At 54.0% G+C, this 57,300-nt stretch carries 44 protein-coding genes, 2 tRNA genes, 3 pseudogenes and 1 riboswitch (1 of these 50 running past the window's edge); of the genes and pseudogenes, 15 read left to right on the forward strand and 34 right to left on the reverse strand.

The genetic code is table 11. From position 1 onward, the window contains the following. The 14 genes from PGY33_RS06835 to PGY33_RS06900 form a co-directional block, all read right to left on the reverse strand. A protein-coding gene (locus PGY33_RS06835; protein WP_118480091.1) for an HlyD family efflux transporter periplasmic adaptor subunit crosses the window boundary here: on the reverse strand, positions 1-534 show its start. Its footprint begins 756 nt before the window's first position; only the first 534 of its 1,290 coding nucleotides appear in the window; it begins with the start codon at positions 532-534; its stop codon lies off the left edge, out of view. Positions 535-553: 19 nt separating this feature from the next. Continuing rightward, positions 554-802 (reverse strand): RNA chaperone Hfq, encoded by a 249-nt coding sequence (gene hfq / locus PGY33_RS06840; RefSeq protein ID WP_199667438.1) that lies wholly within the window; start codon positions 800-802, stop codon positions 554-556. 32 nt (positions 803-834) lie between these two features. After that, positions 835-1,776 carry a tRNA (adenosine(37)-N6)-dimethylallyltransferase MiaA gene (miaA, locus tag PGY33_RS06845; protein WP_118480093.1) on the reverse strand — a complete coding sequence of 314 codons (942 nt, stop codon included), beginning with the start codon at positions 1,774-1,776 and terminating at the stop codon, positions 835-837. A 16-nt stretch (positions 1,777-1,792) separates the two neighbouring features. Next, positions 1,793-3,799, reverse strand: a complete 2,007-nt coding sequence (gene mutL, locus PGY33_RS06850) for a DNA mismatch repair endonuclease MutL (protein WP_118480095.1) — start codon at positions 3,797-3,799, stop codon at positions 1,793-1,795. Between the two features lie 60 nt (positions 3,800-3,859). Further along, complete coding sequence (gene mutS, locus PGY33_RS06855; protein ID WP_118480097.1) at positions 3,860-6,454, reverse strand: DNA mismatch repair protein MutS; 2,595 nt, start codon at positions 6,452-6,454, stop codon at positions 3,860-3,862. Positions 6,455-6,469: 15 nt separating this feature from the next. Next, entirely contained in the window at positions 6,470-7,867 is a 1,398-nt protein-coding gene (gene miaB, locus PGY33_RS06860) for a tRNA (N6-isopentenyl adenosine(37)-C2)-methylthiotransferase MiaB (protein ID WP_118480099.1), read from the reverse strand. Between the two features lie 12 nt (positions 7,868-7,879). Next, entirely contained in the window at positions 7,880-8,548 is a 669-nt protein-coding gene (locus PGY33_RS06865; protein WP_118480101.1) for a TIGR03936 family radical SAM-associated protein, read from the reverse strand. Continuing rightward, complete coding sequence (locus PGY33_RS06870) at positions 8,541-10,391, reverse strand: TIGR03960 family B12-binding radical SAM protein (protein ID WP_118480267.1); 1,851 nt, start codon at positions 10,389-10,391, stop codon at positions 8,541-8,543. Before PGY33_RS06870 ends, PGY33_RS06865 begins: the two co-directional genes overlap by 8 nt. Positions 10,392-10,524: 133 nt before the next feature. After that, positions 10,525-13,221: a heavy metal translocating P-type ATPase gene (locus tag PGY33_RS06875; RefSeq protein ID WP_118480103.1), complete on the reverse strand. Its 2,697-nt coding sequence runs from the start codon at positions 13,219-13,221 to the stop codon at positions 10,525-10,527. Between the two features lie 5 nt (positions 13,222-13,226). Further along, the gene (locus PGY33_RS06880) at positions 13,227-13,601 is read right to left on the reverse strand and encodes an ArsR/SmtB family transcription factor (RefSeq protein WP_442861226.1); all 375 of its coding nucleotides are present in this window, start codon (positions 13,599-13,601) and stop codon (positions 13,227-13,229) included. 152 nt (positions 13,602-13,753) lie between these two features. Further along, the gene (locus tag PGY33_RS06885; protein ID WP_117488011.1) at positions 13,754-14,677 is read right to left on the reverse strand and encodes an SPFH domain-containing protein; all 924 of its coding nucleotides are present in this window, start codon (positions 14,675-14,677) and stop codon (positions 13,754-13,756) included. A gap of 12 nt (positions 14,678-14,689) precedes the next feature. Then, positions 14,690-15,136, reverse strand: a complete 447-nt coding sequence (locus PGY33_RS06890; RefSeq protein WP_270477855.1) for an NfeD family protein — start codon at positions 15,134-15,136, stop codon at positions 14,690-14,692. A 155-nt stretch (positions 15,137-15,291) separates the two neighbouring features. Continuing rightward, positions 15,292-15,657, reverse strand: a complete 366-nt coding sequence (locus PGY33_RS06895; protein ID WP_270477856.1) for a DUF2752 domain-containing protein — start codon at positions 15,655-15,657, stop codon at positions 15,292-15,294. Next, positions 15,657-17,261, reverse strand: coding sequence for an ABC-F family ATP-binding cassette domain-containing protein (locus PGY33_RS06900; protein WP_118359433.1), 1,605 nt, complete (start codon positions 17,259-17,261; stop codon positions 15,657-15,659). Before PGY33_RS06900 ends, PGY33_RS06895 begins: the two co-directional genes overlap by 1 nt. Positions 17,262-17,442: 181 nt before the next feature. On the opposite strand from PGY33_RS06900, the gene PGY33_RS06905 reads away from it, so the two are divergent. Next, positions 17,443-17,964 carry a nitroreductase family protein gene (locus tag PGY33_RS06905; protein WP_117488007.1) on the forward strand — a complete coding sequence of 174 codons (522 nt, stop codon included), beginning with the start codon at positions 17,443-17,445 and terminating at the stop codon, positions 17,962-17,964. Between the two features lie 116 nt (positions 17,965-18,080). After that, positions 18,081-18,797, forward strand: coding sequence for an NAD-dependent protein deacylase (locus tag PGY33_RS06910; protein WP_110436758.1), 717 nt, complete (start codon positions 18,081-18,083; stop codon positions 18,795-18,797). A 188-nt stretch (positions 18,798-18,985) separates the two neighbouring features. Here PGY33_RS06910 and PGY33_RS06915 read toward each other — a convergent pair whose 3' ends face one another. Together PGY33_RS06915 and PGY33_RS06920 are read right to left on the reverse strand one after the other, a co-directional pair. Continuing rightward, positions 18,986-20,278 (reverse strand): O-acetylhomoserine aminocarboxypropyltransferase/cysteine synthase family protein, encoded by a 1,293-nt coding sequence (locus PGY33_RS06915; protein WP_117488003.1) that lies wholly within the window; start codon positions 20,276-20,278, stop codon positions 18,986-18,988. 369 nt (positions 20,279-20,647) lie between these two features. Then, a complete protein-coding gene (locus PGY33_RS06920; protein WP_110436756.1) occupies positions 20,648-22,060 on the reverse strand; it encodes a glycine--tRNA ligase in 1,413 nt (470 codons plus the stop codon). Between the two features lie 276 nt (positions 22,061-22,336). Here PGY33_RS06920 and PGY33_RS06925 point away from each other — a divergent pair. After that, positions 22,337-22,413: transfer RNA gene (locus tag PGY33_RS06925), tRNA-Ala, on the forward strand. A 144-nt stretch (positions 22,414-22,557) separates the two neighbouring features. Further along, entirely contained in the window at positions 22,558-22,821 is a 264-nt protein-coding gene (locus PGY33_RS06930; RefSeq protein WP_118480116.1) for a DUF1653 domain-containing protein, read from the forward strand. A gap of 520 nt (positions 22,822-23,341) precedes the next feature. Here the strand turns inward: PGY33_RS06930 and PGY33_RS06935 are convergent. Beyond that, positions 23,342-23,578: pseudogene (locus PGY33_RS06935) on the reverse strand (ssDNA-binding protein); the annotation flags it as partial. A 471-nt stretch (positions 23,579-24,049) separates the two neighbouring features. Here PGY33_RS06935 and PGY33_RS06940 point away from each other — a divergent pair. Then, positions 24,050-24,418: a S24 family peptidase gene (locus tag PGY33_RS06940; protein ID WP_118480118.1), complete on the forward strand. Its 369-nt coding sequence runs from the start codon at positions 24,050-24,052 to the stop codon at positions 24,416-24,418. A gap of 174 nt (positions 24,419-24,592) precedes the next feature. On the opposite strand, the gene PGY33_RS06945 is transcribed toward PGY33_RS06940, so the two are convergent. Then, a complete protein-coding gene (locus PGY33_RS06945; RefSeq protein WP_270477892.1) occupies positions 24,593-24,835 on the reverse strand; it encodes a hypothetical protein in 243 nt (80 codons plus the stop codon). Here PGY33_RS06945 and PGY33_RS06950 point away from each other — a divergent pair. Beyond that, positions 24,734-24,970: a tyrosine-type recombinase/integrase gene (locus PGY33_RS06950; RefSeq protein WP_118480120.1), complete on the forward strand. Its 237-nt coding sequence runs from the start codon at positions 24,734-24,736 to the stop codon at positions 24,968-24,970. The two genes, PGY33_RS06945 and PGY33_RS06950, sit on opposite strands and share 102 nt — an antisense overlap. Before the next feature lie 137 nt (positions 24,971-25,107). Here the strand turns inward: PGY33_RS06950 and PGY33_RS06955 are convergent. The 3 genes and pseudogenes from PGY33_RS06955 to PGY33_RS06965 form a co-directional block, all read right to left on the reverse strand. Next, positions 25,108-25,183, reverse strand: a tRNA-Val gene (locus PGY33_RS06955). 152 nt (positions 25,184-25,335) lie between these two features. After that, on the reverse strand, positions 25,336-28,554 hold the full coding sequence (locus PGY33_RS06960) for an MBG domain-containing protein (protein WP_158575145.1): 3,219 nt from the start codon (positions 28,552-28,554) through the stop codon (positions 25,336-25,338). An 836-nt stretch (positions 28,555-29,390) separates the two neighbouring features. Next, positions 29,391-30,164: pseudogene (locus PGY33_RS06965) on the reverse strand (transposase). A gap of 263 nt (positions 30,165-30,427) precedes the next feature. Between PGY33_RS06965 and PGY33_RS06970 the strand changes: the two are divergent. After that, a pseudogene (locus tag PGY33_RS06970) lies at positions 30,428-31,620 on the forward strand (IS256 family transposase). A gap of 210 nt (positions 31,621-31,830) precedes the next feature. On the opposite strand, the gene PGY33_RS06975 reads toward PGY33_RS06970, so the two are convergent. The 8 genes from PGY33_RS06975 to PGY33_RS07010 all read right to left on the reverse strand — a co-directional run bounded on the left by PGY33_RS06975 (position 31,831) and on the right by PGY33_RS07010 (position 40,814). Then, a complete protein-coding gene (locus tag PGY33_RS06975; protein ID WP_118480130.1) occupies positions 31,831-32,442 on the reverse strand; it encodes an ECF transporter S component in 612 nt (203 codons plus the stop codon). A 90-nt stretch (positions 32,443-32,532) separates the two neighbouring features. After that, a riboswitch (FMN riboswitch) is annotated at positions 32,533-32,664 on the reverse strand. Positions 32,665-32,773: 109 nt separating this feature from the next. Further along, positions 32,774-33,688 (reverse strand): ornithine carbamoyltransferase, encoded by a 915-nt coding sequence (gene argF, locus PGY33_RS06980; RefSeq protein ID WP_118480132.1) that lies wholly within the window; start codon positions 33,686-33,688, stop codon positions 32,774-32,776. Positions 33,689-33,801: 113 nt separating this feature from the next. Continuing rightward, on the reverse strand, positions 33,802-34,983 hold the full coding sequence (locus PGY33_RS06985; protein WP_270477865.1) for an aspartate aminotransferase family protein: 1,182 nt from the start codon (positions 34,981-34,983) through the stop codon (positions 33,802-33,804). A gap of 65 nt (positions 34,984-35,048) precedes the next feature. Then, positions 35,049-35,921 carry an acetylglutamate kinase gene (gene argB / locus PGY33_RS06990; RefSeq protein WP_118729825.1) on the reverse strand — a complete coding sequence of 291 codons (873 nt, stop codon included), beginning with the start codon at positions 35,919-35,921 and terminating at the stop codon, positions 35,049-35,051. A 35-nt stretch (positions 35,922-35,956) separates the two neighbouring features. Further along, positions 35,957-37,165 (reverse strand): bifunctional glutamate N-acetyltransferase/amino-acid acetyltransferase ArgJ, encoded by a 1,209-nt coding sequence (gene argJ / locus PGY33_RS06995; RefSeq protein WP_270477867.1) that lies wholly within the window; start codon positions 37,163-37,165, stop codon positions 35,957-35,959. 20 nt (positions 37,166-37,185) lie between these two features. Next, entirely contained in the window at positions 37,186-38,106 is a 921-nt protein-coding gene (gene argC, locus PGY33_RS07000; protein WP_118480140.1) for an N-acetyl-gamma-glutamyl-phosphate reductase, read from the reverse strand. Then, positions 38,096-39,490, reverse strand: a complete 1,395-nt coding sequence (gene argH, locus PGY33_RS07005) for an argininosuccinate lyase (RefSeq protein ID WP_118480142.1) — start codon at positions 39,488-39,490, stop codon at positions 38,096-38,098. Before argH ends, argC begins: the two co-directional genes overlap by 11 nt. Before the next feature lie 70 nt (positions 39,491-39,560). Further along, positions 39,561-40,814, reverse strand: a complete 1,254-nt coding sequence (locus tag PGY33_RS07010) for an argininosuccinate synthase (protein WP_117487980.1) — start codon at positions 40,812-40,814, stop codon at positions 39,561-39,563. Positions 40,815-41,066: 252 nt separating this feature from the next. Between PGY33_RS07010 and PGY33_RS07015 the strand changes: the two genes are divergently transcribed. Both PGY33_RS07015 and PGY33_RS07020 read left to right on the forward strand, forming a co-directional pair. After that, entirely contained in the window at positions 41,067-42,509 is a 1,443-nt protein-coding gene (locus PGY33_RS07015; RefSeq protein WP_118480144.1) for a nicotinate phosphoribosyltransferase, read from the forward strand. Between the two features lie 262 nt (positions 42,510-42,771). Next, positions 42,772-43,980 carry an MFS transporter gene (locus tag PGY33_RS07020; RefSeq protein WP_118480146.1) on the forward strand — a complete coding sequence of 403 codons (1,209 nt, stop codon included), beginning with the start codon at positions 42,772-42,774 and terminating at the stop codon, positions 43,978-43,980. A 45-nt stretch (positions 43,981-44,025) separates the two neighbouring features. On the opposite strand, the gene PGY33_RS07025 is transcribed toward PGY33_RS07020, so the two are convergent. Beyond that, entirely contained in the window at positions 44,026-45,012 is a 987-nt protein-coding gene (locus tag PGY33_RS07025; protein ID WP_118480148.1) for an alpha/beta fold hydrolase, read from the reverse strand. Between the two features lie 256 nt (positions 45,013-45,268). Between PGY33_RS07025 and PGY33_RS07030 the strand changes: the two genes are divergently transcribed. The 3 genes from PGY33_RS07030 to ftsH all read left to right on the forward strand — a co-directional run bounded on the left by PGY33_RS07030 (position 45,269) and on the right by ftsH (position 48,064). Continuing rightward, on the forward strand, positions 45,269-45,610 hold the full coding sequence (locus PGY33_RS07030; protein ID WP_158575149.1) for a phenylpyruvate tautomerase MIF-related protein: 342 nt from the start codon (positions 45,269-45,271) through the stop codon (positions 45,608-45,610). A 163-nt stretch (positions 45,611-45,773) separates the two neighbouring features. Continuing rightward, positions 45,774-46,229 carry a MarR family winged helix-turn-helix transcriptional regulator gene (locus PGY33_RS07035; protein WP_118480152.1) on the forward strand — a complete coding sequence of 152 codons (456 nt, stop codon included), beginning with the start codon at positions 45,774-45,776 and terminating at the stop codon, positions 46,227-46,229. After that, entirely contained in the window at positions 46,226-48,064 is a 1,839-nt protein-coding gene (ftsH, locus tag PGY33_RS07040; protein WP_118480154.1) for an ATP-dependent zinc metalloprotease FtsH, read from the forward strand. Before PGY33_RS07035 ends, ftsH begins: the two co-directional genes overlap by 4 nt. Before the next feature lie 127 nt (positions 48,065-48,191). Here the strand turns inward: ftsH and PGY33_RS07045 are convergent, their stop codons facing one another. Both PGY33_RS07045 and PGY33_RS07050 read right to left on the reverse strand, forming a co-directional pair. Then, positions 48,192-48,809 carry an HAD family hydrolase gene (locus tag PGY33_RS07045; RefSeq protein WP_270477870.1) on the reverse strand — a complete coding sequence of 206 codons (618 nt, stop codon included), beginning with the start codon at positions 48,807-48,809 and terminating at the stop codon, positions 48,192-48,194. After that, on the reverse strand, positions 48,806-49,780 hold the full coding sequence (locus PGY33_RS07050; protein WP_270477872.1) for an ROK family protein: 975 nt from the start codon (positions 49,778-49,780) through the stop codon (positions 48,806-48,808). Before PGY33_RS07050 ends, PGY33_RS07045 begins: the two co-directional genes overlap by 4 nt. A gap of 200 nt (positions 49,781-49,980) precedes the next feature. Between PGY33_RS07050 and PGY33_RS07055 the strand changes: the two genes are divergently transcribed. After that, positions 49,981-50,298 (forward strand): hypothetical protein, encoded by a 318-nt coding sequence (locus tag PGY33_RS07055; protein WP_118359505.1) that lies wholly within the window; start codon positions 49,981-49,983, stop codon positions 50,296-50,298. Between the two features lie 266 nt (positions 50,299-50,564). Here PGY33_RS07055 and PGY33_RS07060 read toward each other — a convergent pair whose 3' ends face one another. Both PGY33_RS07060 and rpe read right to left on the reverse strand, forming a co-directional pair. Next, positions 50,565-51,356, reverse strand: a complete 792-nt coding sequence (locus PGY33_RS07060; RefSeq protein ID WP_270477876.1) for a hypothetical protein — start codon at positions 51,354-51,356, stop codon at positions 50,565-50,567. Between the two features lie 76 nt (positions 51,357-51,432). Continuing rightward, complete coding sequence (gene rpe / locus PGY33_RS07065) at positions 51,433-52,116, reverse strand: ribulose-phosphate 3-epimerase (RefSeq protein ID WP_117750831.1); 684 nt, start codon at positions 52,114-52,116, stop codon at positions 51,433-51,435. A 448-nt stretch (positions 52,117-52,564) separates the two neighbouring features. On the opposite strand from rpe, the gene PGY33_RS07070 reads away from it, so the two are divergent. Together PGY33_RS07070 and PGY33_RS07075 are read left to right on the forward strand one after the other, a co-directional pair. Beyond that, positions 52,565-56,296 carry a phosphoribosylformylglycinamidine synthase gene (locus tag PGY33_RS07070; protein WP_270477888.1) on the forward strand — a complete coding sequence of 1,244 codons (3,732 nt, stop codon included), beginning with the start codon at positions 52,565-52,567 and terminating at the stop codon, positions 56,294-56,296. Positions 56,297-56,823: 527 nt separating this feature from the next. Further along, positions 56,824-57,240, forward strand: a complete 417-nt coding sequence (locus PGY33_RS07075) for an acyl-CoA thioesterase (protein WP_118480164.1) — start codon at positions 56,824-56,826, stop codon at positions 57,238-57,240. Positions 57,241-57,300: the final 60 nt, after the last annotated feature.

Below are 57,300 nucleotides of genomic sequence, written 5' to 3' on the forward strand. Positions count from 1 at the left end.
TCGGCGCAGCGACAGCGTGCGCAGCGAACTTGCGGCGGATGCGACCGAAGAACCGCTGCCTTCCTTCACCTGCTCGGCCAGCTGCTCGATCGTCAGCGTGATGACCTGATCCAGCTTTGCGATGTTTGAGCTGTCCGATGCGGACTGCAGCGCCGTATCCAGAAGAGAAATACGTTCCTCCAGCGGATCGAGCTGTCGGCTCAGGTCCATAGATTCCTGATCGGAATAGATGATCGCCAGCGGTGCGTCCTGCTGTACGCGTTCACCGCTGTACACGATGTGCTTGACCGAGCTTCCCGTGGCATTGTCGATCGGTTCTTCATCGCGGAAGAACCAGCCATCGCTCGTAAAGCTGTCATTAACTGTGACATGCAGAGCCGGTGTGGTCTCCGGTGCAGCCGAAAAAGCGTTAGAAAGACGGCCGCCCAGATAAATCACCATCAGCACCGCCGCAATGATAAATACAACGCGGTTTCCGCCGTCATTCCGCCGTTTTCGCGGCTTGGATTTTGTGCTTTTTGTCTGTTGTCCCATGTAAAGACCTCGTATATGTTCACTGTTCCGCACGCTCCCCTCTCGGTGCATGGAGATCGACTCTATGCTGTGGGATCAGAGTAGAGATTGCGTGCTTATAGATCATTTGCTGTTTTCCGTCGCTCTCCAAAATCACAACGAAGCTGTCGAATCCGCGGACAATACCGCGCATCTGAAACCCGTTCGTTAAAAATACGGTGATGTTCTGCGCCTGCTGACGCAGTGCACTGAGCATTCTGTCCTGTAAGTTGATTTCGTTTCGCACAATGATTCCTCCAGTTGAAATTACAATTTATGGTATCATTGTACACCGTGGTTTTGAAGATATTTTGTCGTTTCCTGTAAGACGAAAGGAAGTTCTTCTCCACTATTATAATATATCCAGTGGATGCTGTCATCCCTTTTCAGCCAGGTAAGCTGACGTTTTGCATAATTTCTGCTGCGCCGTTTGAGCAATTCGGTACATTCTTCCAATGTTTGCTCGCCGCTCAGATAGCCGAGCAGCTCTTTGTAGCCGATAGCCTGCGCAGCAGTGCCGGTCAGCAGACCGCGCTCCACCAGCCGTTTCGTCTCCTCCAGCAGACCGTTTTCCATCATAAGATCCACTCTGCGGTTGATGCGGTCATACAGAATTTCACGGTCAGACGGGCAAACACCGATCTTGAGCGCATCATACTTTGGCTCCGGGCGCTTGTTCCTGCGATTAAATTCGTCGATCGTCATACCGGTCTGCTCATACACCTCAAGAGCACGAATGACGCGCTTGAGATTGTTCGGGTGCAGACGTTCCGCTCCGGTCGGATCCACCTTAGCCAGACAGTCATGTACCGCCTGATTGCCCTGCTCGGCGGCCATGCGCTGATATTTCTCACGCACGGTCAGGTCGGTCTCGTCGCCGGAGAATACGCTGCACTCGATGAATGCGTCCATGTACAATCCTGTGCCGCCGACAACGATCGGTGTCATCCCGCGCGACAGAATATTCTGCGCAGCAGCGTCTGCCAGTTCGACATACCGCGCCACTGAGAACGTTTCGCCGGGCTCGCATACATCGAACAGATGGTGCGGTACGTCCTGTCGTTCCCTCATATCCGGCTTGGCGGTGCCGATATCCATTTCACGATAAAGCTGCATGGAATCCGCAGAAATGATCTCGGTATGCAGTTGTTGCGCCAATGCGACCGATAAGGCGGTTTTGCCGCTGGCAGTCGGTCCGCAGATGCAGATCAAACGGTTTTCCATGCTGTTTCCTCACTTTTTATTGATTTACACGCTTGAACATCTTGTCAAGCTCATATTTGGTCAGACGAACGGTCGTCGGCCTGCCATGCGGGCAGGAACGCACGTTGTCATCGCTCAGCACCCGCTCGCACAGGTCCTGCAGCTCGGTCATCGTGGTCGGTTTGCCTGCCTTGATAGCCGCCTTGCATGCTACCGTATGAATTAAATCGTCCAGACGATCCGGCACGGTGGTACGGCTGTTCATCGCCTTTTCGGCCAATTCACTGATGACGCTCTGCACATCGCCGCTATCCAGATAAGCGGGCACGCTGCGTACGGCAAAGCTGTTCTCGCCAAAGCTGTCGATGGCAAAGCCTGCCTGACGGATGTCCTCGATCTGCGACTGCACAGCGGCGGCTTCCTCGCCGGTCAGCTCTACAATTACAGGCGTGAGAAGCTGCTGCTGCGGCATATCGGTCTCCGCACGCAGCTTGTTAAACAGAATACGTTCATGCGCGGCATGCTTGTCGATGAGAATCAAGCCGTCCTTGTCCTCAGCAATAATGTACGTCTGGAAGCATTCGCCGATTACACGCACACCGGCATCCAGCGGCTGCAGGATCTGCGGCTTATCCTTGACCTCCGGTGCGCTGACAGGCGGCACAACAACCATCGGTTCATCTTCCGGCTCCGGTTCCGGCGTATGCACGGCAGGTGTTGGTTCTGCGACCGACGACTTAACCGGCTGTGCCATTCGCGGACGAATCGGTTCCTGCGGTTCCTCCTGCAGGATGCGCGGCGCGGACAGATAACTCGATGCACTGCGCGGACGCTCTGCCTTTGGCGGAATGGACACGAGGAAATCCTCTAAATCCGGTGCTTCCTCGTCGTTCTTTACCGGTGCAATCGGTGTTGGCTTGACACTCGGCGTGACAAACGGCTTAGGGTCTACCGGCTTTGGAATCGCAAACCGCTGCTGCTCATGCGTCAGATTATCTTCACGCGGCTTGGCAGGCGCTTCCTTCTCCTTGTGCTCCAGATGCGGCATATTGTCGTTTGCGGCAAGTGCATTCTTGCAGGCAATATACACGACCTCGAAAATCGGCTTTTCCTGCGAAAATTTGACCTCGGTTTTTGCAGGATGCACGTTGACGTCAACCGCCGACAGCGGCAAATCCAGGAAAAGCGCACCAGACGGATATTTGCCGGTGATGATCGCATTGCGATAGGCCTCTTCCATTGCAGCCTGCATAAGACGGCTCTTGACATAGCGGCCATTGACGAAAAAGTGCTGCATGGAACGGTTGGCACGTCCGGCGTGCGGCTTGACAATGTAGCCGTGCACGGTCATACCGTTGCGCTCGGTCATCGGCACTTCAATCATATTGGCAGTCATTTCCTTGCCGAATACGCCGAACACCGGCGCAATTAGCTTGCCCTTGCCGTCCGACGAGAATACCTGCTTGCCGTCGCGAATAAGCGTAAACGCAATTTCTGGATGTGAGAGTGCCGCATGCTGTACTACGCCGAGAATGTAACCCGCCTCGGTGAAGTCCTTTTTGAGAAACTTCATGCGAGCCGGTGTGTTGAAGAACAGGTCGCGCACAACGATTGTTGTGCCTTCCGGACAGCCGGCTTCCTCCTGTGTCTGAATCTCACCGGCTTCCAGATGCAGGTGCAGACCCGCAATCGAACCTGCCTGACGCGTAAACAGATCAATGCGCGTAACCGACGAAATCGCAGCCAATGCTTCACCGCGGAAACCCAATGTGCCGATGGCGTTCAAATCTTCCTCGGTGCGCAGCTTGCTGGTCGCGTGGCGGCGGAAAGCCACGGGCGCGTCTTCTGCCGACATGCCGCAGCCGTTATCCGCAATACGCAGATAGGTAATGCCGCCGTTTTCAATCTCCACTGTAATGCGGGTAGAACCTGCGTCGATCGCATTCTCGACCAGCTCCTTCGCCACAGAGGATGGCCGTTCAACAACCTCTCCTGCCGCGATCAGATCCGCAAGATGCGGAGATAATTCATGAATCACTGCCATTTTTCTTTGTTTTCCTTTCCGGAACAAATCATGCTTGGTCTTTCCTGCCCTGATAAATGATTAAACCAGCTTTTTCAGCTCATACAGTGCGTTGAGCGCTTCGATCGGCGTCATGGTGTCCACCTGCAGTGCACGCAGACGTTCGGCTACGGCATCGCCGGAGAGCGAATCCATCGTAATCTGCGGAACGTCTTCCGGTTCCTCGGCTACGGCATGCAGCTCGATTTTCGGCATGGTGGATTCCAGATCAGCCAGCACAGCCTTTGCCCGCTTGATGACCGGATTCGGCACACCGGCCAGCTTTGCAACCTCAATGCCATAGCTGTCATCCGCGCCGCCGCGCACGATTTTGCGCAGGAACGTAATGTCATCACCGCGCTTTTTGACTGCGATATTGTAATTCTTGACGCCCTTAACCAGATCTTCAAGCACCGTCAGCTCGTGATAATGCGTTGCAAACAGCGCGCGTGCGCCGATGCGCTTCTTGTCCGCTACATACTCTACGACTGCGCGGGCAATGCTCATGCCGTCATAGGTAGAGGTTCCGCGGCCAATCTCATCCAAAATGATCAGGCTGGACTTGGTAGCGTGCCGCAGAATGTCCGCGACCTCGCTCATCTCCACCATGAAGGTGGATTGACCGCTTGCCAGATCATCCGACGCGCCGACACGTGTAAACACGCGGTCTGCCACGCCGATATGCGCGGACGAGGCCGGCACATACGAGCCAATCTGTGCCATGATGGTAATCAGTGCCACCTGCCGCATATAGGTGGATTTGCCTGCCATATTCGGGCCGGTGATGATAGCAACGCGGTTTTCCTTGCTGTCGAGCAGGGTGTCGTTCGGAATGAACAGACTGTCGGACAGCATTTTCTCAACAACCGGGTGACGGCCGTCCTTGATGTCAATGCGGTCGGAAAAATCAACCACCGGACAAACATAGTTGTTATCACAAGCCACATCAGCCAGAGCACACAGAACGTCAAGCGCTGCGATAGCCTGCGCGGTCTTCTGCACGCGGTGTACCTCAGCGGCAATCTGGTCGCGTACAGAAACGAACACCTCATATTCGAGTGCGGTCAGCCGCTCCTGTGCACCGAGCACGGTGCTCTCGAGCTGTTTCAGCTCCTCGGTGATATAGCGCTCGCTGTTCGCAAGCGTCTGCTTACGAATATAGTTCTCCGGAACCGCCTCCGCATTGGAGCGGCTGACCTCAATATAATAGCCGAACACACGGTTGTAGCCGATTTTCAGCTTGCTGATGCCGGTACGCTCGCGTTCCGCCTGCTCGATTTCGGCAATTTTGCCCTTGCCGCCGGACGCAAGGTCGCGCAGACGGTCAATCTCCTCGTTGAAGCCCTTGCGGATCATGCCGCCTTCCCGAAGAAGAATCGGCGGCTCGTCTACAATGGCCTGCTCGACCAGCGCGCGGATGTCTTCGAGCAGATCAATCTTACCGGTCAGCTCGCGCAGCATAGACTGGCCGAACAGAGCAGCCTGCGTTTTGATCTCCGGCAGACAAGAAATTGCCGCCGACAGCGCACGCAGATCACGGCAGTTTGCAGTGCCGTAGGCTACACGCCCGATCAGGCGCTCCATATCGAACACCCGCTTGAGTGCGTCCGTCAATGCCGTGCGGGCAATTACATCGTCACACAATGCACCTACCGCCTGCTGACGGCGTGCAATATGCAGCGGATTATACAACGGTTTTTCAATCCACTGACGAATCAGGCGCGAGCCCATTGCCGTGCGCGTGTGGTCAAGCACCCACAGCAGCGTGCCCTTCTTTTCCTTGGTCCGCATGGTCTCGCACAGCTCGAGATTGCGGCGTGCGATCAGGTCAAGCTCCATGTACTGACCCTGATGGTACACCTGCAGCTGATTCAGACTGGAAAGGCTGGCCTTCTGCGTCTGTTCAAGGTAATCCAACAGACCGCCGAGGCACCGCACAGTGCACGGCAGGTCGGTCAGACCGACAGCGTCAAAGTCCTGCACCTTGAAGTGCTCCTGAATGCGTTCCGCACTGCGCTGTGCCTCAAAGCACTCCTCCGGCATCGGCTCGATAAGCGCCTCCAGACGTTCCTTCAGAAAGGACTGAAGGCTGTCTGCCGAAATGGCTCCGCCGCCGACCAACACCTCACGCGGCACAAAACGTCCGAACTCACTGGTTATGTCATTCCAGTTATCCGATCCGGTCGCGTACACCGAACCTGTCGTAATATCAGCAAAGCATACGCCGACAGAACCACCGGCTGCGTATACGCAGCCGAGAAAGTTGTTCCGATTTTCATCCAGCATGGAGGCTTCCACGACCGTACCCGGTGTCACGCGTCGGATGATCTCGCGCTTGACCAGACCTTTTGCCTTTTTCGGGTCCTCCATCTGCTCACAGATTGCAATTTTGTAACCCTTCTGCACCAGCTTGGCAATATAGCCTTCCGCACTGTGATACGGTACGCCGCACATCGGTGCACGTTCTCCCTGACCACAGTCGCGGCCGGTCAGCGTCAGCTCCAGCTCGCGGGAGACCAGCTTGGCATCGTCAAAGAACATTTCGTAGAAATCGCCCAGACGGTAAAACAGAATGTAATCTTTATTTTTGTTTTTGATCTCAAAATACTGCTGCATCATGGGCGTCAGTTCAGCCATGTTCTTACCTCTTTCTTATAATTTGTGTGCAAACAGACAGCGAAGCGAGGTTTTCTCGATCTCTGCCTCGATAAATTCACCGATTTTGATATCGTCACCGCGTACGCAGACAAGCAGGTTGCCCTCGGTACGCGCAGTAAACGGATATTCCGGTCCTTTGGCATTGCCGTCTACAAGCAGCCGCAGCTTTTTGCTCTGATACGCCGCCTGCTTTTCAGCAACGATTTCATCCTGCGCCTTGAGCAGTCGCTCGAAGCGGCGCTGCTTGTCCTGCTGTGTTGCGTTATCCTCATAAGAGGCCGCGGGCGTACCCGCGCGGGGCGAATACAGAAACGTAAACAGCAGGTCAAACCGGGTATCCTGCACCAGCTTTAAGGTGTCCTCGAAATTCTCTTCCGTTTCGCCCGGGAAACCGACGATAATATCGCTCGACAGCGTAATATCCGGCATTTTCGATCGTGCGTCCGCAATCAGCGATTTGTAGTGCTCTGCCGTGTAGCGGCGGTTCATACGGTGTAGGATCTCATCGCTGCCAGACTGGAACGGCAGATGCAGCTGCTTTGCAACCTTATCGCACTCTGCCATAGCAGAAAACAGTTTGGAAGACGCATCCTTCGGATGGCTGGTCATAAACCGTAGCCAGAAATCGCCGGGCACGGCGTTGAGACGGCGCAGAAGATCGGCAAAATCCACGTCAATGCCAAGGTCCTTGCCGTAGGAGTTGACGTTCTGCCCGAGCAGAGTAATCTCCTTATAGCCTGCATCGACCAGCTCGCGCAGTTCCTTTTCGATTTCCTCCGGTCGGCGGCTGCGCTCTCTGCCTCGCACATACGGCACGATGCAGTAGGTGCAGAAGTTGTTGCAGCCATACATGATGGACAGCCACGCCTTCGCGCCCTTGGCACGCAGCACCGGCAGGCCTTCGGCGATATCGTCCTCGCCGCCGATGTCAAATACACGTTTTTTCTCGGTCAGCACGCGGTACAGCAACGACGGAAACCGCCAGAGCGCATGCGTGCCGAACAGCAGGTTGACCTGCGGATAGCTTTTCTTGATCTTCTCGACGTTCTTCTCCTGCTGGGCCATGCAGCCGCACATTGCAATAACAATGCCCGGCCGCTCCTTTTTCAGATGGCGGAGTGCGCCGACGTTGCCGAACGCACGATCCTCGGCATGCTCACGCACAGCACAGGTGTTGAACAGGATAAAATCTGCCTCGTCGGGCGTATCGGTCATTTCGTAGCCCATTTCGGACAGCATGCCGCGGATACGCTCGGTATCCGCCTCGTTCTGCTGGCAGCCGAACGTATGCGTATAGGCTTTTGGGCGCTTGTCCCCCAACAGGCGGGCTACTGCGTCAATATAGGTAAACTGCGATTGCAGCTGTTCTTCGGAAACATTCTGGGTTGCCATGAAACTCTCCTTTTATCGAAATGGAGTGCCGTCAGCGGTGAACACATTCATGCGGTGGTATGCGCTGAACGGGATCTCGTACTGCGGCAGATACTGCCGGATGGCACGGGTCAGGTATTCCGGGCTCATGTTGTTGTTGCCGGCCGCGGTGGTGACAACGGCTGTCACCTCGTCCGGGCCGTCGGTGACAGTCAGATCGCGCATCAGCTCACGCATATTGACCGTCTTTTCGCCGCGCTTGGAGCGCTTGACGATCTCGACCACCGGGCGGCGGAACAGATTGCGCGCATCGTCGGCAAAGCCCTTGGGCGTACCATCCTCAAAACCCCATGTGATGCGGTACTGCGACCATTCAATCGAACCGACCTTCATGCCGCCGTCGGCAAGCGGGTAAATCTCGATTGCACGCAGGCCCTCGGGAAATACGTCATTGAGCGCTTCTACCGCGTTTTCCGGTACGGCTTCCGCCGTTATATTGAAATCCAGAAATTCGCACTCGCCGGAGTAGCCGGTCGAGAGCGGCAGCGCCACCGAAACGTAGGCGTGCTGGTTGAAGCCCTCGGTAAACCACAGCGGCATTTGACAGCGCGCCATCGAGCGCTGCATGGCGTGCATGAGATCAAGGTGGGAGATATACTTGGCGCGTCCCTCCTTGGCAAACTTCATTCTTGCCTTAAACATGGCACTTGCCTCCCTTCAGCAGTGCGCTTGCACCGCAGCCGGCACACTGGTGCATACAGTCCGGCGTGATAGCCGCTTCGCGGGAACGCTCCCACTCACGCTTGAGGTGCTCTTTGCGCGTGCCGCAGCCGATGTGATCCCACGGAAAGATCTCGTCCATCGGGCGCTGACGGGATGCGTAGAACGCGGGATCCAGTCCGCAGTCGCGAAACGCCTGCATCCACTTGTCGAAATCAAAGCACTGATCCCAGCCATCCATCTTGCAGCCGCGCTGCCACGCCAGCAGAATCGCCTTGCCCTGACGGCGGTCGCCGCGTGCAATAACGCCCTCGAGTACCGAGGTCTCAGCGTCATGCCAGTTGTAGGTGACATTCTTGGTTTTCATGACCACCTTGAGATGCGCCTGCTTCTCGCGGAACTGCTCGAGCGTGTCCTGCGCGTCCCACTGGAACGGGGTCTGCGGCTTGGGCACAAAGCACGAAGCCGACGCTGTGATACGCACGCCGCGCGCACGGTTGGGCGTGTTCTCACGCCAGCAATAGGCGACCTTTTTGCAAATGTCGGAAATGCCGTCCAGATCCTCGTAGGTCTCGGTCGGCAGACCCATCATAAAGTACAGCTTGACATTATTCCAACCGCCCTGAAAGGCAATCTCGCAGGCATGGAGCACGTCCTCCTCGCGGATGTTCTTGTTGATAACATCGCGCAGGCGCTGCGTACCGGCTTCACATGCGAACGTCAGGCCGCTTTTGCGGGTTTTCTGTACGCGCTCCATCAGTTCGGCGGAAAAGCTGTCCGCACGAAGAGACGGCAGTGACAGACTGATATGACGTGGCTCACAATAGTCGAGCATGCACTCGGTCAGACCGGACAGCTCACCGTAGTCGCTCGTAGACAGCGAGGACAGAGAGATTTCCTCGTAACCGGAGTTCTTGAGCACCGCCTGCGCCTGCTTGAGCAGCACTTCCTTGGACTTGGTACGCAGCGGACGATAAGTGTGACCGGCCTGACAGAATCGGCAGCCGCGTGGACAGCCGCGGAACAGCTCGATCATCGCACGGTCGAACACGATGTCGGTCGAAGGCACAACAAAGGACTCCGGATAGTACATGGTATCCAGATCCTTGACGATGCGCTTCTGCACGAGAGCCGGTGCACTGTGCGTCGGTGTGACGCTCTCGATTGTGCCGTCCTCGTGATACTTGACTTCGTACAGCGAAGGTACATACATGCCCTCGATCTGTGCTGCCGCAATCAGAAATTCCTGCTTAGACCAGCCTTCGCGCTTGGCCTTGCGGTACAGATCGGTAAACTCCAACATGATCTCCTCGCCGTCGCCGATCATGAACAGGTCAACAAAGTCAGCGAGCGGCTCCGGATTGTAGGCACACGGACCGCCGCAGGCTACAATATGCTTGAGTTCGGTGCGGTCCTTTGCCAGCACCGGAATACCGCCGAGATCCAGCATATTCAGAATGTTGGAAAACGACAGCTCATACTGCAGCGTAAAAGCGATAATATCAAAGTCCGACAACGGGTCACCGCTCTCCAGACCGTACAGCGGCAGCCCTGCCTCGCGCATTTCGGCCTCCATGTCAATCCATGGCGCGCAGACGCGTTCGCACCAGATGCCCTTCTGGTCGTTGAGCAGACCGTACAGGATACGCGAACCGAGGTGAGACATGGCAACCTCATAGGTATCCGGAAAACAGAACGCAAATCGCAGATCGATGTTCTTTTTATCTTTCATCACCGAGCCCCATTCACCGCCGACGTAGCGTGCCGGCTTCTGTACACGGGACAAAATGGCTTCCATCTTTTTATGCAAGACGTATTCCTCCATTTTCATTCATACAGATTATTGTATCATATCCTTCCGAAAAAAACCATACCGTTTTTGACCGTTTTCGCGCAGAAAGTACATGAAACAAAAAAATAAACGCGAAGAAAGCTTTTACACTTCCTTCGCGTTTTGCTTATTCCTCCGGAATTTCCGGCTTGCTGCCGAGCAGTCGAGTCGTATTGAACACGGTCAGCACCGTGAGTACAGCATCGACGATAACTGCCATCCACATCTGCGCCAGACCGATCAGCGCCAGTACAGCAAGCACCAGCTTGATGGCGGCCAGCAGTGTCAGATTCTGCATTGCAACTCCGTGTGTAGTCTTGCAGACCTGAACAGCCTCGCCGAGACCGCTCAGATCATTTGCGGTAATCAGTATATTCGCCGCATCCGCTGAATAGCGGGAGCCGCGCGTGCCCATTGCCACACCGACATCGGCCATCTTGAGCTGCTCGATATCGCTTACGCCGTCGCCGACATAGGCGGTCGTGCCGTCTGTCGGAATCGTGCGCATCATAAAGTCCAGCTTCGCTTGCTTTTCCTCGGGCATCAAACCGCAGTGAACGGTGTCGATGCCGGCGGCATTTGCAATTCGCTGAGTTGGTGTCTCAGCGTCACCGGTGATAAGCACCGTGCGCTCAACACCCTGATCCTTGATCTTTTTGATCGCGTCAGCAGCGGACGGACGAACCGTATCCTCCAATTCAATCACACCGATGTGCTCCCCTTCACAGGCGATGTAAACAACCGTGCCGTCGATATCCGGCAAGCCCTTGACACCGCGGGAGACCATCAGCTTGCGGTTGCCTACCAGCAGAACGTGATCACCGATACGGGCGCGCACGCCACGGCCCGGGAATTCCTCAAATTCCTCGATCTTTGGCAGTTTTTCCTGGCATGCACTTGCGATTGCGCGCGCAATCGGATGCTGTGAAAGCTGCTCGGCTGCTGCGGCAAGTGCCAGACAGTTCTTTTCGGAAAACTCTTGTGTGGGATAAATCTTTTTAATCTGCAGATTGCCGGTGGTCACTGTGCCGGTCTTGTTGAACACGACCAGACGCAGGTCTGCAGTCCGTTCCATCGCTTCGCTGCCCTTCATGTGAACGCCTTCACTCTCAAGTCGGCCGCCGCCGCATACAAAAGCAAGCGGTACAGCCAGCGCCAGTGCGGTTGGACAGCAGGCGATGAGAAGCGTCAGTCCGCGATACACCCAGCCGGTCATATCTGAACCGGGCATGAACAGCGGCGGAAGTGCGGCTGCCAGTACGGCAATGACGATCACAACCGGAACCAGACGCTTGGCATTACGCTGCGCACTGTTTTCCAACGCTGCCTTGTGTTCGGCGGCCGCATTCTGTACACGGCGAATCTGACGAACCGCGCAGTCTTCATAGCGCGAGATCACACGAATCAGCATCAGAGAGCCGTTATACCGGCTGCCTGCCAGCACACGCGTGTTCTTATCAACTGCCATCGGCACGTTTTCACCGGTAAGCACGCTGTCATCTACCGTGCCGTCTCCGCGAAGTACAACGCCGTCAATCGGTACGCGCTCACCCGAGTGTACCAGAACCAGCTCGCCCAGACGGATATCTGCCAGCGGAACCTGACGCTGTTCGCCCTTCATGTTGACGACCGTTGCCTTTTCCGGCATGAAATCGTGCTGCTGCGGCAATGCCTGATAGGTGGATGATAGAACGATATCACCTGCAATTTTGCCAATCTCAAACAGGATGAGCACGATCGTTGCTTCTGCACGGCTGCCGAGCGCGAATGCGCCGATGGATGCCATTAGCACGAGCAGATATTCATCGAAAAATGAACCGTGTGTCAGATTGGTCAGCACATGCGCTGCAATCGGCAGCGCTGTGATCAAAAACGCCAACAGGCAGAGCGGCAATGCCGCGCTCGAACCTCCCATCGCGATTCCGGCCACAAGAACAATTGCCGCGGCAGCCAGCCGTGCGCCTGTGCTCTGCATATCCAACCGTGTCATCGGCTGATAGGTCACTTCAGCGCCTTCCTGTATACGGCGTGCATTTTCTCGCCGCAGACGGGTCTGCTCACGCCGACGCATTTTCGCCCGGTACTGTGCCTTCTGCACGAAATTCATACCGGTGGTATCGTCCGCGTCCTCCGGAGCTTCGATTACTGACGGTTCCGGCTTCTTTTCCTCCGGCTTTTTTTCATCCTTTGGTTTAGGCTTCTCCTTAGGTGCGGATTTTGCCTGTTCCTTTTTCTCCGCCTTGTCCTTTTCATGGTTTTTCAGTTTTTCTTTTAGCTTCTGCAGCCTGTCCGACTTTTCCTCTACGATAGGCTCGAACTCCGCTTCCTGCGATTGTTCTTCCTCAGGAAGCTCGTCCTCTATACCTTCGTCGTCAAATTCCGGTTCATCCCAGTCGCCCTCGTCTTCAGCCTCATTCGGCGAATCTTCTTCTTCGTCAAATTCGTCTTCCGAATCTTCCGGCGATTCCTCAGCTGCGTCTGATTCCTCCGAGGGCTTTGCAGGCTCAGCTGCCGCCGCTTCCTCGGGCGGCGTTTCCGCCTCCGGAGATTCGCTTACACTTTGGTGCGATGTATCGGCTTCCGGTTCAGTCTCCGGCTGCTCCGCATTCTTGTCCGGCGGCTCAGGCTCGCCGGGCGGCGCTGATTCTTCTTTTTCAGGCGGTTTTTTGTTCTCTTCGGGTTTAGGCTTTTCCGGAGCGGCAAACAGCTGCGCTACTGCCGAATTTTCCAGATCCGCTAAAATCGAATCGACCTGTGCTAAAATATCTTCCGCCGTTGTCTGGTCCTTCTTCTGTTCCGAATCAGGGCGGTTATTTTCGCTCATTCCGTTTATCCCTCCTGCACGTGCGCGATTCCCTGTGCCAAAATGGTCTGAATATGATCATCGCACAGCGCATAGTATACTGTTTTTCCGTTTTTCCGACTCTTGACCAGCCGCGCCTGCTTCAAAAAACGAAGCTGATGCGATATCGCGGACTGGCTCATGTTCAGCAGCGATGCAATATCACAGACACACAGCTCCGCGGACACAAGCGCCGCCAGTATCCGCAAGCGGGTCTTGTCGGAAAACGCTTTGAAAAAATCTGATGCGGCTGTAGTGATCTCCTCTGCCGGCATTGCGCTGCGCGCTGCCATAACTGCATCTGTATGGACGATATACTCCTCGCAGCACTCCAGTTCTGCGTCTGTATGCTTTGCCGACAATTTGATCCCTCCCGCAATATGTGCATATCTATTCAACTTATGATAACATTCCAGTCCACTTCTGTCAAGAATCGAGTCGGACACAAATGACAATTTTGCATGCAAAAAAGTCCTGCAGGCCGGATACGGTCTGCAGGACTTGAACGTAATTTTTACTTTTCGGGCTGTTCGCGCTTCGGATCGGTCATAACTTCCTTGAATGAGGTTGCCAGACCCGCAAGGCTCTGAATCTCGCTCGGGATAATGATTTTAGTTGCCTTGCCGTCAGCGGCGTTGCTGAATGCCTCGAGGGATTTCAGCTTGATAACCTGCTCTGTCGGTGCCGCTTCATTCAGCAGATTGATGGAGTCTGCCAGTGCTTTCTGCACGGTAAGCAGCGCTTCTGCTTCACCTTCGGCCTCCTTGATCTTGGCAAGGCGATTCGCCTCTGCAGCAAGAACGGTTGCTTCCTTTTCGCCTTCAGCCACCAGAATCGCGGACTGCTTTTTACCTTCCGCTACCAGAATGGACTCGCGGCGTTCGCGCTCGGCCTTCATCTGCTTCTCCATAGATTCCTGAATGGCAGCCGGCGGAATGATGTTCTTCAGCTCCACGCGGTTTACCTTAATGCCCCAGTCATCGGTCGCTTCATCGAGAATGGAGCGCATTTTGGTGTTGATGATATCGCGGCTGGTCAGCGTCTGGTCAAGCTCGAGATCACCGATGATGTTTCGCAGTGTGGTTGCAGTCAGATTTTCAATTGCTGCCATCGGGCTTTCGATACCGTATGCAAACAGCTTCGGGTCGGTGATCTGGAAGTACACGACCGTGTCGATCTGCATGGTTACGTTATCCTTGGTGATAACCGGCTGCGGCGGGAAATCGACTACCTGCTCCTTGAGGGTTACCTTGCGGGCAATGCGCTCAAACAGCGGCACCTTGAAATGCAGGCCGGTGCTCCATGTGTCGCGGTAGGTACCGAGACGCTCGATAACATACGCCTTCGCCTGCGGCACGATCACGATATTGCTTGCAATGAACGCGATGAGCAGAACAATCAACACAATCCAGATGATGGGTACAATAATATAATCCATAATAACGCTCCTTTACAGTTGGTTCGGTTTTACAATCGCCTTGACGCCACGAATCTCCACAACCGTGACTCTTGTCCCGATTGCAATTTGCGCGTCAGTCGTACTGCGGGCTGTCCAGATCTTTCCGTTGATTTTTACCGCACCGGTCTCCAGAACATTGTCAATCGGTTCGGTAACAACGGCAGTCTGTCCGATGATACGATCTGCGTTGGTCGCCTGCTGCCGGCTGCCGAGAAAACGGCGGCAGAGCGGACGCATCAGTACAAGCAGCAGCGCGGAGAACACGATGAACACAATCCACTGCCCCATCAGTCCGACTGAAAGGCTGGCTGCAATGAGTGCCGCGACACCGCCGGCAGCGAACCAGATGCCGCACAATGTGAGTGTAAACGCCTCTACCGCTACACTGATGATAATGACAGCCAGCCAGATATACAGGCTGTCAATTCCAAACATCATAAACTATCCCCTCCTTTGGCAACAGTATAGCATGTGCATACGAAAAAGTACAGCAAAACCCGATCAAATTTCCGGCTAATCTTTGCATATTGCACAAAATGTCGAATAAAACAAAATCCGCTCGAACCGTGCAGTACAGTTCGAGCGGGAAATCTTCAAAAAATCAGCGGGTCATGCAGCGCGAGACGTATCAGCCAAATTGCGATATCCAGCACGATAACGCTCCACAGCAGCATGCGCTCGAGGTTTTTGAAGCCGAAAAGCGGCTTTTTGCCAAACAGCACGTACAAAACGACCGGCGGCAGCACGAAAACCATCGGCTGAAACCGCAGTGCTGTACGAAAGTCCAGTCGGAGCAGAGCGGCAAGTGCACGGCTCAGTCCACAGCCGGGACACGGCACGCCGGTCAAGTATTTGATCGGACAGTTCCAGCCGAACAGCAGCGCCAAGGCATATGCCAACGCACCCAGTATCAGCAGCACGAGCAGGCCGTTCAGACCGCGCCGAAAGCGCTCCGGCATCAGCCCTTGTAGGTCTCGCGGAACTCAAGGAACTCGTCATAGGTGCATTCCTTGTCCAGAACGCCCTTTTCACGAATTTCGATAATACGGGTCGCGATGGTCTGCACGAACTCGTGGTCGTGGGAAGCAAACAGCACGGTGCCCTTGAAATCACGAACGCCGTTGTTGACTGCGGTGATGGATTCCAGATCGAGGTGGTTGGTCGGCTGGTCGATGACGAGCACGTTCGAGCCGAACAGCATCATGCGCGCCAGCATCAGGCGAACCTTCTCACCGCCGGACAGTACGCGAACCGGCTTGTAAACATCGTCGCCGGAGAACAGCATACGGCCGAGGAAGCCGCGCAACGTGGATTCCAGTGTATCCGTGCGGGAATACGGTGCGATCCAGTCGAGCATGTTTTCCTCGTGGCCCTCGAAGAACTCGTTGTTGTCCTTCGGGAAATAGCTCTGCGAGGTGGTAACGCCCCACTTGAAGCTGCCCTCATCCGGTTTCATCTCACCCATAAGAATCTGGAACAGCGTAGTCATTGCCAGCTCGTTATCCGAGATGAACGCAATCTTGTCACCGCGGCGCACGATGAAAGATACGTTGTCGAGCACCTTCTCGCCGTCGATGGTCTTGGAGATGCCGCGCACCTCGAGAATGTCCTTGCCTGCCTCACGGTCCGCGTCAAACGCTACCCACGGGTAACGGCGGGACGAAGCCGGCATTTCCTCGACGGACAGCTTGTCGATCAGCTTGCGGCGGCTGGTCGCCTGACGGGACTTGGACTTGTTTGCCGCAAAACGCTGAATGAAGTTCTGCAGTTCCTTGATCTTTTCCTCATTCTTGCGGTTCTGGTCCTTGATCATGCGCTGAACCAGCTGAGAGGACTCATACCAGAACTCGTAGTTGCCGACATACAGCTTGATCTTGCCGTAGTCGATATCAACGATATGGGTACATACGTTATTCAGGAAGTGACGGTCATGCGATACAACGAGGACGGTGCCCTCAAAATCGGCAAGGAAGTCCTCCAGCCAGCGGACTGCCTGAATGTCCAGATGGTTGGTAGGCTCGTCCAGCAGCAGAATATCCGGCTTGCCGAACAACGCACGCGCCAGCAGCACCTTGACCTTCTCGACGTCACCGAGGTTCTTCATTTCGGTGTACAGGATGGCATCTGCATCCAGGCCCAAACCGTTCAGCAGCTGACTGGCCTCCGTCTCAGCGTCCCAGCCACCCATTTCGGCAAACTCGGACTCGAGCTCGGCAGCCTTGTTGCCATCCTCCTCGGTGAACGGGTCCTTCATATAGAGCGCATCCTTTTCGCGCATGACCTCGAGCAGACGCTCGTTGCCGCCGAGAACCGTGTTGAGCACAGTCTCCTCGTTGAAGGCAAAGTGGTCCTGCTTGAGTACGCTCATACGGGTCTTGGGCGCAATCGAAACCGTGCCGGTGGACGGGTCCAGATCGCCGGACAGAATGCGCAGGAAGGTAGACTTGCCTGCACCGTTTGCACCGATAACACCGTAGCAGTTGCCCTGGGTAAATTTCAGGTTTACATCTTTGAACAGCGGCTCGCCGCTGAAGTTTAAGCTAAGATCGCTGATATTGATCATGAAAGAGATTCCTCCCGCATTATTTTTCAATTAGAATCAGTATACCACACAAACCGCTGTTTTCACAGATAATTTACAGATGCAGCCGCATTTTTGTTCATGTTGTCTTGAAACAGCACCCAGAATGCTATATACTATATTTATAAATATCAATCCCTATTTGTTTCAGGAGGTTTTTCCTATGTCTAACCTGATGGAAGTTATCAAGTCCCGCCGCTCTACGCGCGCGTTCAAGTCCGAGCTGCCGCCGAAGGATCAGATCATGCAGATTGTTGAAGCTGCTGAATGGGCGCCTTCCGGCATGGGCAAGTACCTGTGGCACTTTACCGTGATTTACAATGCAGAGAAGTCGCTCAAGCTGGCTCGTGCCGTTGCTGAGGCAGACAATCGCGGTCCGGAGTACAATTTCTACGGTGCACCGGTCAACATTATCATTTCCTACAAGCGGGATGAGCACCACGCTCTGGTAGACGGCGCTGCTGCAATGGAGAATCTGCTGCTGATGGCTACCGAGCTTGGCCTCGGCTCCTGCTGGATCAACCAGCTGCGCGAGACCTGCGACGTGCCCGAGGTTCGTGCACTGCTGACCGAGTACGGCGTACCGGAGGACCACATTGTTGTCTGCTCCGCAGCCATCGGCTACATCGAGAAGGAAACGCCGGCAAAGCCGCGTCATGAGGGCTTAGTTTCGATTACCGAATAATCGAAACAATGGAAAATTGAGAATTGAAAATGCCGCTATTCTTGCGTGCATTAAATCATTCGGCTGTGCCAAATACCTTAATTTTCAATTCATTAGCGACGAAAGGAGCTAATATCATGGATGAGAAGATTGCTAAATTAAAAGAGTGGATCGACGGCAGCGACAACATTGTCTTTTTCGGCGGTGCAGGCGTATCGACCGAGAGCGGCATTCCGGATTTCCGCTCGGTGGACGGTCTATACAACCAGCAGTACAAGTACCCGCCGGAGACCATTCTCAGCCACACGTTCTTTTTGAGCGAAACCGAGGAGTTTTATCGCTTCTATCGGGCGAAAATGCTGGCTCTTGATGCAAAGCCGAATGCGGCTCACCTCAAGCTGGCCGAGTGGGAACGCGAGGGCAAGTGCCGTGCCGTTGTAACGCAGAACATCGACGGTCTGCACCAGAAGGCAGGCTCGAAGGAAGTGCTTGAGCTGCACGGCTCAGTACTGCGTAACTACTGTATGCGCTGCCGCAAGCCATATCCGGTTGAGGATATCGCCAAAGGCACCGGCATTCCGCGATGCTCCTGCGGCGGCATTATCAAGCCAGATGTCGTGCTGTACGAGGAGGGACTCGACAGCTACACGATCAACAAGAGCGTAGACTACATCTCCAAGGCTGATATTCTGATTATCGGCGGCACATCGCTGGCTGTGTATCCGGCCGCTGGTCTGATCGACTATTACCGCGGCAATAAGCTGGTTTTGGTCAATAAGTCCCCTACTCCTGCGGATCGCCGTGCTGATCTGGTCATTCACGCGCCAATCGGCGAGGTTTTCTCGCAGCTGTAAAAATAAAGCTCCCTTTTCCGGTTATATAAACTGCAAACCGAAAAAGGGGGTATTATGCCGATTGATAAAATTGCACTCATTTTTGCCATCATCAAGGGATGAAACTGCTGTACAGATAGGAAAAGACCCGCTTTCAGCGGGTCTTTTCTCGTCAATAAGAGATAAAATAGGAATACGCGATATTCAGCTTAGTTGAATGCCTGCTCGAGGTCAGCCAGAATATCATTGATATTCTCGGTGCCAATGGACAGACGGATGGTGCCCTGATGGATACCCTGATCCTCCAGTTCCTCTGCGGTCAGCTGCGAGTGAGTGGTGGTTGCCGGATGGATGACCAGGCTCTTAACGTCAGCAACATTTGCCAACAGAGAAAAGATCTGCAGCTTGTCAATGAACTTAAATGCTGCTTCCTTTCCGCCCTTGATATCGAAGGTGAAGATAGATGCGCCGCCGTTCGGGAAGTACTTCTCGTACAGAGCATGATCCGGGTGGTTCGGCAGAGACGGATGGTTCACATGCTCAACCTGCGGGTGATTGGTCAGGAACTCAACGACCTTCTTGGTGTTCTCAACGTGACGCTCGATACGCAGAGACAGAGTCTCAGTGCCCTGCAGCAGCAAAAATGCGTTGAACGGAGAAATGGTAGCACCAGTATCACGCAGCAGGATAGCGCGGATGTAGGTTACGAAAGCAGCAGGACCGACTGCATCTGCAAAAGAGATGCCGTGATAACTCGGGTTCGGCTCAGCAATCGGTGCATACTTGCCGGATGCCTTCCAGTCGAACTTGCCGGAATCAACAATGATGCCGCCGAGGGTCGTGCCGTGGCCGCCGATGAACTTGGTAGCAGAGTGAACAACGATATCAGCGCCGTACTCAATCGGACGGATGAGGTACGGGGTACCGAAAGTGTTGTCGATTACGAGCGGCAGACCGTGCTTGTGCGCAATCTTTGCGATAGCCTCGATATCCGGAATATCGGAATTCGGGTTGCCGAGAGTCTCGATGTAAACCGCCTTAGTATTGTCCTTGATAGCGCCTTCCAGTTCTTCCAGATTGTGTGCATCAACGAAAGTGGTCTCAACGCCGAACTGCGGCAGAGTATGTGCCAGCAGATTGTAGCTGCCGCCGTAGATGGTCTTCTGTGCTACGATGTGGTCGCCGGCCTGAGCAAGTGCCTGAATGGTGTAGGTAATCGCTGCGGCGCCGGAAGCGGTAGCCAGAGCGGCAACACCGCCCTCGAGTGCTGCAATGCGCTTCTCGAACACATCCTGCGTGGAATTGGTCAGACGGCCGTAGATATTGCCTGCGTCAGCCAGACCGAAACGGTCTGCCGCGTGCTGGCTGTCATGGAAAACGTAAGAAGTGGTCTGGTAGATCGGAACTGCACGGGAATCGGTAACCGGATCAGCGGTCTCCTGACCGATGTGCAGCTGCTTGGTTTCAAAGGACCAGTTTTCGGTATTCTTGATAGTTGCCATGATAATAATCTCCTTTTTATATACATGTTTGAAGTGATTGATTCGTTTCGTGTACTAAAAAGAAGGATCACATTCGCCCAAATCGGAAATTCGAGCGGAGCAGCTTTTCAAAGTAGTATCGCATAACCGCGTCTCCTAAATTCATATTATTTCACTGGGATTGCTATGATTATACTAAACTCCCCCTCTTCTGTCAACCCTTTCCGACAAACTTTTTCATTCCGGCAAATTGCCCAATTTCCGATGGCTCAATTTCTACACTTTCGATAGGTTATTGGTGGTGTTTTCTGTTCTCCATCCAAATAAAAGAAAACCGCCGCACAGGGATTGTGCAGCGGTTTTGATGATCAATGTTCAGCAGCGAAAAAATCAGAACTCGATCTTCTTTGCGATATAAGCAGCAACTTCCTCGATCTTGATGCGCTCCTGCTCCATCGTATCACGGTCACGAACGGTTACGCAGCCGTCCTGCTCGGTCTCGAAATCGACGGTTACGCAGTACGGTGTACCGATCTCGTCCTCACGGCGATAGCGCTTACCGATAGAGCCTGCATCGTCAAAATCAACAGAGAACTGCTTAGCCAGCTCCTGCCAGATCGGCATGGCCTTGTCGGTCAGCTTCTTGGACAGCGGCAGTACAGCAGCCTTGAACGGTGCCAGAGCCGGATGCAGACGCAGAACGGTACGAACATCGTCCTTACCGTTCTTGTCCTGACCTACGACTTCCTCGTCGTAAGCGTCGCACAGGAAGGCCAGTGCAACACGGTCAGCACCAAGCGAAGGCTCGATAACATACGGAATATACTTCTCATTTGCTTCCTGATCGAAGTATTCCATCGAAACACCCGAGGTGTTCTGATGCTGGGTCAGGTCGAAATTGGTGCGGTCTGCAATGCCCCACAGCTCGCCCCAGCCAAACGGGAACATAAACTCGATATCGGTGGTAGCGTTGGAGTAGTGAGACAGCTCCTCCGGATCGTGGTCGCGCAGACGCAGGTTCTCGTCCTTCATGCCGAGAGACAGCAGGAAGTTGTGGCAGTAATCCTTCCAGTACTTGAACCACTCAAGGTCGGTGCCCGGCTTGCAGAAGAACTCCAGTTCCATCTGCTCAAACTCGCGGGTACGGAAGGTGAAGTTACCCGGGGTAATCTCGTTGCGGAAGGACTTGCCCACCTGACCAACGCCGAACGGAATCTTCTTACGGGTGGTGCGCTGGATATTCTGGAAGTTTACGAAGATGCCCTGTGCGGTCTCCGGACGCAGATACAGCTCGTTCTTCGCGTTCTCGGTAACGCCCTGGAAGGTCTTGAACATCAGATTGAACTGACGGATGTCGGTCCAGTTGTGCTTGCCGCAGGTCGGGCATGCGATCTCATGCTCGTCGATGAATGCCTTCATCTCAGCCTGGCTGAGTGCGTCAACACTCTTGCCGAGATCGTAGTTGTTCTCAGCACACCAGTCCTCAATTACCTTGTCGGCACGGAAACGCTCCTTACACTCCTTGCAGTCCATCAGCGGGTCAGAGAAGCCGCCAACATGACCAGAAGCAACCCAGGTCATCGGGTTCATCAGGATCGCGGAGTCAAGACCTACATTGTACTGGCTCTCCTGCACAAATTTCTTGCGCCATGCTGCCTTGACGTTGTTCTTGAACTCAACGCCGAGCGGACCGTAGTCCCAGGTGTTTGCAAGACCGCCGTAAATCTCCGAGCCGGAGTATACGAAGCCGCGGCCCTTGCAAAGCGCTACGATCTTTTCCATTGTTTTTTCGCTGTTTTTCATGTTAAATTCTCCTTTTGGCACAGCTGGCTGCTGCACGCTGTTTTTGCTTTGCACCCGAAAAAAGTGCTTGACATGAAATTATTCTACCGTTATAATTAATAATTGTCAAGGGTAGTTTAGCGAATTAAACGAATAGAGTTTGGTTTGATCGGTAAATCGCTTGCAAAAAGTTGACATTTGGGCGTTTAGCGCAGTTGCAAGCAGTGCGGAAAGCAGTCTCCGTCTTCCCTGTTCAGTTGAGTTTGGTCAAAACACTTTTCTTGACAACATATATTCGGGCTTGTAGCTCAGTTTGGGAGAGCGTTCGGTTCGCATCCGAGAGGTCGAGGGTTCGATCCCCTTCAAGTCCACCATAATGCGAAGATACGAACTCTTTTTCGTAGTTCGGAATGTTTTCGCGTTAGCCATCAGAATAGAGCACACCTGATTGCGGGTGTGCTCTTTTTCTTTGCCCTCATCTCTGTTATAATAAAAACATAGGATTGGAGGAAATATGAATGGATTCCAGAAAAATTCTGGTCAGTGAGAAATACCTGCACTTCAAAAACAAACTATATCAGGTTCTTGCCATCGCCACGCACACAGAAACCGGCGAATCGCTGGTAATTTATCAGGCACTCTACGGCGATTTCAAAATTTATGCGCGACCGTATGATATGTTCGCCTCCGAAGTGGATCGTGAGAAGTACCCTGATGTTACGCAGCGTTTTCGCTTTGCTCATGTAGTCTTTGATGGAGATACGCCGAAGCCAACCGAATAAAAACAGCCCCTCTGAGAGCCGGTATAAAACCAGTTCCCATAGGGGTTTCGCTTTACTTCTCCATAGCCTTCGCCAGCTTCTTCACGAGCTCCTCGCCGTACTGATACCGCAGCAGGTACTCGATGGTCTGCTCCTTCAGACCGGCAAGCTCCTGCACGGTGACGCTCAGCAGCTTGCGAATCGGGTCATACCCGATCATAAAGCCTGCCCGTTCCAGCGACCGCAGTTTGATGTAGTTCACCTCATTCTTGGTAATGCACTCGCGTGTACGGGATTTCGGTTGCCTCGCAGATCTTGTCGTGCGTGCAGAAAACCTGCAAGACTCATTCCTCGCCCGCAAGCCACGCAACCACACGCGCCTCGATAGCGAAAAAGTCCGCGTCCACGAATTTGTAGCCGGACTTGGGCACCAGTGCCGTCCGCACCAACTGTGAAAGCGTACCGGGGTACGCTGCCGTATAGCATTTGCACGGCCGCCGAGCGGTTCGCCGTCGCGGGACTTGCACACGTTGCCCAGACCGAAGCCTACGCCGCGGTTGCCGGAAGCATCATACGGGAAGAAGTTGACGGTCACGTGGGCATACATACCGGAGTAAACGTCGGTCGGCAGCAGGTCGGCATGGACGTTGGAAATATGCACGCACTGCGGCTTCTGCTTGCCGGAGGCGGTGATGACCCAGTGACCCTTGCACTCCGGGCCGAACGGCTCACCGGACGGGCGGGTGCCATCGCCGTCATAGAGGACCGGATAACGCATCTGCGGACGGCTGCCCTTCCACAGGTTCTTCACGCCGTATCCCACAGAGCGGTCAGCTGCTCGAGCTGCTCCTCCGTCCAGCAGAAGTGAAGACGCTTGCTCGGCTTGATGCCGCAGCTGTGCTTCTCGACTGCAGCCAGATTGGCTGCGAAGTTGTTGTTTTACATTGAATCTTCTTTCTTGTGCATTTTATCGTACAATGCCAATACGCCGCTTGACGATGTCGGTCGCAGCGTAGCCAAGATAGTACATCACGCGATGCTCGCCGGACGCTCTCGGTGCGCCGATTATGCGCTTGGCTTTGTGCTTGTCGGGAAAGACGGAGTTTCTGATAGGTTCAGGCGTTTATGTTTCACACCTCCTTGTGTGATTTATAATCACACAGGTGGTACACTAATCACAAGCAATCGAATGTTTGATATAAAGTAAGGGTGTTTGTTCTGACATTAGGAGAACGAATCAAAAGAGAAAATGGTCGAAGTTCCCGACACCTATCTCAAGGGCCGCAAGCCGGAGGATTTCTGCGCTATGCATGTCCGCGGTGACAGTATGTATCCTGATTTCCGTGATGGTGATATCGTGCTGGTGCTCAAGCAGAACACCATGAACCACAGCGGCGAAATCGGAATCATCAGCTATGGCGATGACGAAATGACCATCAAACGCATCAACTACGCTCAGAGCGAGGATTGGCTGGAGCTTGCACCCCTGAACCCCGTCTTACCCGCCCAGACGGATCGAGGGCACCGACCCGGAAAGATACCGTATTATCGGTATCCCGCGCGTACTGATACGCGCGTTCTAAATATAAAAATTACGTCCACCGGCTGCAACCGATGAGCGTTAGCGAGTGCATTCTACCCTCTTATTTTACAACCAAAGATGTTTTGCAATAAAAACAAACACATTAGACGGATGTTTCCGCAAAACGTTTAGCTATAATGGCAAGCGGTACTCCGTCCGGGTAAAGACCGCGCGCGATCTCTGGCACAAGGTCGAGGAAAAGAGTAGCGGCTATCTTTTTACGCAGCCGACTACCGGCAGACCGCACACCGAAACGTCCATGAAGCAGATGTGGCGCTCGTTCAAGCAGGCGCTTGATCTCGATATGGGCGCACAGATGGCTATCGGCGCAATCGACCAGGAAACGTCGTTGTGGCCGATGATCTCACGCCATACTGCCTGCGACACACTTATGCGACCGACCTGCAGTCCGCCGGTGTCCCGCTTAATGTCGCAAAGGATCTTCCGGGTCACCAGTCGATTGCCATGACGTCGCAGATCTACACTCACCTGTCCGTCGATGCCTTTGCCGAGGCATCGCTCAAGGTTATCAACTTCCAGCACGCACAGCAGCGCAAGGCAAAGAAGAAATCCGTCGGAAGCAGGTGACACATCAAACAGCCGAAAATAGCCTGATGCAGCGCATTTTACAAAAAAGTACACTCTACCCGTCAACCGAGTAGAGTGCATAAAAAGTTGAAATAAACAAAAGCCCTCTAAACCGTACGGTTTAGAGGGTTTCATGTTGGTGGAAGTTACAGGACTCGAACCTGTGACCCTCTGCTTGTAAGGCAGATGCTCTCCCAGCTGAGCTAAACTTCCATCGGGTCGTTGTCGTCTCATCCCTGACGACTTGTTTAGTATATAACAGAATTACGAATCTGTCAACACATTTTCTGAAAAAACTCCAAAAAATTTTAGACCCGAAAATTTACACCGCGCACAGCGTTCTCCGGCATGCGCGGTGCAATGTATTATTGTTCCATCTTTTCACAGAACCGCATCAGCATTGCCGCAGCCTGTGCGCGGGTGGCATTCCCCTGTGGATTCAGTCTGCCGTGCGAGCCGTTGACGATTCCGTTCGCCGCCGCCCATCGCATGGCATCAGCCGCATAAGCGCTGACGATATCCGCATCCGTAAAGGCATCCAGTGTGCCGCCGGCTTCGGGAGCGTCCGCATAGCGGTACAGCATGGTGACGAGCTGCTCTCGTGTAATTCCAGCCTCCGGCGCGCAGCCATCCGAAATGCCTGCCGACTGCGCCCACGCCATGCCCTTCTCGTACCAGCTTGCACCGCCGGTCGTATCCGCACCCGCGTACCGTGCGAGAATTGTCATCAGCATACCGCGCGTGGTCGTGCCATCCGGCGAGAACGCATCCGTACCTGTACCGCTCATCAGACCCTTTTCCACAACACAGTGCACGGCATCGGCGTACCACTCGGTTGGCTTGACGTCATCGAAGCTCACATTTTGAGCAGGCTGTCTCTCGAAAATAGGCGTAAGCGTGACATTGCACGCAGGCATGACGAATGTAAACTGACCGTCCTTCTCCGTCACTGCGACCGGCTTGCCACTCTGGTCGGTAATCGCGATTGTTTTGAGAGCATAGCCTTTCTTTGGCACAGCTTTAATCATCACTGTGCTGCCTTTGGCTGCGTTTTTCGGCGTGATCGAGACCTCGCCGTGCTCACTCTTAGCCGCAGTCACCGCACCGGTCGGCGTGCGGACCGGACCGCCGCCACCACTGCCGCTCGTTCCTCCACTCTGCTGAGCGGTGAACACCGGTGCTGCAGTCTGCGTGCCGTTCAGTTTAGTAAGTGCTTCCTCCGTCAGCGTCGTGTACGTTTTATCACCGATTTTCCACCCGTCAAACGTGTATCCGCGCTTACTGTCGGCCGGAAATGCCGTTCCGATATCTCCCGCGCCGTAAACGTTAGTCTGCGTACTGCTGTCCGCAAATACGAACGCGATCTCCGCGCGGCGCATATCCACTGCAGAACGGTCGATCGTGTACGTCACGCCATGAATGATCAGCGTATCGCCCGCGGCCACGGCATCCGGCGCAGAAACCGTGATCGGCTCGGTCGCAAAGCCGGTCAGTCGAATCGTCAGGCCATCGATTACGGCAGTAACGGTACTCGGCGTGACATCTGCCATCTCGAGTGCCTTCTTGATCTGAAACGAGAAGGTTTGTGCCTCGGGCAGCACATAGTTGCCCGCCTTTCCGCCTGCCAGAGCGACCGCGCGTGCGGTGTACGACCCGATTTCGGTCCGGCTGCCGTCCTCGATTATGACAGTAAGCGCATCTCCGTTCACCGCGCCAATCGCTTCTGCCGTGACCAACTTCGGCGTACCATCATAATAGAAAACACTCTCGCCGTTCCATTTTATCTCAATAGGCTTCGGCTGTACGTTCAACACGCCGTTTTCGTATGTAATTTTGTAATTTTCGGCTTTTGCGTCCATCGGAATAATTGTGTAAGTTCCAATATCGCTAAACTGCGCATAGTCAAACGCATAGTTCAGACCCGAAAGCACGTTTTCGTTCTCATTGTTCACGAATCCATTGATTTCCGCACCATTATCACTTAACGTTTCTCCATAGGTTATGGTTTTACCCTTAGCACGAATACACAGCGGCGCTTTTTCAATATGAAACCGAACCGCTTGCGAGGTTGCGGAAGCCGTACTGCTCGTTTCCGGCGCATACGCTTCCACCCAGTAAGTTCCAGCGTTGATCGGTGCACCGTCCAGTTGATTGCTTTTTGCGCCGTTGCTGTCGGCGTAGTAGCGATACGTCGGCGCGGATGTGCTCGAGCAGGTCAGATTGCCCTCGCTGTACGGCAGGCCGGTATAAACTGCATCCTTCGCAATTACAACAAGTTCGACTGTTTTAGGCAGGATTTTACCTTTTACGATGCAGTTTCCGTCTTTCAGCGTGTAATTTTCATTCGCAAGTGTAACTGTAATCGTCACGTCCCTCTCGCCGGCTTCAGCAGATGCGTAGCGCGTAGCGAGTGTGTAATCCGTGCCCTCGCTCAGTACCGCGCCATCCGGTAGGTTGCTGAACGCCAGACCGCTAATCTTCGCATCATCATCGCGTCCGTTGTATGTCTTGTCTTCAATTTTCAGCGCTGTTGTATCCAAAGAGATCGTGCGCCTATTGATTGAAAAACTGCCGATATCCATCCGTTTGACCGCAGAAAAGTTGTCACTCGATGCAATCTCGACCGCCACGTTGTAAGTTCCGGCATGAACCGGCAAAGCCGTGCTGTCGTTGTACCAAACTGTGACCTCGCCAACGCCTGTTCTCGTCCACACAGACGCCTCACGAGGCTTGCCGTCATATATCGGATCCGCAGGCAATACAACCTTGTAATCCACGTCCTTTTCCGGCATTTTCGGCGTGATTTGGAACGTTTCCTCAACTTTTCCGGTGTAATTACCCTTACCGTTAATTGTCACCGTTGCCGTACCTCTGTTTACATTATTAGCGTAGGAAAGCTCAAAATCCGTACCTTTTAACAATTCTTTGCCATTTATCATAACGATCGGCTTAGGATTATGCACACTTTCGTTATACACATACTCGGTCTGCTTCATATCAATCTGCGCGTCCGCAATATCCCGCGGAGTAACTTTCAGCGTACCATTGACGTAAGTAATTGCATAATTTTCCGTCTTATCTGTATCATTTCTGCTTATTTTCGCGTCACTTGGCACATTTGACATTTCTCCAGCATCGGTCAGTGTTCCAGATACTATAACCTGGGTAATTTCATCGCCGTTTACCAGCCCGTCTGCCATGTATGAATTTCTCACCAGAGGTTCGCCATCGTACACTTTCTCTGCACTTTCCGCCGTAACTGTAAGCGCTTTCGGTTGGATTTCTGCAGAAAACTCCTCGCTTTCCACGATGTACTTGCCGTCCTCCGACGCAAATTTGAGCCGATATTTGTCCCCGATATTCGGGACGGTATCACCGTTTACGACCTCGAATGTGCCGGGCAGTTCTGTGCCATTCAGCGTTGCACTGCAGCCGGAAGCATCAACCATTTCATTCCAGGTCTGGCCGTATGTGCCCTTAGCCGACGTAATCCAGTCTATAATCGGTGTTTCTTCTTTTGAACCTTCTTCTGAGATTAAAACAATCTCGAGTTCGTCAGATAAACCATTACACTCGGCTTTCATATGATATGTTTGCCCTGCTTTTGCATTACAAGTAACAATCATGTCCCAGTGCACATCTATTTTGTTTGTCTGCTTATTTGGTTCTTCTTCCCTACGAAATGTGACACCATTATTCGTGTTTTCGTCCACTATTGTTTTATCTTCTGCATGCAATGAAATATTGCATGTTGCTTCGCGGTTGACCGTCAGATCCTGGAAAAGTGCATCCGCCGTATACATATCCTTGTATGGCTCATCACCAGTTGGAATCGAAACAGTAATCGACTTTTCAACTACGGGTGTACCATTTCGATTGATTCGGATTGATGTAGTTGGTTGAGCCTTTCTACATATCCGTTCCGGATAAACCGCATTCTGATAAGTACCGTCGGCCGCTCCTGCAGGAACGACTACCATGCCGAGCGCCATCGAGAGCGCCAAGGCCGCCGAAAATGCCGTTTTAAGACGTTTCACGTTTTCCTCCTGACCCGCAAGCTGGGATTTGACGATTGCGTGCGCTTCGTTCACTGCACTCTGCACAATTTTTCGCAGAGAACACACATATTTTTATTCAGCTTACCATGAGGTTTCGCATGCGTCAATATTTTAATCGACAAAATTCGACACTTAATATTCAGCATTTTCCATAAGGGCACAGCCAGTCGTTAGTCTGTTTCTTCGTGTCTCATCCGCTTATGCAGTGTGCCTTTTATTCGGCAGAATATTCATATTTGCATATTTATGTTATTATCTTAAAAACGACTACCAATTCTCTATTATGTCATTTCCATATATACTGTCTAATATTTTTCGTTTAATGACTATGCGTTCATTTATCTGTGTTTCGTATAAATATTCTATAAGTGCAAGAAAACACCGTGAAGCTTTTCACAGAGCTGCGCCGTTGATGAGCAATAATAAGACGAAAAACACGAGCGCTGTATATTTACTCTGGAAGCAGACCAGTCCTCGGCGTATTCCATGAGATACGTTGTCACCAGACGAACATAGGAACTTTTATTCGGAAAGATTCCAATCACGCTGGTACGTCTCCGGATTTCACGATTCAATCTCTCAATCATGTTGGAAGATGAGATTTTTCACGCATCCAGCATTGGAAATGCATAGAAGGCCAGAGAATCTTCCAATCCGTCTTCAAGGCACTGAACCGCTTTCGGAAAGCGTTTGGCATAGGAGTCGATCACATCATATGCGCGATAATATCTCTGCGGCCATTTTCGTCCACACCGCACACGATAAGTATCGCCATGCTGACAATTCTGCCATCTACACGAACTTTTTCGCACAGTGCGTCCACCCGGAGAACCGGGTATACTGTATCAGCGAGGGAGCGATTGACGAAGAACGGAATATAGCCGCCCTGACGAACCTTGGGCACCATGAGGTACATCGTGCCCATTCAGGTATCCAAACGGCGAGGACGATAACCGCTGCGGTATCCGCTCCTGCCGTCCGTGCGCTGGCTCTTCTCTGCTCCCAGCTGCTGATCGACCTCTGCCTCCATCAGCTCTGTGCATAGCCATTCCAGCCATACTCAGCATCGGATCCGGTTGCGTCACACATTGCAGTAGCAATTCTGTCAGATTTGTGGTATTCTTTTTGTGAGCCATTAGGGTCTCTCCTTTACATCATGATTTTTTCGACAACCATCATTTTACAGGAGCCCTGATGGCTTGTCCATTCTCTGTTTGCTTTTGCGAACTTGATTATGCACTATCGTTTAGTTTCTCCATAAATCCATGCTATTCTTCCTGATTCATATGATAAGGTACAATAAGTTGCGCAAATTGAAAACCGCATAAAAGAAGACATAGTTTGCAGGCTCTGGTAGAATGAAGTTACCACACACCATTCTGAAAGGAGACAACAAACTATGTCCGAGAGAATTGTACAGCTGAATGAGGAAATTATCAAGGAGAAAATCAAGGAATTGGTCCGCAGCAGCGTGGAGGAAACCCTGAACGAACTGCTGGAAAAAGAGACGGAGTCCTTGACACAGGCTGCCCGCTACGAGCGCAGCGAGGTCCGTCAGGACTACCGCAGCGGCCACTATGACCGGAATCTCACCACCGCCTCTGGTGACGTCACGCTCCATATGCCGCGACTCAAGGGCGTATCCTTCAAGACTGCCATCATCGAGCGGTATCGCCGCCGGGAAAGTAACGTGAAGAAATCCCTCATCGAGATGTACCTGGCAGGCGTGTTTCCGTGCACCGGGTAGAGGACATCACCGAGGCGCTGTGGATCAGCAAGGTCTCGCCCGCCATCATCAGTGAACCGAACAAGAAAGCCTACGTCCATATCGAGGACTGGCGCAACCGCCCGTTACAGGGCGGGCGCTATCCGTATGTCTACGTGGACGGCATCTATCTGCACCGCAACTGGGGCGGAGAGTATGAAAATGTAGCCATTTGGGTGGCAATCGCCGTGAATGATGACGGTTTCCATGAGGTTTTAGGCGCCGCTGAGGGAATGAAAGAGGACAAGACCAGATAAGCCAGCTTCTTTCAGTGGCTCCGCGGACACGGCTTGGACGGCGTAAAATTCATCGTCGGCGGCAAGTGCATGGGGATGCTGGAGGCCGTGGGCAAGGTGTTCCCGGACGCCAAATACCCGCGCTGCACGGTGCATTTCTACCGCAATGTTTTCTCTGTTGTGCCTAAATCCAAGGTCAAAATTGTGGCAAAAATGCTTAAGGCGATCCACGCGCAGGAGAGCAAAAAGGCGTCCCGCGACAAGGCTAAAGCAGTCGTCGCCGAACTGCGCGCCATGAAGCTGAAGGAGGCTGCCAAGAAGGTCGAGGACGGTATCAAGGAAACGCTGACCTACTGCGATTTTCCCAGCGGGCACTGGACGCGCATCCGTACCAACAACGTGATTGAGCGGCTGAATCGAGAGATCCGCCGCAGAACCCGTGTGGTGGGAACATTCCCTGACGGCAACTCTGCTCTGATGCTGGTCTGCGCCCGGCTTCGCCATGTAGTGGGCACGCAGTGGGGCAGCAAAAAATATATGAACATGAAGCACTTGGAGACGGCGCTGGACGACGCCTTCATTGCCGGCTGACTTCATTCAGCCGGAGAATCTGCAAACAATTTTGCGCACAAATCTTGACGGGACCGAGTCTATTAGATGCACGCATGTGATATAATCTTGGCCACGCATTTTGTCAATTCGTATACAGATCTTTGGCGAAATCATAGATGTTGCCGCACTGTTTGCGATTATTGAACAAAAAGTGCTCTCCGTTTGCTGGAGAGCACCTTCGTTTTTTACTTAGCCGACACGCTGTCTGGAGTGGTGCAATTCGATCTGCTTGGACTTGATGAACACGCTCAGCTTCTTGTAGGCAAGCATGGTAATCGCAGTCAGGATTGCGCCTTTGATGAGATTGAACGGCAGAACGCCGAGCAGCAGATAGCCCTGCATGCCGGTCACATACGGGTTGATCGCGTTGCATGCATCAAAGATAGCCTGCAGCGGCATAACCTGCGAATAAAACGGAATGATAAGAAAATAGTTGGTCAGCATGCCGACACAGGCCATAGCGACCGATCCGGCTGCACAGCCGAGGACAGCCATCTTGCGGCTCTTGTGACCGCGGTACAGCAGCACGGCGATAACAATGAGCGTGGAAAGCATCAGGAAATCTGCGACCTCACCGGAGCCGCCGGTCTGGGTCTGGGTCAGATGAATAATGTCCTTGATGCCGATCATCGTGATCGCCGGAGCGATGCCGAAAATAAACGCACCGATGAGCACGACCGCGCCGGACAGATCCACCTTGAGGAACGGCGGCATGAACGGAATCGGGAATTCAAAGTACATCAGTACGGTTGCGATAGCCGCAAAAATTGCGGTGTAGGTGATTTTGCTGGTTTTTGTCATTGCTGTTTTTTCTCCCTTTCAGGAGTCCTGTTCCATAAATAAAACAAGCCCCTGGATTGCTCCAGAGGCATACAGACGTAGCGATAGGTACATCTGTTTCTCTCATCCGGACTATAACCGTCGGTTGGGATTCTAACCCATCATGCCTTGCGGCTCGCAGACTATCAGGCTCGAAGCCTGTATACTGCCGGTGGAGACTTTCACTCCGCCCTGAAACAGAACTAATTTATTTATACTGCTATTATAGTCGCCAGTAAAGGACTTGTCAACACTTCAGCAAGAAAAAACAAAAAAGCCGCCTTCCCTTGCGAAAGCGGCTTTTTATCAGAAATCAGTCTTCCTTGCTGCTCATCAGAGTAACCATAACGGCCTTCTGTGCGTGCAGGCGGTTTTCTGCTTCCTCGAAAATTTCGTTTGCGTGCTCCTCGAACACCTTGGTGGTGATCTCCTGCTCACGGTAGGCCGGCAGGCAGTGCTGCACCATGCAGCCCGGCTTTGCAGCAGCCAGCAGCTCATCATTGACCTGATAGCCCTGGAATGCCTTCATGCGGACTTCCTTCTCGGCTTCCTGACCCATGGACGCCCATGTATCAGTGATAACAACGTCTGCGTTCTCAGCAGCCTTCATCGGGTCATCGGTGATGAAGAAGTTCGGATTCGGCTCTGCGAATGCCATAACCTCAGCGTCCGGACGGTAGTCCACCGGCGTTGCGACGGAAACCTTCATGCCGGTCTTGAGGCCGCCGACGATCAGCGAGTTTGCCATGTTGTTGCCGTCGCCGATGTAGCACAGCTTGAGACCCTCAAGAACGGCAAACTTCTCGCGGATGGTCATGAGGTCTGCCAGAACCTGACACGGATGGCAGAAATCAGTCAGACCATTGATGATCGGAATAGAACCGTAGTTTGCCAGATCCTCTACTTCCTTCTGCTCGTAGGTGCGGATCATAATGCCGTCCAGATAGCGGCTCAGCACACGGGCCGTGTCCTGTACCGGCTCGCCGCGGCCGATCTGAAGGTCGCGATTGGACAGGAACAGTGCCTGACCGCCCAGCTGATACATACCGGTCTCAAAAGAAACACGGGTACGGGTAGAGGACTTCTGGAAGATCATGCCAAGGCTCTTGCCTTCCAGGTGACGATGGGAAATGTTGTGCTTTCTCTCATACTTGAGCTGATCCGCCAGATCGAGCAGACCGATGATCTCCTCGGTGGAGCAGTCAAGCAGTTTCAGTAAATGCTTCATTGTAATAAACCCTTTCTGCAAATTAGCAATGAATAATTAGTAGTTAGTAATTATTTGGGTGCTGCTGCACCAGTGCGATAATCACGTTAATTACTAATTGTCAAAACCTTTGATTAAAATACCTTTGCCATGATAGCGAGTGCTTCATCCATTTCTTCCTTCGAAATGGTGAGCGGCGGGAGCAGACGAACGGCATTTTTGCCGGCGGTGATCGCCAGAACGCCGTTTTCGATCAGCTTATTGGCAAACACGGAGTGCTTTCCTTCCTCAACGATGATGCCGAGCATGAGACCCATGCCGCGCACTCCCTTGATATTCGGCGAGCCAAGGGACAGGATGCCGTTGCGAAGGTACTCGCCCTTTTCGCGCACTTTCATCAGAAACTGGCCGTCACCGACAGTATCGAGCACGACGTTTGCTGCGGAGCAGACAATCGGCGTACCGCCGAAGGTGGTCGCGTGCGTGCCCGGCGTCAGGACGTTGCAGCAGGTATCCGCCGCCATGACAGCGCCGATCGGCATGCCGCCGCCAAGACCCTTTGCCATGGTGACAACGTCCGGCTTGATGTCGTACTGCTGGAAAGCAAACAGGCTGCCGGTACGGCCGATACCAGTCTGCACCTCGTCGATGATAAGCAGCATGTCCTTCTCGCGGCAGAGCTTCTCTACCTTCTTGACGAACTCGCGGTCAAGCGGCAGGACACCGCCCTCACCCTGGATCAGCTCCATCATGATGGCGCAGGTCATATCGTCCGCCTTTGCGCGTACCGACTTGATGTCGTTGGCAGCCGCGTAATCAAAGCCCTCGGTAAACGGGAAGAAATAGTTGTGAAAACGCTCCTGACCGGTGGCCTTCAGCGTGGTTACGGTACGTCCGTGGAAGGAGTTGATGAGCGTCAGCACCTTGAAGCGGCCCTCACCATACTTGTCGAACGAGTACTTGCGCGCCAGCTTGATGGCACCCTCGTTTGCCTCGGCGCCCGAGTTGGCAAAGAATACCTTGCCGCCCAGATGCGTCTTTTCTACCAGCTTCTTGGCAACCTGAACCATCGGCTCGGTGGTGAACAGGTTGGAAACATGCATCAGCTTGTGCGCCTGCTTATCGATCGCGTCAATGATTGCCGGATTGGCATAACCAAGGCAGTTTACGCCGATGCCGGAAGCAAGGTCGATGTACTTCTTGCCCTCAACGTCCCACAGGGTCGCACCCTCGCCGTGGTCCAGTGCAATCGGGAAACGGCCATAGGTGTTCATTACATATTTATTTTCTTCTCTTTTTAATTCATTGTAAGTCATAGGGTATCACCTTTTATTGGAGATACGGAGCGAATCATTCTCCATTCTCCATTTTCAATTCTCAATTACTGAAACATAGTGCCTGCGCCGACCTTGGAAAGCAGCTCGATCAGAATCGAATGCTTGACACGGCCGTCCAGAATGGTGGCACGCTCAACGCCCTTGCGGACTGCCTCAACACAGCAATCTACCTTGGGGATCATGCCGCCCTTGATGATGCCGTCACGCACCAGCTTCGGCACCTCGGACACCTTGAGACGGTGAATGACACTGTCCGGATCGTTAATGTCCTGCATCAGACCGCGTACGTCGGTCAGCAGAATCAGCTTTTTTGCACCGAGTGCAACTGCCAGCTTGCTGGCTGCTGTATCAGCGTTGATGTTGTAGTTGGTTTCATCGTCGATGCCCTGTGCAACGGTCGAAACGACCGGAATATAGCCCTGCTGCAGCACATCGATAACCGGAGACGGGTCTACGTCCATAATATCGCCGACGTAGCCGTAATCCGTACCCGAGCGGTCGGTCAGGCGCTTCGCCTGAAACAGGCCGCCGTCCATGCCGCCGAGACCAATGCCGCGGCCGCCTGCCTTCTCGATCAGGGTTACAAGGTCCTTGTTGACCTTGCCGCACAGCACCATCTGGACGATATCCATGGTTTCACGATCGGTGTAGCGCAGGCCGTTGACAAACTTGCTCTCCTTGCCAATCTTTCCCAGCATTTCATTGATCTCCGGGCCGCCGCCGTGTACGATAACGACCTTGACGCCGACCAGATTGAGCAGTACCAGATCGTGGATGACCGCGTCCTTCAGCTCCTCGTTGATCATTGCGTTGCCGCCGTATTTTACGACAACGGTCTGACCGTAATATTCCTGAATATACGGAAGTGCTTCGACCAGAATATTGGCGCGCAGCTCCGCATCAAGTTGAGTATCCATACTAATTCGTTCCTTTATCCTGTTATAAGCAGCGATTACGTTCTATAATCTCCGTTAATTTTCACATAATCGTAAGTAAGGTCGCAGCCCCATGCAGTAGCGCTGTCCTCGCCCTCATTTACGTCAACCGCAATGGTAACCTCATTCTCGGAGAGCACCTTTTTCGCCAGATCTTCATCAAAATCCAGAGCAGCACCCTTGTCGCAGACTGCTACGCTGCCTGCAGCGGACTCGAACGCCACAGAAACGTACTCCGGACGGAACGGTGCCTTGGAATAACCCATTGCACACAGCACGCGTCCCCAGTTTGCATCTGCGCCGAACATGGCCGCCTTGACAAGATTGGAGCCGACAACAGCCTTAGCCAGTCGCTCAGCTGCTTCCTCGGAGCGGGAGTTCTTAACGGTGCAGGTAACCAGCTTGGTTGCGCCTTCGCCGTCTGCGGCGATCTGGCGTGCCAGGCGGGTGTTGACCTCGTTGAGTGCCTTGCAGAACGCCTGATATTCCTCGTCCTGCCACTCGATGAGCGTGTTGCCGGCCATGCCGTTTGCGAGCACGATGCACATATCGTTGGTGGAGGTGTCGCCGTCAACCGTTACGCGGTTGTAGGTTTTCTTGACATTCTCCTGCAGTGCGTCAGTCAGCATTTCATGCGTGATGGCGCAGTCGGTCGTGATGAAGGACAGCATAGTGCCCATGTTTGGATGAATCATGCCGCTGCCCTTGCAGATGCCGCCGATGCGGCAGGTCTTGCCGCCGATGGTGAACTCAACAGCCGCCGTCTTGGGCTTGGTATCGGTGGTCATGATGGCGCGATTTGCCTTCTCGGAGGCGTTGTCCTCCAGAACCAGTTCCGGCAAGTGCTCCTCGATGCACTCGATGTTGAGGCGCTGACCGATCACACCGGTGGATGCAACGGCAACATCGGTTTCGGCTACGCCGAGCAGCTTGGCCGCTGCCTGCGCCATACGGCGAGCGTTCTCCATACCGTCCAGTGCACAGGCGTTCGCGTTGCCCGCATTGGCAACGATCGCGCGTGCTACGCCGTCCTCGAGGTGCTCCATGGTAACATACAGCGGAGCCGCCTTGACGCGGTTCATCGTGTAGGTGGCAGCCGCGGTGCATTCGCATTCGCTGAAAATGATCGCGGTATCGTCATTCGTGCGGCTTTCCTTGACGCCGCAGCGCACACTGCCCGCCTTAAAGCCCTTTGCGGCGCAAACGCCGCCTTCGATAATTTTCATAATAATTCTCCCTGCTGAAATCAGAGGTTTAAGCCGGTCGTTTCATCCAGACCGAGCATGATATTCATATTCTGCACGGCAGCGCCCGAAGCGCCCTTGCCGAGATTGTCAAACAGTGCGGTGACAATGGTCTGCTCCTCGTGGCCGCAGACGATCAGCTTGAGGCTGTCGTGACCGGCCAGTGTGTTGGCGTAGATCATCGGCTCTTCACCGCCGAACGGCGCCACGGTGACAAGCTGTTGACCCTCGTAGTGCCTGGTGAGTGTCGCATGCACGAGATGTGCATCTACGCCCGGGAGCATAACTGTGGTGGCCATACCCTTGTAAAAGTCACCTACGATTGGCACGAACACCGGCGCCTGCGTCAGACCGCAGATGTAGCCCATCTCCGGCAGGTGCTTATGGTGCAGGTTCAGACCGTAAATGCGCTCGGAATCATGTCGCGGATCGCGGTTCTCGTCCTGATACTCCGCGATCATTTTCTTGCCGCCGCCGGAGTAACCGGTCAGCGAAGCACAGGTGAGCGCGGTGTCCTCGGCAATGATACCGTTTGCTACCAGCGGGTAAACCGAGGAAATAAATCCGCTTGCATGGCAGCCCGGATTGGCAACGCGCTTGGAGTTCTTGATGGCTTCGCGGTGCGCCTTGGACAGCTCGGCAAAGCCGTAATCCCAGTCCGGGTCGGTGCGATGCGCGGTCGATGCATCGATGACACGGGTGGTATCATTCTCGATGAGCGAAACCGCCTCTTTCGCCGCCGCATCCGGCAGGCACAGGAACGCAATGTCGGCTGCGTTGAGGAACTTGCGGCGCTCCTCGGTGTCCTTGCGCTTGTCCTCGTCGATGAGCAGCAGCTCGATATCGTCGCGGCCACCGAGGCGCTCGTAAATCCGGAGACCGGTCGTGCCCTCTTTGCCGTCGATGTAAATTTTAGGCTTCATCGTCCTCAACCTCCGCGATGAACTTGTCAATTTTATCAATCTGGCGGGTTACTTCCTGCGGAGCCGGGCCGCCGATGACCTTACGCTCAGCAACACAGGTGCGCAGGTCGAGTGCGTCGTATACGTCGTCGCCGAACTTGTTGGAAATGGCTGCAAAGTCGCGCATGGTCATGGTCTCGAGGGTCTCATCGGCCTTGATACACTGGTTGACCAGACGGCCGACCGTCTTGTACGCATCGCGGAACGGAACACCCTTCTTGGTCAGGTAGTCGGCGCAGTCGGTTGCGTTGATAAAGCCGCGGGAGGCTGCCTTGCGCATGTTGTCGCGGCGCAGCGTCATGGTGGAGAACATCGGCGTGAATACCTCGAGGCACTGCTTTACGGTGTCGATCGCGCCGAATACAGCCTCCTTGTCCTCCTGCATATCCTTGTTATACGCCAGCGGCAGACCCTTGAGTACGGTCAGCATGGTGGTCAGCGCACCGTAAACACGGCCGGTCTTGCCGCGGATCAGCTCGCACACGTCCGGGTTCTTCTTCTGCGGCATGATGGACGAGCCGGTGGAGTACGCATCGTCCAGCTCAACGAACTTGAACTCCCAGGAGCACCACGAAATAATTTCCTCGGACAGACGAGACAGGTGCATCATCAGGATGGACAGCGCGGAGAGCAGCTCCACGCAGTAGTCACGGTCGGATACGCCGTCGAGCGAGTTGTCGGTCAGGCGGGCAAAGCCAAGCTGCTGACGAACGAAGTCGCGGTCGATGGGATAAGTGGTCGAAGCCAATGCACCCGAGCCAAGCGGCATTTCGTCCATGCGCTCGCAGCAGTCCTGCAGGCGGGATACGTCGCGCTTGAGCATGTTGGCATACGCCATCATATAATGTGCAAAGGTCGTCGGCTGTGCGCGCTGCAGATGGGTGTAGCCCGGCATAACCGCATCAAGATTCTCGCGGCTCTTTGCAGTCAGTGCCTTCATGAAGCCGAGGATCAGCTTGATGATCTCCTTGATCTCCTTCTTGACGTACAGACGCATATCGAGTGCAACCTGATCGTTTCTCGAACGGCCGGTGTGCAGACGCTTGCCGGTATCACCGATGCGCTCGGTCAGCAGCTGCTCGACGTTCATGTGGATGTCCTCGTAATCGAGCGAGAACTCAACCTTGCCGTCCTCAATATCCTTGAGGATGCCCTTCAGACCTTCGACGATCTTTTCGGCCTCATGCTCCTCGATGATGCCCTGCTTGCCCAACATGGTAGCGTGCGCGATAGAGCCGGTGATATCTTCCTTATATAAACGGCAGTCAAACAGGATGGAAGAGTTGAAATCGTTTACCACCAGATCGGTTTCCTTCTGGAAACGTCCTGCCCATAATTTTGCCATATTTATGTTACCTCACAAAACACTCATAGGGCGGCACACAACGGGCGTGCCGCCCTACGATTTCTTTTACTTACTTTTCAACAGACGGGAAATGCTCACCGGTCTTCTTGTACAGGATCTGATCGTTCAGGGCACGAACCTTGAGCGGCAGGCCGAACAGGTTGATGAAGCCTGCGGAATCTGCCTGATCGTAGCAGTCATCCTCGTTAAAGGTTGCCATATCCTCGGAGTACAGGCTGTACGGAGAGGTTACGGAAGCCGGGATGATGTTGCCCTTGTACAGCTTCAGCTTAACATCGCCGGTAACGGTCTCCTGGGTGGAGTCAACAAATGCAGAGAGCGCCTTGCGCAGCGGCGTGTACCACTGGCCGTTGTAAACCAGCTCGCCAAACTTGAGAGCAACCTGATTCTTGTAGTGTGCGGTCTCCTTGTCGAGGGTGATCTCCTCCAGCTTTGCATGTGCTGCGTACAGGATCGCACCGCCCGGAGTCTCATAAACACCGCGGCTCTTCATACCGACCAGACGGTTCTCAACGATATCGAGGATACCGATGCCGTTCTCGCCGCCGAGCTTGTTCAGCTTCTCGATCAGGGCAACAGACTCGAGCTTCTCGCCGTCAACTGCGGTCGGAACGCCCTTCTCAAAGTGGATGGTAACATAGGTCGGCTTGTCCGGAGCCATTTCCGGAGAAACACCCAGCTCGAGGAAACCCGGCTTGTTGATCGGTGCTTCGTTGGACGGCAGCTCGAGGTCCAGACCCTCATGGCTGAGGTGCCACAGGTTCTTATCCTTGGAGTAGTTGGTCTCCTTGTTGATCTTCAGCGGAATGTTGTGTGCTTCCGCATACTCGATCTCCTTCTCACGGCTGTTCAGCTCCCAGAAACGCCACGGAGCAATGATGTCCATCTGCGGTGCAAATGCATGAATAGCCAACTCGAAACGAACCTGATCGTTGCCCTTGCCGGTGCAGCCGTGGCAGATCGCGTCAGCGCCTTCCTTCAGTGCAATATCAACAATACGCTTTGCGATGATCGGACGAGCGAACGAGGTTCCCAGCAGGTACTGCTCGTAGGTTGCGCCCGCCTTCATGGTCGGGATGATGTAGTCATCAACGAAGTCCTTGGTCAGATCCTCGATGTACAGCTTGGACGCGCCGGTCTTGAGCGCCTTCTCCTCCAGACCGTCCAGCTCGGTGCCCTGACCGACGTTGCCGGAAACCGCGATAACCTCACAGCCGTAATGCTCCTTCAGCCACGGAATGAGTACCGAAGTATCCAGACCGCCGGAATATGCCAGAACAACTTTGTTATATTTCTTTTCCATGTTTTTCGACCTCGCATTCTGCGTTTTTTTCGATGGTTTTATTATACTACCGCCATACTCATTTGGCAAGCAAAATTTATAATTATTTTCTCCATTGTATATTTATGCATACTATGAATTTGAATTTGATAAATAATGCTTGCACTTTCTGTAAAAACGTACTATTATATTATAAATGCACTGTGTCAAGACAGATTGCACGGAATGAATAAAAGCGCACAAAAAATGGTGCGCAAAGGGGCGTTTTCCGCAATGACCGAAAGAAATTTAACCATGCTCACTGACTTTTACGAGTTTACGATGGCGAACGGATACTTCGAAAAGGGTATCGGCAACCGCCGCGCATACTTCGATATGTTCTTCCGCCGTGTACCGGACGGCGGCGGATATGCCATCATGGCAGGCGTGGAACAGCTGATTGAATACTTCAATAACCTGCATTTTTCCGAAGAGGATATTGCATATCTTCGCAACCGCAAGTGCTTCTCGGAGTCCTTCCTCAATTATCTGCGCGATTTTGAGTTTGAATGCGACGTATGGGCCGTACCCGAGGGTACGCCGGTATTTCCCGGTGAGCCGCTCGTAACGGTGGCCGGTCCGATGATTCAGGCACAGTTTGTCGAAACCATGATCCTGCTGACCATCAACCACCAGACCCTGATCGCCACCAAGGCGAACCGCATCACGCGTGCGGCAGAAGGCCGTACTGTGCTCGAGTTCGGCTCCCGCCGTGCACAGGGCTACGACGGCGCTATCCTCGGTGCCCGCGCTGCCTACATCGGCGGCTGTCAGGGTACCGCCTGCGTTCTGTCCGACCGTGACTACAAGATTCCGGCCGGCGGCACGATGGCGCACTCCTGGGTGCAGATGTTTGACAGCGAGTACGAGGCCTTCAAGGCTTATGCAGATATTTATCCGGATAACTGCGTATTCCTGGTTGACACTTATAATGTACTCAAGTCCGGTGTGCCGAACGCAATCCGTGTCGCCAAGGAACTGGAAGCGGAAAAGGGCATCCGCGCACGCGGCATCCGTCTGGATTCCGGCGATATCGCTTACCTTTCTATCGAGGCCCGCAAAATGCTCGATGCCGCCGGCTTCGAGGATATGCAGATCATGGCGTCCAACTCGCTCGATGAGTATCTGGTGCGCGACCTGCTCGTGCAGGGTGCCCGCGTAGACTCGTTCGGCATCGGCGAGCGACTCATCACCTCCAAGTCCGAGCCGGTATTCGGCGGCGTATACAAGCTGGCTGCCGTTGAGGATGAAAACGGCGAGATCATCCCGAAGATCAAGGTTTCCGAGAACGTCGAGAAGATCACCACACCGCACTTCAAGCAGGTGTACCGCCTGTTCGACAACAAGACCGGCAAGGCGCTCGGCGACGTGCTCACCGTGCACGACGAGCAAATCGACGCTTCTCTGCCGTATGTACTGTTCCATCCGGTCTACACCTGGAAGCAGCGTATCGTTACCGATTATACGGTTCGTCCGCTGCGCGTACAGCTGTTCAAGCACGGCAAGTGCATTTACAACAGCCCGGATGTTGAGGACATCCGCAAGTACTGCATCCGTGAGGTCGATACCCTGTGGGATCAGATCAAGCGTTTCGAGAATCCGCAGACCTACTTCGTGGATCTCTCCAAAAAGCTGTGGAGCTGTAAGAACGAGCTTCTTGAAGCCTGCCGCATCTAACAAGCAAATTCGCAGACAGCGAACCATAATATAGTGGTTCGCTGTTTCTTTGCGCCCAATCGCAAGATTGTATAAAAGCTGTGAGCATCCCTGCACAGGATTTCGCTCACGCAGCCTGTTTCAGCAGTTTTCCGCAGAAACACGCTATCTTTTCGCAGGTGTAAATCGCAAGAATTTAGTAGTACATCGCACCGCAGGAGATTATACTAATAATCGCGGTCAAAAAAACCGCATATTCCACACAAATTGAAGGGATACACCAATGAAAGCATTTCTATCCTCGCTGAGCCGCAGCAAGCGCTATGTTGTCGCAGAACTGCTTCTCGTTTATTTCGCACAGGGGCTGAGCTCCATCATGCTCGGCTCTGTGCTGCCGGATTTACGCGCGGCCTACGCGCTGGATTACCAGATCGGCGGCACGCTGCTGTCCGCACAGTCGATCGGCTATCTCGGTATCGGCCTGCTGTCCGGTCTGGCCGCCATCAAATGGGGACTCAAACGTGCCTACCTCATCCTATATTATGTATTCGCGGTCGGCTTTGTCATGCTGTTAACCAACGGCTCGCCGGTCTGGCTGCTGGCGGCCATGTTCCTGACCGGCATTTCCAAGGGCGCTATCACGGATTACAACAACCGCGTGATGAGCGAATACGCGAACGGCAGTGCCACTCCGCTCAACATGATGCACGCGGCGTATGCGTTCGGCGCGTGTGTGGCGCCGCTAGCTGTGCTCGCCTGCCATAAGCTGGGCGGCGACAACGGCTGGCGTCTCGCGCTTGAGATTTCCATTGTGCTGCTGACGGCTTCGTTTATCTTCGGCCTGTTCATGAAGATGGATGACGATAAATCCACGAAAACCGGGCAGAAATCCGCGACCGACTACGGATTTCTGCGCGAAAAGCTGTTCTGGCTGTGCACAGCGCTCTGCTTTTTCTACGAGGCTGTTGAGGCTTCCATGATGGGCTGGCTGACCAGCTTTTACATTGATTCCGGTGTGCTCGCCGCAGACGCTGCGCAGATCATCACTTCCCTGCTGTGGGTTTCGCTGCTGATCGGTCGCTTCTCGTGCAGCGTGATCGCTGCGAAATTCCGTCCGTGGCAGATGATCACGGTCATGTGCTTCGGCATGGCGGCATTTCTCGTGCTGCTCGTCACCGGAACCACGCTTTCCGTGCTCACGATTGCAACGATCGGTCTGGGTCTATGCATGTCCGGCATGTACGGCACAACGGTAGCCAACGCCGGAGACCTGTTCTCGCGCTATCCGGCATCCATGGGCATTTACGTTACGCTCAATGGCTTCGGTGCGGCTATGGCTCCAGCCGCGATCGGCATCGCTGCTAACCGTACGGGAATCCGCTGGGGTTTTGCTATCCTGCTGATTGCAGGCGTGCTGCTCGTTGTCTCGGCAGTGCTCAATGCACGGTATTTCAAAGACAGACAGCACAGCAAGGCGGCTTCCCGCGCCTAAAAAGCACAAAAACCTCTCTCAAGCGTTTTGAGAGAGGTTTTATTTTTATTCCGCTGCCGTTTCCGGCTCCTGCTCGACAGCCTGCCTTGCAGCTCTTGCGGCAAGGTGTGTCTCCAGCCAACGTGAAATATCTCCGAAGGTCTCAAGTCTGTCAAGCTCGTTGAGCACCTCGTGGCGCGCATCCTTATAAAAGATGACCTCGATATTCCTCACGCCATTGCCGCGGTACAGATTGACCGTACGGCGCACACCCTCACCGTACCGCCCAACCGGGTCCTTATCACCCGAGATGAACAGCAGCGGCAGGTCCTTTGGCGTTTTCCGGAAGGTCACCGGATTGTTCGCCTTGGTGATGAGCGTAAACAGGTCGCGGAATCCGGTCGCGGTAAACACGAAATTGCATTTTTCATCCGACTGATAGAGCGACACGACCGCCTCATCGCGGCTGAGCCAGTCAAACACGGTTTTCGGCTGCTTGATTTTTCTGTTGAAACCCTTGAACACCAGATTGGACAACAGTCCGCTGCGATAGGTGATGCCGCGCGAGCGTGCTACCGAATCTGCAAGATGTACGATGCTGCCGGAGGCAGCGATCGGACCGACCGTGCCGATGAGGATGCAGCCGGACAGCTTCTCTCCGTAATCGAGCAGGTACAGCCGCGCGATCAGCGAACCCATCGAGTGCCCGAGCAGGAAATACGGCAGGTCGGGATAGCGGCGCTGCATCAGGTCGGTCAGATGCTTGACATCCTCAACAAGATACTTCCAGCCGTCACGAGCGGCAAAAAATCCGAGATCCGCCGTGCGTGAGACCGATGCTCCGTGTCCGATATGATCGTTTCCGCAGACAATAAAGCCCAGTCCGCAGAGATACTTCGCAAATGCGGTATAGCGCGAAAAATACTCGCACATGCCGTGAGACAGCTGTACGATACCGCGCACCTCTACTCCTTCGGGAACAAGAATATAATAGGTGACATTGGAAACACCATTGGCACTTTTGTAAATATTTTGCGTACACTTGATATTCATATACAACACCCGATCATGGACTGTACTTCTTTGCTGTTAATACTATACCACAAATCCACTTATCGTGCACCTGTTTTTTGATAAAGTTCACAGTTCATTTAAAAATGCACTGTCAAAAATTGCTGATTTTTAAATACCTTTCCCGACTGCAAATTATGCAGGATTACGATATCGCAAACAGCGACCGATGTGCTACAATAAAATAAATCACGGGCAGTGCTGTATTGCCCAATCCAAAAGAAAGAAGGATATACCCATGCCGTATATTGCTGTTACCACCTCCAAGGCCCTGTCCGACGAGCAGAAGGACGAGCTGAAGAAGACCATCGGCCAGAAGATCTCCCTGATTCCGGGCAAGACCGAGGCTGCTCTGATGGTTGACATCTCCGATAACCACACCATGTACTTTGCAGGCGAGAAGCGCAAGCTGGCGTACGTTGATGTTCGCTGCTACGGTTCGACCGAGTTTGAGAACAAGAAGGCACTGACCGAAGCACTGTTTGATGCTGTCGAGCTGCACACCGGTCTGCACGATGACAGCATTTACCTGACGTACTCCGAGTTCTCCAACTGGGGCACCCGCGGTACCATGAAGTAAACCGCAGAAAGACGCTGAGAGTTTCTCGGCGTCTTTTTTGTTTCGGATGAAGAATTGAGAATGTCTGAATTTTCAGAATGTTCACATTTGGACGATTGACGTTCGCTCGCTTTCGGTCTATTATAGTTTACAAGTAAACCGTTTGCTGAAAGGAGGACACCGCATGTCCGGCTCTCCCCATGATTTTGCCGCCGATGCGTTCCACGCGGGTCAGCTGTACCGCAGCTGCTTCCGCGAGCTGACCGAAAACTGCGGCTTTACGCCAAATGAGATGTTCGTGCTGCTGTTTCTGTACCGCAACGCGCCCGAGCAGGACACCGCAACTGCCATTGCACAGGCGTGGAACGTTTCCAAGCCGCTGGTGACGCGCAGCGTGGACGGACTGCAGAGACGTGGTCTGCTCTACTGCGTACGCGACGAGAACGACCGCCGTCTGGTGCATCTGCACCTGTCTGATGAAGGACACGCTGCCGCCAAAACGCTCCATCACCGCTGTGAAACCTTTGCGCTGACACTGCAGCAGGGTATCTCCGAGCAGGAAATGCAGACCCTGTGTGGTGTGATGCGCAAGATGCAGCAAAACCTCAACGATTTACTCGAAAGGACGAAACTCACATGAATAACAACCCAAAAGGGACGAAAAACCCCAAAAAACCGCTGATCTTCTATTATGCGGTCATGCTGCTCGTGCTTATGATGCTCAACTGGCTGCTGTTTCCGAGCCTGCTGCAGCGGCAGGTTACCGAGGTCGGCTACGACGAGTTCATCACCATGGTAGACGACGGCAAGGTGCAGACCATCGCCTACGACAAGCAGGATCAGGAAATTACCTTTGAGGCCACCAATGACAAGGGCAAGGACGCGCTCTACAAGACCGGCATTTTCCCGGATGACGAGCTGGTCGGCCGCTTGCTGAAGGCCAATGTCAAGTTTGCTGCCGAGATTCCGACCCAGACCTCTCCCCTGCTGAGCATGCTCATCAGCTACGTTGTTCCGATTGTGCTCATTATCGCGGTCGGTCAGTGGCTGCAGAAAAAGATGATGAAGAACATGGGCGGCAACATGATGAGCTTCGGCAAATCCAACGCCAAGATTTACGCCGAGACCGAGACCGGCAAGACCTTTGCTGATGTCGCCGGTCAGGATGAAGCCAAGGAGGCCCTCACTGAGATCGTGGACTTCCTGCACAACCCGAACAAGTACGCTTCCATCGGTGCAAAGCTGCCGAAGGGCGCACTGCTGGTCGGCCCTCCGGGCACCGGCAAGACCTTGTTGGCGAAGGCCGTTGCCGGTGAGGCACATGTGCCGTTCTTCTCGATTTCCGGCTCGGAGTTCGTCGAAATGTTCGTTGGTATGGGCGCGGCCAAGGTGCGCGATCTGTTCAAGCAGGCCAGTGAAAAAGCACCGTGCATCGTGTTCATCGACGAGATTGATACCATCGGTAAAAAGCGCGACGGCGCAGGCATGGGCGGCAACGATGAGCGCGAGCAGACACTCAACCAGCTGCTGACCGAGATGGACGGCTTTGACGGCACCAAAGGCGTCGTTATTCTGGCGGCGACCAACCGTCCGGAGTCGCTTGACCCGGCTCTGCTGCGTCCGGGCCGTTTTGACCGCCGCATTCCGGTGCAGCTGCCCGATCTGCAGGGTCGTATCGCAATTTTGAAGGTGCACGCTAAGGATGTTCACATGTCCGGCAATATCGACTTCAACTCGATTGCCCGCGCAACCTCCGGCGCTTCCGGTGCTGACCTTGCCAACATTATCAACGAGGCGGCTCTGCGTGCCGTCCGTCTGGGACGAAACAGCGTCATTCAGGCCGATCTGGATGAGAGCGTCGAGACCGTCATTGCCGGTGCGCAGCGCAAGAACGCCGTACTCAGCGCCAAGGAGAAGGAGATCGTTGCGTATCACGAAATCGGTCACGCACTGGTGGCTGCCAAGCAGACCGACTCCGCGCCTGTCACCAAGATCACCATTGTGCCGCGTACCTCGGGCGCACTCGGCTACACCATGCAGGTGGATGAGGGCGAGCACAATCTGATGAGCAAGGACGAGCTGCTGAACAAGGTGGCAACGCTCACCGGCGGCCGTGCAGCCGAGGAGCTGATTTTCGGCTCGATTACCACCGGTGCATCCAACGACATCGAGCAGGCCACCAAGCTGACGCGCTCGATGATCACGCGCTACGGCATGAGCCGCAAGTTCGATATGGTTGCGCTCGAGACCGTGACGAATCAGTATTTGTCGGGCGATACCGCGCTCGCTTGCTCGGCGGAGACCGCTGCGAAGATTGATGAGGAAGTGATTGCCACCGTCAAGACCGCGCATGAGAAGGCCATCGGCATCCTGCAGAATAATATGGATGCCCTGCACCGTCTGGCGCACTTCCTTCTGGAAAAAGAAACTATCACCGGCGAAGAATTTATGGATCTGCTGCATAAATCCGAGTAAATCTGTGCAAAAGGAAACCCTCTCTCGTAATGAGGAAGGGTTTCTTTTTGCCTATACCCACAACAAGGAACAGACCAGAAAGAGAGGGCGGACACATTGGTCCGCCCCTAAGCATATACAATTATATTTATCTGAGCGACAGAATCTCTGCCGGATGTTCAAACCTCATATCCGACATTAACTTCTCCGCCTCGGAGCACCCCCACAGGGCGAGGACGCTCTTGACGCCTGCACTTTTCGCGCACTGCATATCATATTCGCTGTCACCGATATAGACGGCGTCCTCAGGTTTGCAGCCGAACCGACGCAGACACTCGAGCAGAGCGTCCGGCGCAGGCTTGGGATGCTCGACATCATCCGCGCAGATGATCTCATCAAACCACGGCGTGAAGCCAATCGGCTTGATGCCTTGCTCAAGCTGCAGGCGCGTGCGCGAGGTAACAATACCACACTGACATCCGCCGTTCCGCAGTTCGGCTATCACCTCGGGGATGCCGTCGTACATCGGGATTTCGTCCAGACGGTCATACGCCAGCGCTTCCCAGCGAGCCATGATCGGCTCAACCCGCTCGGCCGGAATACCTAATTTCGCCAATGCGCGTCTGCCGGGCATACCGAAGGAGAAGATCAGCTGCTCGTAGGTGAACTCATAGCCGAACTCGGCAAGTGCAGTGTGCATGGCCCACTGATCTACCTTTGAGGAGTCGATCAGCGTGCCGTCAATGTCAAAAACAAAGTATTTCATGTGGTTTCCTCCATCTTTTTCGCCAAGGTAAATAACCCTCGGGTATAGTCCTGCTCGAAGGACTGAGACAGCTCTATGGTCGGCATAGCCTGCTCCGGCAGCGCCTGCGCACAGCTTTCGCGTATCCGCGATGCCTTATCGGTCAGACGGGAATCGGCATACAGCACCACCCTGTCCGGATTGATGAGCGCCGCACAGCCGCAGATGACCTTGGTGAAATAGTCGCTTATATCCGCGCCTGCAAAGTGATTCTGCGCGTATTCGAGATTGTGTTCGATTGGAAGATAATGCAGTTCGCCGGCAAAGCCTGCGGCACCGCCCCAGACCTTTCCGTTCAGCACGATACCTGCGCCTGCACCCAGCTTGCCGATGTAAATGCACACAGCGGCTTTCGGTGCGGGCGTGTACTGCGCCGCGTAGCCTGCAGCCACGACCTGCATATCACGGGCCGCCATGCACGGCAGACCAGTTTTATCGTGAAGATACGCACTAAGGCTTACGCCCCGCAGCTCAGGGTAGCCAAAGCTCTCGGTGACGATGCCGTTATGCATCGTTCCGGCAAAGCCGAGTACCACCGCTGCAAGCCGCGGGTAACGCGCCCTAACACGCATCAGAAGCGTGTCGAGAAGTTCGCGCACATCGCCGGAGCAGGTCTGCTGTTCCTGTTCGAGCGGTGTACCGTCGAGGTCGCACACAAACCAGTGCAGCGTGTCCTGCTCCAGTCGCAGACACAGAAACAGCCGGTACTGCGGGTTCAGCCGGTACTGCATGGCGCAGCGTCCGCCGGTGGAGGCTGCCGTGCCGATTTCTTGCGCTTCTCCGCGCTCAACCATCTCATCCACAATGCGGCTGACGGTCGGAAAGCTGAGATGTGTCAGCCGCGCAAGATCGTTCTTGCCGGCAGAGCCGTGCTGCATCGCCTGCCGAAGCAGAGCCGTGTTCTCCCGCTTGAGTTTTCCTGTGTCTGCCATGGTGCGCCTCTTTTCAAAACACTTTTTAATAGTGTGTTAATTTCTATATACAGTATATCCTCTGTGGGCGGTTCTGTCAATGCTGAATTAGCAATTAAGCGTTAGGAATTAACGTGAGGGTTTATTGGCTGCGTAATATTGTCCTTTCCATTCCACCCATAATATGTTATACTGTTCGCAAAGGAAGGAGGAGACAAAAAATGTCCACTACAATTTCAATCTCGGTGATGTGCTCTGTGGGGAGCCTGACCTGCGGTATACTTTCACTTGTACTGCCGCTCATTGCACTGGCCAGACGAAAAAACGCGCTGCCATTTGCAGCGGTCAGTATGGGTTTGTGCTCACTGGCGTTGCTTGGGCAGATTTTCGAGTACAATGTCCGCGTATATGCACAGGATTTCAGCGCCCTTCTGGATACATCGTTCGCTATTCGGTTCTGCGCAGTCGTACTGTTCCTGCTGGCGGCTGTTGTAAACGCGGGCGTGTGTATGTACCAGATGAAGCGCAGCGTAAAATAACACCCGCAACATCAATTTACCATGGAAAATGCATAATAAAACCGCCCTTGCAGGCGGTTTTATTATGTCGACAGGGTCTTACATCTGCCGGTTTGAGGCGGATTGACCTTGCAGATCTGACAATATTTGAAATCCACTTCCTTTAGGTCTATGCAGATGAGTTACAGGCGATGCGCCAAGCCAGCGTCCCTTATAATAACAAGATAGAATCATGTGAAGAAGGGTAAATCGCTACGTCATCTTCATTCTCCGATCTCCACTCTTAATTACTCCGTTGATTTCCGCTTCGGCAGATTGAAGTCAATCCCGGTGAGCATTTTTACAATCCACAGCAGGAACAGCAGTACGAGCACCGGCAGCACACACGAAGTAACGATTAGCACGGCGAGTGCCTCCATAACATTGCTGAGCAGTTTTTCAAACTTTTCCGTCACGCCGGAGACCGCATTCTGCACCGAGGACGTGATACCCGACCAGAAACCGCTGTTTTCATCGTCTGCGTCCGAGTTTGCACTCGTGCCGATATCATCCGCTGCACTTTGCGCGTCCTCAATGGTCTGCGACAGAGAGGTTTCATAGGTGGCCTCGATCATGCGCGATACTGTGATGCCGCCCGGAACGGCAAGCCAAACCGCCATGCCGAACAGCGTCAGCTTGAATGCGAGCTTCGCCAGAATCGCGCTGCTGCGGAACTGCCGGACGATGAGCAGCACGCACACCGCCGGTAAAATAAACCGAAAAACCGCGTATCCGATAATGGTGAGCAGGTATTTCTCCAGCATAATGGCGCACAGTACAATCAGAAAGTCCGACGTGAGATCAGCCAGCTTTTCCGCGATGGCGCTGCCCGTGTCTCCCGGCAGAGCCGAAACAGCTGCAGATGCTGCCGTGGAAGCCGCAGTCAGCTTCATCACAGTCGCCTGCTTTTCGTTTAAATATTCAATGCTCGTCCGGTGCGTCTCCGGTGAAGACTGCCATCCCGAAATGCCGAAAAAGCACCCGAGTCCGATTATCAACAGCAGCACACACGAAACGATTCGCTTTGTCAGTTCGTTCATTTTATCCCTCATCTCTATTAGAAAACCCCCAACGGTCAGACAGACTAACGATTGGGGGTTGTTCACACTTATATGATTACTTGCTCCAGGCTGCCTTGGCTGCGCCTTCCTTGAATACCTCGTGGAAGCCCTTGACATTAGCTGCAATGTCACCGCCGAACACGGCAGAACCTGCTACGATAACGTCTGCACCGGCGGCTACGATGTCGGCGGTATTGTTCAGCTTTGCACCGCCGTCAATCTCCAGCTCGCACTTGTAGCCATTCTTCTGGATTTCCGCGCGGACAGCCTTGATTTTGTCCATGCACTCCGGGATAAAGCCCTGACCGCCAAAGCCCGGCTCAACGGTCATGATCAGCACCATATCGCAATACGGCAGCAGCGGGAACAGCACCTCAGCGGGGGTTTTCGGCTTGATAACGCAGGCTGCCTTGACACCGGCTGCGCGGATTTTCTTCAGCTGCTCGAGCGTATCACCGTTGGACTCGTAGTGTACGGTGATAATATCCGAGCCGGCCTTGATGAAGTCGTCCAGATACTGATCGGGGTCCGAGATCATCAGATGTACATCGAGCACCTTGTCGGTCGCCTTGCGCAGCGCCTTAACCACCGGAGCGCCGATGGTGATATTCGGCACGAAGTGACCGTCCATAACGTCAACGTGAACGTATTCCGCACCGGCATCGGTGGCAATTTTAATATCGCGTGCAAGATTTGCAAAATCTGCGGACAGAATAGACGGTGAGAGCTTGATTTCCATAACAGTTCCTCCTGTAACCGCAGAGTATTCCGCGGCATAATTTGATACCAGACGCGCCTGTGTGTTCAACCGGTTTGCACGGCGCCGTCTTTTTGAATACGAGGGCGGCATGTACGGTCGCCCTCCTCTTGACTTACATTATATCACACCTCTTTGGAAATTGAAAGAAAAGAGTGAGGAGTGGAGATCACCTCACGGTTTCATCTTCTTCCCACCGCTGCATCTTGTCACATCCTGCAGCTGCCATTTTTAACAGGATATAACCATGCGAAGAAGGCTGCACCACCCCATCAATCACTGCTTACGAATGCCTGATTATTAATTTGTTCTAACGGTATAGAAAACTTCTCCATCGAAATCAACAATATTTTGTCGCCCTCACCGATTGATTTATCTGTGTGAAAAATGTAGAATAGAAGTATCATGCAATAAAGGAGCGAACACGATCATGAGCGTCAATCGTTGTTATTCCGAGAAAAAAAACGGCTTCGATGTCGAAGCACGCAGCCTGTTCTCCAGCCTGCACGACCTGTTGGAAATCAAAAACCTGACTCATGTGCGCTATCTCTGCCGCTACGACGCAGAGGGACTTGCACCTGAGACCTACGAGAAGGCAAAAGGCATCGTATTCTCCGAGCCTATGGCTGATGTGTGCTACGACGAGGACTTTCCCCGTCCGGAAGGCGCTCACACCATCCTTGCGGTAGAGCCGCTGCCCGGTCAATTCGATCAGCGCGCCGATTCCTGCGCACAGTGCATCCAGCTGCTCACCGGCGGCGAACGCCCGACCGTTGCAGCCGCTAAAATTTACGTTCTGGAAGGCGAACTCACCGCTGAGGACATGGACAAGATCCGCGGCTATCTGATTAACCCCGTAGACACCCGCGAGGCTTCGATGGCTAAGCCTGCAACCCTCAAGGTAGAGTACGCCATCCCGACCAGCGTGGCATCGGTTGTCGGCTTTACTCACATGGACGAGACGGCTCTCTCTGACCTGCTGCATAATATGGGTCTGGCGATGGATCTGGATGACCTCAAGTTCCTGCAGACCTACTTCCGCGACACCGAAAAGCGCGACCCGACCATCACCGAGGTTCGCATGGTCGATACCTACTGGTCCGACCACTGCCGCCACACCACCTTCCTCACCCAGATCGACGACGTAAAGTTCGAGGACCAGATGGTGCAGGACGCATTTGACCGCTACATGGCTGCCCGTGTGGAGGTCTACGGCGAGGAAAAGGCTGCCAAGCGCCCGGTTACGCTGATGGACATGGGTACGATCGCGGCTAAGGTGCTCAAGAAGCGCGGCTACCTGAAGAACATCGACGAGTCCGAGGAGATCAACGCCTGCTCCATTAAAGTGAAGGCGCTCGTGAACGGTCACTACGAGGACTGGCTGCTCATGTTCAAGAACGAGACCCATAACCACCCGACCGAGATCGAGCCGTTCGGCGGCGCGGCTACCTGCCTCGGCGGCGCGATCCGCGACCCGCTGTCCGGTCGCTCCTACGTTTATCAGGCGATGCGCGTGACCGGTGCGGGTGACCCGACCGTACCGCTGTCTGAGACCCTCGAACACAAGCTGTCGCAGCGCAAGCTGTGCCAGACAGCTGCTGCGGGCTACTCCTCCTATGGCAACCAGATCGGTCTTGCTACCGGTCTCGTACACGAGATTTATCACCCGGGCTATGTCGCAAAGCGCATGGAGATTGGCGCTGTTGTCGGTGCAGCTCCGCTGGAGAACGTCATCCGCGAGGTACCCGAGCCGGGCGACATCGTCATCCTGCTCGGCGGCAAGACCGGCCGTGACGGCTGCGGCGGCGCTACCGGCTCCTCTAAGAAGCACACTGAGGAGTCCCTTGAGACCTGCGGTGCTGAGGTCCAGAAGGGCAATCCGCCGGAAGAGCGCAAGATTCAGCGTCTGTTCCGCGACGGCAACGTCACCCGCATGATTCGCCGCTGCAACGACTTCGGTGCGGGCGGTGTATCCGTTGCCATCGGCGAGCTGGCTGACGGTCTGGACATCGACCTGAACGCGGTTCCCAAGAAGTACGACGGTCTGGACGGCACCGAGCTGGCTATCTCCGAGTCGCAGGAGCGCATGGCTGTCGTTGTCCGTGCAAAGGACGTAGACGCCTTTATTGCCGCAGCTGCCAAGGAGAATATCGAGGCTGTTGTTGTCGCAACCGTTACCGACAAGAACCGCCTGTGCATGACCTGGAACGGCGTCAAGATTGTCGATGTTTCCCGCGATTTCCTCAACACCAACGGCTGCTCCAAGCACGTTGACGCAGAGGTTGGCGCACTGCCGACTCCGTCCATCTCCTGCGCTCCGGCAGGCAATTCCGAGAAGGAAAAGCTGCTGAACCACGCCTCTACCCTTGGCATCTGCCTCGAGCGCGGTCTGGTTGAGCGTTTCGACGGCTCCATCGGCGCAAGCTCGGTATTCATGCCGTTCGGCGGCAAGTATCAGCTGACCCCGACGCAGGTTATGGCGGCTACCATGCCGGCCCTGAACGGTCAGTGCGAGACCGCGTCCGTTATGGCGTTCGGCTTTGACCCGTATTTCACCGAGCAGAACCCGTATCTCGGCGCTTCTTCCGCGGTAATCGAATCCGTGGCAAAGCTGGTCGCAGCGGGCTGTGACTTTGAGACCGCTTACCTCACCTTCCAGGAGTACTTTGAGCGTCTCGGCAAGGACCCGAAGCGCTTCGGCAAGCCGCTGTCCGCGCTGCTGGGCGCATACACCGCACAGGAGAACCTGTGTCTGGCAGCCATCGGCGGCAAGGACTCCATGTCCGGCTCGTTCGACGATATGGACGTACCGCCCACGCTGGTTTCCTTCGCAATCGCACCGCAGGACGCTTCCCGCCTGATCTCTCCTGAGTTCAAGGCGGCAGGTCATCCGGTTTACTTCTTCGATGCACCGTACAATCAGGACGGCACGCCGGATTACACCACGCTCAAGTTTATGTGGAACGAGGTTGCAAACCTGATTGCGTCCGGCAAGGCGGTATCCGCATGGGCGCTGTCCACCGGCGGTATCGCTGAGGGCGTTTGCAAGATGGCGCTCGGCAACAAGATCGGCTTTAAGATGGACGACTCGTTCCCGTCTGACGCGCTGTACCTCAAGAACTTCGGCGGCATCCTGATTGAAGCCGCATCCGAACTCCCGGCTTACTGGCTGGTCGGCTATACCACCGACGATGAGAAGATCACGGTTGCCGGTGAGTCCGTAACGCTCGACGAGCTGACGAATGCCTTCGAGGGCAAGCTCGAGAGCGTGTTCCCGACCAAGGCGGCTGCTTCCGACGAGCATCTGACCAAGGTTTCCTTTACCGAGCGCAATGTTTCCGCTCCGGCAGTCAAGAGCGCAAAGCCGCTGGCGGTTATTCCGGTATTCCCCGGCACCAACTGCGAGTACGACACCGCCCGTGCGGTCGAGAATGCAGGCGGCGCGGCTGAGATCGTCGTAGTCCGCAACTTCTCCGCGGATGCCCTCCGCGAGAGCGCTGAGCAGCTCGAAAACTCCATCCGTAAGGCGCAGATGGTTATCCTGCCGGGCGGCTTCTCCGGCGGTGACGAGCCGGACGGTTCCGGTAAGTTCATTGCGTCCTTCCTTCGCGATGCAGGCATCAAGGATAGCATCCACGAGCTGCTGAACAAGCGCGACGGTCTGATGCTCGGCATCTGCAACGGCTTCCAGGCGCTCATTAAGCTGGGCCTGGTTCCCTACGGTGAAATCCGTGACGAGATGACCGGCGACGACCCGACGCTGACCTTCAACCTCATCGGCCGCCACCAGAGCCGCTACGCGACCACCCGCGTTGCGTCGGTTAAGTCTCCGTGGCTGTCCTCCTGCAATGTCGGCGACCTGCACTCCATCGCGTTCTCGCACGGCGAGGGCCGCTTCGTAGCACCGCAGAACGTCATCGACGACCTGATCAAGAACGGTCAGGTAGCGTTCCAGTACACCGATCTGAACGGTGACCCGTCCATGGACATCGCGTGGAACCCGAACGGCTCCATGTGCGCGATCGAGGGTATCACCTCCCCGGACGGCCGTGTGCTCGGCAAGATGGGTCACACCGAGCGTTACAGCCCGTTTGTCGGCAAGAATATCTACGGCGAAAAGTATCAGCCGCTGTTTGCAAACGGCGTGAAATACTTTAAGTAAAGCCTGTGCAGAAAGCGCCCTCGGAGAGGGCGCTTTCCTATCAATAAATACAATATGAAAAACGATTAAAAAATACTATAAGCGCATCATGCAAGACGTTTTGGGGTATATCAGTTTATCCCCATATTGGCGGCAAATTCTACGAAATACTCCTGCATTTTCCCCAATAATATTGGAGACTGCCGATCTCGCACAGTTCGATTGTCATCTTGCTCATATTTGCCAACGAAATAGACTTTCTTTCGGTGTATATCGAACCGAGTTTGATCCTGTCAATAGTCACGAATGCTTGATCTTTGTATATGCGAACGACTCATTTTGTTCGCATCTTTGTGCCGTTTCCTTCAATAATCTTGATTATTTATAACAGGATCACCTACAACAGAAATTTATACAGAGCGTGGTTTCTATAACAGCTCCTATGAATTGTCTTTTCATGATCTATCCAAATATTCTTGAACGTCAAAGAACAAACTTGCAATCCCAAAACTTCGCAACTCACTTTTTTCCAATAACGAGGTGTTTTTATGAACCCCTGTGAGCACAAAGTCCAATACTATGAAACCGATGGCATGGGCATCGTCCACCACTCGAACTACATCCGCTGGTTCGAGGAGGCGCGCGTGGATCTGCTCGAGCAGCTCGGCTTCGGCTACGACCGCATCGAAGAGGCCGGTTACAGCGGTCCGGTGCTGGAGGTCTCCTGCCAGTACAAAACCATGTCGAAATTCGGCGAAACCGTGCGAATCGAAGCATCTATCACGCAGTACAACGGCGTACGCATGACGCTGCACTATGATGTCTACGACAAGGCGACCGGCACGCTGCGCTGTACCGGCGACAGCCGCCATTGCTTTATCAACGCCGAGGGCAAACCGGCTATCCTCAAGCGGTGCTGGCCGGAGTTTGACGCGGCATTGACTGCAAATACTGTAAAAGAGTAACAAAAACCGTCATCTCTGCATGAACTGCACCCCATTTGTTAGACAGTATGGTATACTATC

Origin of the sequence: Butyricicoccus sp. AF18-9LB (assembly GCF_027684505.1) — a bacterium.
GTDB classification, from domain to species: Bacteria; Bacillota; Clostridia; order Oscillospirales; family Butyricicoccaceae; genus Agathobaculum; species Agathobaculum butyriciproducens.

What these genes read in the sequence shown, in the direction of transcription:
- PGY33_RS06905 (WP_117488007.1), top strand. Translation starts at nt 17,443, where the DNA reads ATGTCTAACCTGATGGAAGTTATCAAGTCCCGCCGCTCTACGCGCGCG.
- PGY33_RS06870 (WP_118480267.1), bottom strand. Translation starts at nt 10,391, where the DNA reads ATGGAGGAATACGTCTTGCATAAAAAGATGGAAGCCATTTTGTCCCGT.
- PGY33_RS07015 (WP_118480144.1), top strand. Translation starts at nt 41,067, where the DNA reads ATGACCGAAAGAAATTTAACCATGCTCACTGACTTTTACGAGTTTACG.
- PGY33_RS06865 (WP_118480101.1), bottom strand. Translation starts at nt 8,548, where the DNA reads ATGTTTAAGGCAAGAATGAAGTTTGCCAAGGAGGGACGCGCCAAGTAT.
- PGY33_RS06875 (WP_118480103.1), bottom strand. Translation starts at nt 13,221, where the DNA reads ATGAGCGAAAATAACCGCCCTGATTCGGAACAGAAGAAGGACCAGACA.
- PGY33_RS07035 (WP_118480152.1), top strand. Translation starts at nt 45,774, where the DNA reads ATGTCCGGCTCTCCCCATGATTTTGCCGCCGATGCGTTCCACGCGGGT.
- PGY33_RS06940 (WP_118480118.1), top strand. Translation starts at nt 24,050, where the DNA reads ATGGTCGAAGTTCCCGACACCTATCTCAAGGGCCGCAAGCCGGAGGAT.
- PGY33_RS06985 (WP_270477865.1), bottom strand. Translation starts at nt 34,983, where the DNA reads ATGACTTACAATGAATTAAAAAGAGAAGAAAATAAATATGTAATGAAC.
- PGY33_RS06930 (WP_118480116.1), top strand. Translation starts at nt 22,558, where the DNA reads ATGGATTCCAGAAAAATTCTGGTCAGTGAGAAATACCTGCACTTCAAA.
- PGY33_RS07045 (WP_270477870.1), bottom strand. Translation starts at nt 48,809, where the DNA reads ATGAAATACTTTGTTTTTGACATTGACGGCACGCTGATCGACTCCTCA.
- PGY33_RS06915 (WP_117488003.1), bottom strand. Translation starts at nt 20,278, where the DNA reads ATGGCAACTATCAAGAATACCGAAAACTGGTCCTTTGAAACCAAGCAG.
- argF (WP_118480132.1), bottom strand. Translation starts at nt 33,688, where the DNA reads ATGAAGCATTTACTGAAACTGCTTGACTGCTCCACCGAGGAGATCATC.
- PGY33_RS07075 (WP_118480164.1), top strand. Translation starts at nt 56,824, where the DNA reads ATGAACCCCTGTGAGCACAAAGTCCAATACTATGAAACCGATGGCATG.
- mutS (WP_118480097.1), bottom strand. Translation starts at nt 6,454, where the DNA reads ATGGCTGAACTGACGCCCATGATGCAGCAGTATTTTGAGATCAAAAAC.
- rpe (WP_117750831.1), bottom strand. Translation starts at nt 52,116, where the DNA reads ATGGAAATCAAGCTCTCACCGTCTATTCTGTCCGCAGATTTTGCAAAT.
- miaA (WP_118480093.1), bottom strand. Translation starts at nt 1,776, where the DNA reads ATGGAAAACCGTTTGATCTGCATCTGCGGACCGACTGCCAGCGGCAAA.
- PGY33_RS06960 (WP_158575145.1), bottom strand. Translation starts at nt 28,554, where the DNA reads ATGAAAGCCGAGTGTAATGGTTTATCTGACGAACTCGAGATTGTTTTA.
- argH (WP_118480142.1), bottom strand. Translation starts at nt 39,490, where the DNA reads ATGGCAAAATTATGGGCAGGACGTTTCCAGAAGGAAACCGATCTGGTG.
- PGY33_RS06900 (WP_118359433.1), bottom strand. Translation starts at nt 17,261, where the DNA reads ATGATCAATATCAGCGATCTTAGCTTAAACTTCAGCGGCGAGCCGCTG.
- argC (WP_118480140.1), bottom strand. Translation starts at nt 38,106, where the DNA reads ATGAAGCCTAAAATTTACATCGACGGCAAAGAGGGCACGACCGGTCTC.
- PGY33_RS07025 (WP_118480148.1), bottom strand. Translation starts at nt 45,012, where the DNA reads ATGAATATCAAGTGTACGCAAAATATTTACAAAAGTGCCAATGGTGTT.
- PGY33_RS06885 (WP_117488011.1), bottom strand. Translation starts at nt 14,677, where the DNA reads ATGGATTATATTATTGTACCCATCATCTGGATTGTGTTGATTGTTCTG.
- mutL (WP_118480095.1), bottom strand. Translation starts at nt 3,799, where the DNA reads ATGGCAGTGATTCATGAATTATCTCCGCATCTTGCGGATCTGATCGCG.
- PGY33_RS06920 (WP_110436756.1), bottom strand. Translation starts at nt 22,060, where the DNA reads ATGAAAAACAGCGAAAAAACAATGGAAAAGATCGTAGCGCTTTGCAAG.
- PGY33_RS07050 (WP_270477872.1), bottom strand. Translation starts at nt 49,780, where the DNA reads ATGGCAGACACAGGAAAACTCAAGCGGGAGAACACGGCTCTGCTTCGG.
- PGY33_RS06910 (WP_110436758.1), top strand. Translation starts at nt 18,081, where the DNA reads ATGGATGAGAAGATTGCTAAATTAAAAGAGTGGATCGACGGCAGCGAC.
- PGY33_RS07010 (WP_117487980.1), bottom strand. Translation starts at nt 40,814, where the DNA reads ATGGAAAAGAAATATAACAAAGTTGTTCTGGCATATTCCGGCGGTCTG.
- PGY33_RS07070 (WP_270477888.1), top strand. Translation starts at nt 52,565, where the DNA reads ATGAGCGTCAATCGTTGTTATTCCGAGAAAAAAAACGGCTTCGATGTC.
- ftsH (WP_118480154.1), top strand. Translation starts at nt 46,226, where the DNA reads ATGAATAACAACCCAAAAGGGACGAAAAACCCCAAAAAACCGCTGATC.
- PGY33_RS07020 (WP_118480146.1), top strand. Translation starts at nt 42,772, where the DNA reads ATGAAAGCATTTCTATCCTCGCTGAGCCGCAGCAAGCGCTATGTTGTC.
- PGY33_RS06890 (WP_270477855.1), bottom strand. Translation starts at nt 15,136, where the DNA reads ATGATGTTTGGAATTGACAGCCTGTATATCTGGCTGGCTGTCATTATC.
- PGY33_RS07055 (WP_118359505.1), top strand. Translation starts at nt 49,981, where the DNA reads ATGTCCACTACAATTTCAATCTCGGTGATGTGCTCTGTGGGGAGCCTG.
- PGY33_RS06895 (WP_270477856.1), bottom strand. Translation starts at nt 15,657, where the DNA reads ATGCCGGAGCGCTTTCGGCGCGGTCTGAACGGCCTGCTCGTGCTGCTG.
- argB (WP_118729825.1), bottom strand. Translation starts at nt 35,921, where the DNA reads ATGGATACTCAACTTGATGCGGAGCTGCGCGCCAATATTCTGGTCGAA.
- PGY33_RS06975 (WP_118480130.1), bottom strand. Translation starts at nt 32,442, where the DNA reads ATGACAAAAACCAGCAAAATCACCTACACCGCAATTTTTGCGGCTATC.
- argJ (WP_270477867.1), bottom strand. Translation starts at nt 37,165, where the DNA reads ATGAAAATTATCGAAGGCGGCGTTTGCGCCGCAAAGGGCTTTAAGGCG.
- PGY33_RS07060 (WP_270477876.1), bottom strand. Translation starts at nt 51,356, where the DNA reads ATGAACGAACTGACAAAGCGAATCGTTTCGTGTGTGCTGCTGTTGATA.
- PGY33_RS07030 (WP_158575149.1), top strand. Translation starts at nt 45,269, where the DNA reads ATGCCGTATATTGCTGTTACCACCTCCAAGGCCCTGTCCGACGAGCAG.
- miaB (WP_118480099.1), bottom strand. Translation starts at nt 7,867, where the DNA reads ATGGCAACCCAGAATGTTTCCGAAGAACAGCTGCAATCGCAGTTTACC.